54 protein-coding genes, 1 tRNA gene and 1 pseudogene (2 of these 56 cut by a window edge) are annotated in these 54,689 nt (G+C 60.2%); 34 read left to right on the plus strand and 22 right to left on the minus strand.

Annotated elements, in window-relative coordinates; all coding sequences use genetic code 11:
* Nucleotides 1-468 carry the 3' portion of a tripartite tricarboxylate transporter substrate binding protein gene (locus tag B9Z50_RS10915; RefSeq protein ID WP_108364218.1) on the plus strand. The gene continues 375 nt to the left of window position 1, outside the view, so the window shows 468 of its 843 coding nt (coding positions 376-843); the start codon falls outside the window, past its left edge; it ends in the stop codon at nt 466-468.
* Between the two features lie 22 nt (nt 469-490).
* Entirely contained in the window at nt 491-1,753 is a 1,263-nt protein-coding gene (locus B9Z50_RS10920; RefSeq protein ID WP_108364220.1) for a flavin-dependent oxidoreductase, read from the plus strand.
* Nucleotides 1,754-1,801: 48 nt separating this feature from the next.
* On the opposite strand, the gene B9Z50_RS10925 is transcribed toward B9Z50_RS10920, so the two are convergent.
* The 3 genes from B9Z50_RS10925 to B9Z50_RS10935 form a co-directional block, all read right to left on the minus strand.
* On the minus strand, nt 1,802-2,500 hold the full coding sequence (locus tag B9Z50_RS10925; RefSeq protein WP_108364222.1) for a glutathione S-transferase family protein: 699 nt from the start codon (nt 2,498-2,500) through the stop codon (nt 1,802-1,804).
* A gap of 127 nt (nt 2,501-2,627) precedes the next feature.
* Nucleotides 2,628-3,623, minus strand: a complete 996-nt coding sequence (locus B9Z50_RS10930; RefSeq protein ID WP_108364224.1) for an asparaginase — start codon at nt 3,621-3,623, stop codon at nt 2,628-2,630.
* 3 nt (nt 3,624-3,626) lie between these two features.
* Nucleotides 3,627-4,472 (minus strand): 2-keto-4-pentenoate hydratase, encoded by an 846-nt coding sequence (locus B9Z50_RS10935; protein ID WP_108364226.1) that lies wholly within the window; start codon nt 4,470-4,472, stop codon nt 3,627-3,629.
* A gap of 83 nt (nt 4,473-4,555) precedes the next feature.
* On the opposite strand from B9Z50_RS10935, the gene B9Z50_RS10940 reads away from it, so the two are divergent.
* The 4 genes from B9Z50_RS10940 to B9Z50_RS10955 all read left to right on the plus strand — a co-directional run bounded on the left by B9Z50_RS10940 (nt 4,556) and on the right by B9Z50_RS10955 (nt 8,494).
* Nucleotides 4,556-4,632: transfer RNA gene (locus B9Z50_RS10940), tRNA-Met, on the plus strand.
* A gap of 112 nt (nt 4,633-4,744) precedes the next feature.
* Nucleotides 4,745-7,297, plus strand: a complete 2,553-nt coding sequence (locus B9Z50_RS10945; RefSeq protein WP_108364228.1) for an ABC transporter permease — start codon at nt 4,745-4,747, stop codon at nt 7,295-7,297.
* Nucleotides 7,298-7,355: 58 nt separating this feature from the next.
* Nucleotides 7,356-7,760, plus strand: coding sequence for a group II truncated hemoglobin (locus B9Z50_RS10950; protein WP_108364230.1), 405 nt, complete (start codon nt 7,356-7,358; stop codon nt 7,758-7,760).
* 95 nt (nt 7,761-7,855) lie between these two features.
* Nucleotides 7,856-8,494 (plus strand): Smr/MutS family protein, encoded by a 639-nt coding sequence (locus tag B9Z50_RS10955; protein WP_108364412.1) that lies wholly within the window; start codon nt 7,856-7,858, stop codon nt 8,492-8,494.
* Nucleotides 8,495-8,509: 15 nt separating this feature from the next.
* Here B9Z50_RS10955 and B9Z50_RS10960 read toward each other — a convergent pair whose 3' ends face one another.
* A complete protein-coding gene (locus B9Z50_RS10960) occupies nt 8,510-9,337 on the minus strand; it encodes a symmetrical bis(5'-nucleosyl)-tetraphosphatase (protein WP_108364232.1) in 828 nt (275 codons plus the stop codon).
* A 241-nt stretch (nt 9,338-9,578) separates the two neighbouring features.
* Between B9Z50_RS10960 and B9Z50_RS10965 the strand changes: the two genes are divergently transcribed.
* Nucleotides 9,579-9,878, plus strand: a complete 300-nt coding sequence (locus B9Z50_RS10965; RefSeq protein ID WP_108364234.1) for an H-NS histone family protein — start codon at nt 9,579-9,581, stop codon at nt 9,876-9,878.
* Between the two features lie 191 nt (nt 9,879-10,069).
* Nucleotides 10,070-10,606 (plus strand): transcription termination/antitermination protein NusG, encoded by a 537-nt coding sequence (locus B9Z50_RS10970; protein ID WP_108364236.1) that lies wholly within the window; start codon nt 10,070-10,072, stop codon nt 10,604-10,606.
* A gap of 18 nt (nt 10,607-10,624) precedes the next feature.
* Here B9Z50_RS10970 and uppS read toward each other — a convergent pair whose 3' ends face one another.
* Nucleotides 10,625-11,347 carry a polyprenyl diphosphate synthase gene (gene uppS / locus B9Z50_RS10975; RefSeq protein ID WP_233249834.1) on the minus strand — a complete coding sequence of 241 codons (723 nt, stop codon included), beginning with the start codon at nt 11,345-11,347 and terminating at the stop codon, nt 10,625-10,627.
* A gap of 272 nt (nt 11,348-11,619) precedes the next feature.
* Between uppS and B9Z50_RS10980 the strand changes: the two genes are divergently transcribed.
* A complete protein-coding gene (locus B9Z50_RS10980) occupies nt 11,620-12,258 on the plus strand; it encodes a hypothetical protein (protein ID WP_108364414.1) in 639 nt (212 codons plus the stop codon).
* Here the strand turns inward: B9Z50_RS10980 and B9Z50_RS10985 are convergent.
* Nucleotides 12,247-14,238, minus strand: a complete 1,992-nt coding sequence (locus B9Z50_RS10985) for a site-specific recombinase (protein WP_108364240.1) — start codon at nt 14,236-14,238, stop codon at nt 12,247-12,249. The two genes, B9Z50_RS10980 and B9Z50_RS10985, sit on opposite strands and share 12 nt — an antisense overlap.
* Before the next feature lie 95 nt (nt 14,239-14,333).
* Between B9Z50_RS10985 and B9Z50_RS10990 the strand changes: the two genes are divergently transcribed.
* Entirely contained in the window at nt 14,334-14,789 is a 456-nt protein-coding gene (locus tag B9Z50_RS10990) for a MaoC family dehydratase (RefSeq protein ID WP_108364242.1), read from the plus strand.
* On the opposite strand, the gene B9Z50_RS10995 is transcribed toward B9Z50_RS10990, so the two are convergent.
* Nucleotides 14,780-15,277: a tRNA (cytidine(34)-2'-O)-methyltransferase gene (locus B9Z50_RS10995; protein ID WP_108364244.1), complete on the minus strand. Its 498-nt coding sequence runs from the start codon at nt 15,275-15,277 to the stop codon at nt 14,780-14,782. The genes B9Z50_RS10990 and B9Z50_RS10995 overlap by 10 nt on opposite strands.
* Before the next feature lie 22 nt (nt 15,278-15,299).
* Complete coding sequence (locus B9Z50_RS11000) at nt 15,300-16,046, minus strand: ComF family protein (RefSeq protein WP_108364246.1); 747 nt, start codon at nt 16,044-16,046, stop codon at nt 15,300-15,302.
* Nucleotides 16,047-16,136: 90 nt separating this feature from the next.
* On the opposite strand from B9Z50_RS11000, the gene B9Z50_RS11005 reads away from it, so the two are divergent.
* The 8 genes from B9Z50_RS11005 (at nt 16,137) to B9Z50_RS11035 (ending at nt 22,434) form a co-directional block, all read left to right on the plus strand.
* Nucleotides 16,137-17,054 (plus strand): biotin synthase, encoded by a 918-nt coding sequence (locus B9Z50_RS11005; protein WP_108364248.1) that lies wholly within the window; start codon nt 16,137-16,139, stop codon nt 17,052-17,054.
* Nucleotides 17,055-17,148: 94 nt separating this feature from the next.
* Nucleotides 17,149-17,625, plus strand: a complete 477-nt coding sequence (locus B9Z50_RS11010) for a DUF2244 domain-containing protein (RefSeq protein ID WP_108364250.1) — start codon at nt 17,149-17,151, stop codon at nt 17,623-17,625.
* Between the two features lie 77 nt (nt 17,626-17,702).
* Nucleotides 17,703-18,875, plus strand: a complete 1,173-nt coding sequence (gene coxB / locus B9Z50_RS11015; protein ID WP_108364252.1) for a cytochrome c oxidase subunit II — start codon at nt 17,703-17,705, stop codon at nt 18,873-18,875.
* Nucleotides 18,876-18,907: 32 nt separating this feature from the next.
* On the plus strand, nt 18,908-20,524 hold the full coding sequence (ctaD, locus tag B9Z50_RS11020) for a cytochrome c oxidase subunit I (RefSeq protein WP_108364254.1): 1,617 nt from the start codon (nt 18,908-18,910) through the stop codon (nt 20,522-20,524).
* A gap of 7 nt (nt 20,525-20,531) precedes the next feature.
* Nucleotides 20,532-20,648 (plus strand): cytochrome oxidase small assembly protein, encoded by a 117-nt coding sequence (locus B9Z50_RS17980; RefSeq protein WP_370463075.1) that lies wholly within the window; start codon nt 20,532-20,534, stop codon nt 20,646-20,648.
* 9 nt (nt 20,649-20,657) lie between these two features.
* The gene (locus B9Z50_RS11025) at nt 20,658-21,287 is read left to right on the plus strand and encodes a cytochrome c oxidase assembly protein (protein ID WP_108364256.1); all 630 of its coding nucleotides are present in this window, start codon (nt 20,658-20,660) and stop codon (nt 21,285-21,287) included.
* Nucleotides 21,284-21,508 carry a DUF2970 domain-containing protein gene (locus B9Z50_RS11030; protein WP_108364258.1) on the plus strand — a complete coding sequence of 75 codons (225 nt, stop codon included), beginning with the start codon at nt 21,284-21,286 and terminating at the stop codon, nt 21,506-21,508. Before B9Z50_RS11025 ends, B9Z50_RS11030 begins: the two co-directional genes overlap by 4 nt.
* Nucleotides 21,509-21,552: 44 nt before the next feature.
* Nucleotides 21,553-22,434 (plus strand): cytochrome c oxidase subunit 3, encoded by an 882-nt coding sequence (locus B9Z50_RS11035; RefSeq protein WP_108364260.1) that lies wholly within the window; start codon nt 21,553-21,555, stop codon nt 22,432-22,434.
* A gap of 115 nt (nt 22,435-22,549) precedes the next feature.
* Here B9Z50_RS11035 and B9Z50_RS11040 read toward each other — a convergent pair whose 3' ends face one another.
* Entirely contained in the window at nt 22,550-22,783 is a 234-nt protein-coding gene (locus B9Z50_RS11040) for a twin transmembrane helix small protein (protein ID WP_199221727.1), read from the minus strand.
* Between the two features lie 14 nt (nt 22,784-22,797).
* Here B9Z50_RS11040 and B9Z50_RS11045 point away from each other — a divergent pair, with 14 nt between their 5' ends.
* The 5 genes from B9Z50_RS11045 to B9Z50_RS11065 are packed head-to-tail and all read left to right on the plus strand — an operon-like array spanning nt 22,798 to nt 26,851.
* Nucleotides 22,798-23,541 carry an SURF1 family protein gene (locus B9Z50_RS11045; protein ID WP_108364264.1) on the plus strand — a complete coding sequence of 248 codons (744 nt, stop codon included), beginning with the start codon at nt 22,798-22,800 and terminating at the stop codon, nt 23,539-23,541.
* The gene (locus B9Z50_RS11050) at nt 23,492-24,205 is read left to right on the plus strand and encodes a hypothetical protein (protein ID WP_108364266.1); all 714 of its coding nucleotides are present in this window, start codon (nt 23,492-23,494) and stop codon (nt 24,203-24,205) included. Before B9Z50_RS11045 ends, B9Z50_RS11050 begins: the two co-directional genes overlap by 50 nt.
* A gap of 3 nt (nt 24,206-24,208) precedes the next feature.
* The gene (locus B9Z50_RS11055) at nt 24,209-25,339 is read left to right on the plus strand and encodes a heme A synthase (protein ID WP_108364268.1); all 1,131 of its coding nucleotides are present in this window, start codon (nt 24,209-24,211) and stop codon (nt 25,337-25,339) included.
* Nucleotides 25,336-26,232 carry a heme o synthase gene (gene cyoE, locus B9Z50_RS11060; RefSeq protein ID WP_108364270.1) on the plus strand — a complete coding sequence of 299 codons (897 nt, stop codon included), beginning with the start codon at nt 25,336-25,338 and terminating at the stop codon, nt 26,230-26,232. Before B9Z50_RS11055 ends, cyoE begins: the two co-directional genes overlap by 4 nt.
* Nucleotides 26,233-26,242: 10 nt before the next feature.
* Nucleotides 26,243-26,851 carry an SCO family protein gene (locus tag B9Z50_RS11065; protein ID WP_108364272.1) on the plus strand — a complete coding sequence of 203 codons (609 nt, stop codon included), beginning with the start codon at nt 26,243-26,245 and terminating at the stop codon, nt 26,849-26,851.
* Nucleotides 26,852-26,918: 67 nt separating this feature from the next.
* Here B9Z50_RS11065 and B9Z50_RS11070 read toward each other — a convergent pair whose 3' ends face one another.
* The 3 genes from B9Z50_RS11070 to ftsY all read right to left on the minus strand — a co-directional run bounded on the left by B9Z50_RS11070 (nt 26,919) and on the right by ftsY (nt 30,210).
* Nucleotides 26,919-27,923, minus strand: a complete 1,005-nt coding sequence (locus B9Z50_RS11070) for a tripartite tricarboxylate transporter substrate binding protein (protein WP_108364416.1) — start codon at nt 27,921-27,923, stop codon at nt 26,919-26,921.
* Between the two features lie 105 nt (nt 27,924-28,028).
* A complete protein-coding gene (gene rpoH, locus B9Z50_RS11075) occupies nt 28,029-28,961 on the minus strand; it encodes an RNA polymerase sigma factor RpoH (protein WP_108364274.1) in 933 nt (310 codons plus the stop codon).
* A gap of 157 nt (nt 28,962-29,118) precedes the next feature.
* Nucleotides 29,119-30,210 (minus strand): signal recognition particle-docking protein FtsY, encoded by a 1,092-nt coding sequence (gene ftsY, locus B9Z50_RS11080; protein ID WP_108364418.1) that lies wholly within the window; start codon nt 30,208-30,210, stop codon nt 29,119-29,121.
* Between the two features lie 28 nt (nt 30,211-30,238).
* Here ftsY and B9Z50_RS11085 point away from each other — a divergent pair, with 28 nt between their 5' ends.
* Nucleotides 30,239-31,687, plus strand: a complete 1,449-nt coding sequence (locus B9Z50_RS11085; RefSeq protein WP_108364276.1) for a pitrilysin family protein — start codon at nt 30,239-30,241, stop codon at nt 31,685-31,687.
* A gap of 8 nt (nt 31,688-31,695) precedes the next feature.
* Nucleotides 31,696-33,096 carry a pitrilysin family protein gene (locus B9Z50_RS11090; RefSeq protein WP_233249835.1) on the plus strand — a complete coding sequence of 467 codons (1,401 nt, stop codon included), beginning with the start codon at nt 31,696-31,698 and terminating at the stop codon, nt 33,094-33,096.
* Between the two features lie 522 nt (nt 33,097-33,618).
* On the opposite strand, the pseudogene B9Z50_RS11095 reads toward B9Z50_RS11090, so the two are convergent.
* Nucleotides 33,619-34,995 (minus strand): annotated as a pseudogene (locus tag B9Z50_RS11095) (IS5 family transposase); the annotation flags it as partial.
* A gap of 233 nt (nt 34,996-35,228) precedes the next feature.
* Between B9Z50_RS11095 and B9Z50_RS11100 the strand changes: the two are divergent.
* The 3 genes from B9Z50_RS11100 to coaD all read left to right on the plus strand — a co-directional run bounded on the left by B9Z50_RS11100 (nt 35,229) and on the right by coaD (nt 37,576).
* Nucleotides 35,229-36,203, plus strand: coding sequence for an Ig-like domain-containing protein (locus tag B9Z50_RS11100; protein ID WP_108364280.1), 975 nt, complete (start codon nt 35,229-35,231; stop codon nt 36,201-36,203).
* A gap of 159 nt (nt 36,204-36,362) precedes the next feature.
* Nucleotides 36,363-37,061 carry a 16S rRNA (guanine(966)-N(2))-methyltransferase RsmD gene (gene rsmD, locus B9Z50_RS11105; protein WP_108364282.1) on the plus strand — a complete coding sequence of 233 codons (699 nt, stop codon included), beginning with the start codon at nt 36,363-36,365 and terminating at the stop codon, nt 37,059-37,061.
* Nucleotides 37,058-37,576 (plus strand): pantetheine-phosphate adenylyltransferase, encoded by a 519-nt coding sequence (gene coaD / locus B9Z50_RS11110; RefSeq protein WP_108364284.1) that lies wholly within the window; start codon nt 37,058-37,060, stop codon nt 37,574-37,576. The genes rsmD and coaD overlap by 4 nt, the downstream gene beginning before the upstream one ends.
* A gap of 87 nt (nt 37,577-37,663) precedes the next feature.
* Here coaD and recJ read toward each other — a convergent pair whose 3' ends face one another.
* Both recJ and B9Z50_RS11120 read right to left on the minus strand, forming a co-directional pair.
* Nucleotides 37,664-39,373: a single-stranded-DNA-specific exonuclease RecJ gene (gene recJ, locus B9Z50_RS11115; protein WP_108364286.1), complete on the minus strand. Its 1,710-nt coding sequence runs from the start codon at nt 39,371-39,373 to the stop codon at nt 37,664-37,666.
* Nucleotides 39,374-39,380: 7 nt separating this feature from the next.
* Nucleotides 39,381-40,340 carry a hypothetical protein gene (locus tag B9Z50_RS11120; RefSeq protein ID WP_108364420.1) on the minus strand — a complete coding sequence of 320 codons (960 nt, stop codon included), beginning with the start codon at nt 40,338-40,340 and terminating at the stop codon, nt 39,381-39,383.
* Between the two features lie 49 nt (nt 40,341-40,389).
* Here B9Z50_RS11120 and B9Z50_RS11125 point away from each other — a divergent pair, with 49 nt between their 5' ends.
* Genes B9Z50_RS11125 through B9Z50_RS11135 form a run of 3 tightly spaced genes read left to right on the plus strand, consistent with a single transcriptional unit; the run spans nt 40,390 to nt 43,198 of the window.
* Nucleotides 40,390-41,658 (plus strand): lipoprotein-releasing ABC transporter permease subunit, encoded by a 1,269-nt coding sequence (locus tag B9Z50_RS11125; protein WP_108364288.1) that lies wholly within the window; start codon nt 40,390-40,392, stop codon nt 41,656-41,658.
* Nucleotides 41,651-42,346 carry a lipoprotein-releasing ABC transporter ATP-binding protein LolD gene (lolD, locus tag B9Z50_RS11130; RefSeq protein WP_108364290.1) on the plus strand — a complete coding sequence of 232 codons (696 nt, stop codon included), beginning with the start codon at nt 41,651-41,653 and terminating at the stop codon, nt 42,344-42,346. Before B9Z50_RS11125 ends, lolD begins: the two co-directional genes overlap by 8 nt.
* 15 nt (nt 42,347-42,361) lie before the next feature.
* A complete protein-coding gene (locus B9Z50_RS11135) occupies nt 42,362-43,198 on the plus strand; it encodes a TatD family hydrolase (RefSeq protein ID WP_108364292.1) in 837 nt (278 codons plus the stop codon).
* 148 nt (nt 43,199-43,346) lie between these two features.
* Here the strand turns inward: B9Z50_RS11135 and B9Z50_RS11140 are convergent, their stop codons facing one another.
* The 5 genes from B9Z50_RS11140 to B9Z50_RS11160 form a co-directional block, all read right to left on the minus strand.
* A complete protein-coding gene (locus B9Z50_RS11140) occupies nt 43,347-44,501 on the minus strand; it encodes an aminotransferase class V-fold PLP-dependent enzyme (protein ID WP_108364294.1) in 1,155 nt (384 codons plus the stop codon).
* A 210-nt stretch (nt 44,502-44,711) separates the two neighbouring features.
* The gene (locus B9Z50_RS11145) at nt 44,712-45,218 is read right to left on the minus strand and encodes a thioredoxin family protein (protein ID WP_146183193.1); all 507 of its coding nucleotides are present in this window, start codon (nt 45,216-45,218) and stop codon (nt 44,712-44,714) included.
* Between the two features lie 29 nt (nt 45,219-45,247).
* Complete coding sequence (gene lspA, locus B9Z50_RS11150) at nt 45,248-45,763, minus strand: signal peptidase II (protein ID WP_108364298.1); 516 nt, start codon at nt 45,761-45,763, stop codon at nt 45,248-45,250.
* A gap of 31 nt (nt 45,764-45,794) precedes the next feature.
* Complete coding sequence (ileS, locus tag B9Z50_RS11155) at nt 45,795-48,650, minus strand: isoleucine--tRNA ligase (RefSeq protein ID WP_108364300.1); 2,856 nt, start codon at nt 48,648-48,650, stop codon at nt 45,795-45,797.
* A 131-nt stretch (nt 48,651-48,781) separates the two neighbouring features.
* Complete coding sequence (locus B9Z50_RS11160) at nt 48,782-49,819, minus strand: bifunctional riboflavin kinase/FAD synthetase (RefSeq protein WP_108364422.1); 1,038 nt, start codon at nt 49,817-49,819, stop codon at nt 48,782-48,784.
* Nucleotides 49,820-50,000: 181 nt separating this feature from the next.
* Between B9Z50_RS11160 and B9Z50_RS11165 the strand changes: the two genes are divergently transcribed.
* Complete coding sequence (locus B9Z50_RS11165; RefSeq protein ID WP_108364424.1) at nt 50,001-50,558, plus strand: HNH endonuclease; 558 nt, start codon at nt 50,001-50,003, stop codon at nt 50,556-50,558.
* Between the two features lie 132 nt (nt 50,559-50,690).
* Nucleotides 50,691-51,608 carry a DNA ligase gene (locus B9Z50_RS11170; RefSeq protein ID WP_108364302.1) on the plus strand — a complete coding sequence of 306 codons (918 nt, stop codon included), beginning with the start codon at nt 50,691-50,693 and terminating at the stop codon, nt 51,606-51,608.
* 171 nt (nt 51,609-51,779) lie between these two features.
* On the opposite strand, the gene B9Z50_RS11175 is transcribed toward B9Z50_RS11170, so the two are convergent.
* Together B9Z50_RS11175 and B9Z50_RS11180 are read right to left on the minus strand one after the other, a co-directional pair.
* Entirely contained in the window at nt 51,780-52,895 is a 1,116-nt protein-coding gene (locus B9Z50_RS11175) for an acyl-CoA dehydrogenase family protein (RefSeq protein WP_108364304.1), read from the minus strand.
* A gap of 10 nt (nt 52,896-52,905) precedes the next feature.
* Nucleotides 52,906-54,087, minus strand: coding sequence for an acyl-CoA dehydrogenase family protein (locus B9Z50_RS11180; RefSeq protein ID WP_108364306.1), 1,182 nt, complete (start codon nt 54,085-54,087; stop codon nt 52,906-52,908).
* A 153-nt stretch (nt 54,088-54,240) separates the two neighbouring features.
* On the opposite strand from B9Z50_RS11180, the gene purN reads away from it, so the two are divergent.
* On the plus strand, nt 54,241-54,689 hold the 5' portion of the coding sequence (purN, locus tag B9Z50_RS11185; RefSeq protein WP_108364308.1) for a phosphoribosylglycinamide formyltransferase. The gene runs 154 nt beyond the window's last position; the window shows 449 of its 603 coding nt (coding positions 1-449); the start codon lies at nt 54,241-54,243; its stop codon lies beyond the right edge, outside the window.

Here is a 54,689-nt window from a genome sequence, read left to right on the forward strand (position 1 = left end):
GAGCTGTTCAAGCTGGAGTCCAACACTTTCATGCTGCATGTGCCTTACCGTGGCTCGGCCGGCTACACCCAGGACCTGTTGGGTGGTGAACTCAATGTGGGTTTCCTGCCCGTGCACATCGCACAGGGTTTCGTCAAAAACGGCCGGTTGAATGCACTGGCGCTGGGCAGCACCAAGCGCCACTCGGTTGCACCCGATGTGCCGACTTTTGATGAAGTGGGTGTCAAAGGTGTCGATGTTGATCTTTGGTACGCATTTTTTGCACCCAGCAAGACGCCTGCGGCCGTGGTCACACGTCTGAACACAGAAATGGCCGCCATCTTGCGTCAAACCGAAGTGCAGGAAATTTTGGGCAAGGCTGGCATGGTCGCTTCGGCCTCCACGCCCAACGAATTGACCGCCATCGTGGCCAGAGACTATCCACGATGGGGCAATGTGATCCGCTCTAAACAAATTTCAGCCGACTAAGGCGGGTGTGGAGGTTGACAGCATGAGTGATTCAATCAGTCCCATCGCCATCGTGGGTGGGGGCGTCGGAGGCTTGGCTTTGGCCTTGCACCTGCACCAAAGAGGTGTGGCGTGTGAGGTGTTCGAGGCCGTCCCCGAAGTCCGTGAATTGGGGGTGGGCATCACCTTGCTACCGCACGCCATGCGCGAGTTGGCTGCGCTTGGTTTGCAGTCTGCGATTGAAGCGGCCGGCATTGAAAATTACGAAAGTGCATTTTTCAACCGCCATGGCCAATTTATCTACAGCGAGCTGAGGGGGCGTCATGCCGGGTATTCGGTGCCCGAAATTGGCATTCACCGCGGCAAGCTGCACAAGATCTTGTTTGACGCGGCTGTGCAACGTTTGGGCGCCTCGCGCATCCATACCGGTCATCGCTTTGTGAGCGTGACGCAAGGTGAACACCAGGTGGCGATCCAGTTCAATGACCCGTCTGGACAAGCCAGGCCCGTGGTGCACAGCCGGGTGTTGATCGCGGCCGACGGCGTCAATTCGGCTGTGCGCAGGATTTTTTACCCTGATGAGCAAGTCGTTTACACCGGCATCCGTACTTGGCGCGGCGTGACCCATTTTGATCCGATCTTGACGGGCAAAACCTATATGCGCATTGGCTCGATTGAAACCGGCAAGATGGTGATTTACCCCATCGTGGACAAGGTGGACGATCGTGGGCGTCAGTTGGTCAATTGGATGGCTGAAATACGGATGGAGGGCCTGACCCAAAATGACTGGAATCGCCAAGGCCGGGTGGATGATGTCCTGCCCTTGTTCAAGGACTGGACTTTTGATTGGTTGAATGTGACTGAGCTGATCGCCAACGCGGAGTCGATTTTGGAATACCCCATGGTGGACAAGGACCCGATTCCTCAGTGGACCTTTGGCCGCGTCACGCTGTTGGGCGATGCAGCTCACCCGATGTATCCCCGAGGCTCCAATGGGTCTGCTCAGGCGCTGGTGGATGCCCGAACCCTGGCCGACGAATTGGCGGCTTCGGCAGCAGCAGGCACCGACCCGGTGCATGCGCTGGTGCGCTACGAGGCGGTGCGCCGGCCCATCACCTCGCAGGTGGTGTTGACCAACCGCAGCACGCCGCCGGACTTCATCAACATCAAGGTCGATGAATTGACCGGGGGCCAACCATTTCGCCACATCGACGATGTGATCAGCCAGGACGAGCTGCGCAAGATCTCCGACGACTACAAAAAGATCGCGGGCTTTTCGCTTCAGGCAATGAAAACCCCGGATTGACCGGGGCAGCCCTTTGGGCAACGTTGGCCTGCAAGGGCTAGCGTGCGCTCAGGCTTTGTTCAAACGTTCGTTTTGCGGGAACATGAACTTCTTGGCGTCCGCGTCCATCTCGGTCTTGAAGGTGTACTTTGTCTTGAAAGCCTCGGCGCGCTGGGCTGCAGGACGTGCGTTGACCAAGTCGAGCACACGTTTGATGTGGGGGTATTGCGTCCAAGTGGCGTCGCCCGTGCCCAGCACGTAGGGCAACATGCGGGCCCAGCCCCACAGGGCCATGTCCACCACGCTGTACGCATCACCCAGCATGTAGGTGTTGTTCGACAAGTGCTTTTCCAACACGGTCCAGTGGCGGTGGGCTTCAAAGTCGTAGCGGTTCAGGGCGTAGTCTTTGGGCTCGGGCGCGGCATGGCGAAAGTGCACCGATTGGCCAGAAAAAGGGCCCACACCGCTGGCGATGAAGAGCAACCAAGACAGCGCTGCGCCACGCTCTTTGGCTTGTGCCATGCTGGGCATGAATTTTTGCTCACGGTCGGCCAGGTACAACAAGATGGCGTTGCTGTCGAACACGGTCACGTCGCCGTCGGTGATGGCGGGCACTTTGGCGTTGGGGTTGACGGCCAGAAACTCGGGCGCAAATTGTTCACCTTTGCGCGTATCCACCGGCACCGCTTCAAAAGGCAGGCCCAGCTCTTCGAGCAGCAGGGCGATCTTCATGGGGTTGGGGGCAGCGTTAAAGAAAAATTTGAGCATGGGATGGTCCCGTCCAAAGGGTTAAAACAAATAAAAGGCAGATCAAGTGTCGCCCAAGCCAGATCCCTGAACCGGGTCAGGGGTCATGTGCGCGACTCTGAAACCAAGCCTCATTGCAAGCGGGTCTTCAACTGGCCAACAAAATCTGGTCGATCCAAGCCTGAATCGCAGGCCCGTCCATGCCGTGCGCGAGGCCCAACAACATGACAATGCGCACCTTGTGCGGCGGCAAGGGGCCGGCCGTAAGGATGCCATGCTGGGCATCGGCGTACACGCTGGCCCGCGTCACGCTGCCAGTGATGAAGCGGGCGCAGCGGGCCACCAGCACACCTTGAGCGGGCAAAGACTGAATGAAAGTGCGGTAGGCCGTAGGCGTGTTGGCGTTGCCCAAACCCGCGTGCACAATGCCCCGCGCTCCAGCGGCCACAAAGGCACGCATCGCGGTCTCGTCCACCCCGGCATAAGCCACGGCAATGTCCACCCGGGGCCAAGCTTTGGGCGTTTGCCAAGCCACGGTGGGTGCACGCCCTGCGGCGCGGAACCACTGCACGGCTTGGTCGGCCACCTCACCCACGGCACCGGCCAATGGGCTGTCAAAGGCCTCCACACTGCTCACATGGCGTTTGCCCACCCACAGGCCCGAGTGGATGCGGCCGTTCATGACCACCAGCGTGCCGCGCCCTCGCGCTGCAGGGCAGGCGGCCACGCTGCAGGCGTCCAGCAAGTTGGCAGGGCCATCGGCCGAATAGGCCGTGGCCGGGCGCATGGCCCCCACCACCACGATGGGTTTGTCGCTGTCCACGCTCAGGTGCAAAAAGGTGGCGGTTTCTTCCAGCGTGTCGGTGCCGTGTGTGACCACAATGCCCGCCACAGCGGGGTTTTTCACGGCCTGCATCACGGCGGCGTGCAAGTCGAGCCAGTGCTCGGGCCGCACGTCGTAGCTGGCCAGTTGCATGGGCTGAGTGACCTCGATGTCGTAACGCGCACGCAGCTCGGGCACCGTATCGACCACGGCGGCCAGGCTCAGGCTGGCGGGTTTGTAGTCGGTGCTGACCGATGCGGCGCTGGCTGCGCCTGCGATGGTGCCACCGGTGCCGATCAGGGCCAAAAGTGGTTTTGTCATGGTTCAAGTCTCCGAAAAAATCATCTCAACACGGCCCAGCGGTCCGTAATCGGCGCTGGCGCTGTCGCCCGGCTGCAACTCCAGCGGCACCATGCAGGTGCCCGTGGTCACCACATGGCCCTTTTCCAAGGTGATGCCCAGGCTCGACAGTTGGTTGGCGATCCAGGTCAGGGCAATACGAGGGTCGCCCAGCACGTTGCCGCCCGTGCCGTCGCGGGTGTACTTCAGTAGCTGGCCGTGTTGGACCTGGGCCTGCACCGGGTAAGTGCTCAGGTCCAGTTCGCGCCAGACATCGGGTGCGGCTGGGCCCAGCACAAAGTGGCGGGCACAGGCGTTGTCGGCCAAAAGTTGCGCCTCGCCCGCTGCGGTAAAGGGCTCGAGCCGCGAGTCGGGCACTTCCAGGGCCGGGTGCAAGCTGGCCACAGAGGCCATGACTTGTTGCTGGGTATACGGTGCGGCTTGTGGCGGCAGGTCTTGCGCCATCACAAAAGCAAATTCCGGCTCGGCCACGCGCATGCGGTTGCCGGCGGACGGCACGGCGGCGCCGCTTTCCAACACTTGGCCCAACAACAAGCGACCGGCCAGCGGCCCGCTCACGTTGATGTGGGCTTGGCCGTTGGCGCTGGTGGCGGCGATTTTCCAGCCCACCACCTGGCGGCCGGACACCACAGGCAGTTGGGCTTGGGCGGCGTAGCCTTGTGAGGCAGTCGTGGGCCGGCAGGCTTCGGGCAGCGCGCTCAAGACTTGGCCCGATAGCCAATGCGCCCAGATCACTTGGGCGGCTTGCTGGGCGCTGGTCTGGCCGGACGAGGGCTGGGATGAGGCGGGGGATGTGCTTGACGGTGTCATCTGCCGATTGTTACGCCAACTGACCCGGTTGCCACAGAATTTTGTGTATAATTTCGGGCTTGACGGCACAGTCAAAAAGTTCAGGTGATATAGCTCAGTTGGTTAGAGCGCAGCATTCATAATGCTGATGTCGGTGGTTCAAATCCACCTATCACCACCAAATTCAAAAGCCCGCAGTTTCACGACTGCGGGCTTTTTGGTTTTTGTCCCTTGTCTAGTTTCGCCAAGCCCCCAGCCCTGCCAGACCTTCCCCCCTCGGGTATCGTCAGGGCATGAACAATCAGTCTTGGATGCATGGTTTGAAGCTGGGTGCGCGCCAGTTGTGGCGTGACCTGCGCGCGGGTGAGTTGCGCTTGTTGATGGTGTCGGTGGCGTTGGCCGTGGCGGCCTTGACGGCGGTGGGTTTTCTGGCCGACCGCATGCAGTCGGGCCTGTGGCGTGATGCGCGCCAGCTGCTGGGGGGTGACGCGGTGGTGGTGAGCGACCAGCGCACGCCCGATGCCTTTGTGCAAAAGGCCCAAGAGGCCGGTTTGCAGAGCAACACCAACGTGAGTTTCCCAACCATGGCGCGGGCGATGAACGCGCCGGATGCCGTCTCCCCACCTGACACGCCAGCCGCTACCCCGCCCGCTACCCGCCTTGTGGCCCTCAAAGCTGTGGAGCCCGGTTACCCCTTGCGCGGTCGTCTGGAGATAGCGGGCCTCAACGCGCCCAGCATTCCACCTGAGGGCGAGGTCTGGGTCGATGCAGCTTTGCTCGAAGCCCTGAATGTGCAGGTGGGCCAGATGCTGGGCTTGGGCGAGCGCAGTTTGCGCATTGGCGCCACCATCACCCGCGAGCCAGACCGGGGCGCGGGCTTCATGGCTTTTGCGCCACGCGTGATGATGAACATGGCCGATTTGGCTTCGACGGGCCTGGTGCAGCCCGCCAGCCGGGTGAGCTGGCGCATGGCGGTGGCCGGCAGTGATGCGGCCGTGGGCCAGTTTTTGCCTTGGGCGCGTGCTGAGGTGGACAAGCCTGAGGTGCGGGGTGTGAAAGTCGAGTCGCTGGACAGCGGTCGCCCAGAGATGCGCCAAACCCTGGACCGTGCCTCGCAGTTCTTGAACTTGGTGGCCTTGTTGGCCGCCTTGTTGTGCGCCGTGGCCGTGGCCTTGGCGGCGCGCAGTTTTGCCGAGCGGCAGCTCGACGCTTGTGCTTTGCTGTGTGTTTTGGGGCAAAGCCAGCGCACACTCACTTTGAGTTACGGCTTGGAATTTCTGGGAGCCGGCCTGGTGGCCAGTGTGCTGGGGGTGCTGGCCGGTTATGGCGTGCACCTGGGTTTTGTGCAGTTGCTGGTGGGTCTGGTCGATGCCAATTTGCCCGGCGCCACGCTGCAGCCCGCGCTGATGGGTCTGGCCATGGGCTTAACACTGCTCGTGGCCTTTGGCCTGCCGCCCGTGTTGCAGCTGGCCAAAGTGCCACCGCTGCGCGTGATCCGCCGGGACTTGGGCGGTGTGCAGGTGCGCTCGGGTCTGGTGCTGGTGATGGGCCTGCTCGGCTTTGCCGTCACTTTGCTCATGGTCAGCCGCAACCTGACACTGGGCCTGATCACGGTGGGTGGTTTTGCGGTGGCGCTTTTGGTGTTTGCTGGTTTGGCGGCGGCGGCTTTGTGGGTGCTGCGCCGGGCGGTGCCCGACGAGTCGGCCCCGCGCTGGCTGCGCCTGGCCACGCGGCAGGTGGCGGCGCGGCCGGTGTTCGCCGTGGTGCAGGTCAGTGCTTTGTCGGTGGGTTTGTTGGCGTTGGCTTTGCTGGTCTTGCTGCGCACCGACCTGATCGCGAGCTGGCGACAGGCCACGCCGGTGAATGCGCCCGACCGCTTTATCATCAACGTGCAGCCCGACCAAGCCGAGGCCTTTTTGTCCCACCTGAACAAAGCAGGCGTGCAGTCGCCCGATTGGTTCCCCATGATCCGTGGCCGTTTGGTGGCCATCAATGGCCGCGTTTTGGGTGCGGACGACATGGAAGCCGACCGGGGCAAGCGCTTTTTGGACCGCGAAATCAACCTCTCGCACAGCGCCGTTTTGCCGGACCACAACCCCTTGGTGGCCGGGCGTTGGTTGGCCGAAGAGGCCGATGGCGTGAGTGTGGAAGAGGGCATTGCCAAAGACTTGGGCCTCAAGCTGGGTGACCGATTGGGCTTTGACATTGCAGGGCAACCGCACGAGGCGCAGGTCACCTCTTTGCGCAAGGTGGATTGGGCGTCGATGCGGGCCAACTTCTTCATGCTGTTCCCGGTCTCGCAAATGCCCGATTTGCCCATGACCTACATGGCCGCTTTCCGCTCGCCCGAGGGCGTGCCGGGTTTTGAAAACGCCATGGTCAACGCCTTCCCCAACATCACCAGCGTGGACATGCGCAGCACCTTGGCGCAGGTGCAGCGGGTCATGGACCAAGTGATCCGGGCGGTGGAGTTTTTGTTTGCCTTCACCTTGGCTGCGGGCCTGATGGTGTTGCTGGCCGCAGTGGGTGCGAGCCGCCAGGCGCGTGAGCGCGAATACGCCATCATGCGGGCGCTGGGTGCAGGCCGCAGCTTGCTGGCGCAGGTGCAGCGCACTGAGCTGCTGGGCATCGGCTGGCTGGCGGGCTTCATGGCCAGCGCCATGGCGTTGGTGGTGGGCTGGGCGTTGGCCCGTTATGCCTTCGAGTTCGCCTGGCAGCCGCCTTTGTGGGCCCCTTTGGCCGGAGGCCTTGCCGGAGCTTTGTTGGCTTGGGGTGCGGGCAGCCTGAGCCTGGCTGGTGTGTTGCGCCAGCCGGTGGTGCAGACTTTGCGCCAATCGGCGCAGTGATGTTGCAGAGTCAGGCCCTTTGCCACACGTCACTTGCAACACGTCACAATGGATTGCTATGAACATCGAAGACAAGCCCCCGTTTGATACGCCCTTTGCCTGGATCGGTGGCGAAGCGGTGGTGCGCGCCCTGGCCGATCGCTTTTATGACCTGATGGACATGGAGTCCGGCTACAAGGCGCTGCGCGACGCGCACGGCAGCAGCCTGGACGGCGCCCGTGACAAGTTGTTTTGGTTCTTGTGCGGCTGGCTGGGCGGGCCTGAGCATTACACCGAGCGCTTTGGCCACCCCCGGTTGCGCATGCGCCACATGCCGTTTTCGATTGGTGTACTCGAGCGTGACCAGTGGCTGGCCTGCATGGACCAGGCCATGACCGAATTGGGTGTGGACCCGGTGCTGCGTGAGCGGCTCAACGCCAGCTTCTTCAAGACCGCCGACTGGATGCGCAACCGAGGCGTTTGATGCGCGGTTGTTGTGAGCTTGAATTCACCCCTGAGTTTTCCATTTTTTTGTCCAGTGCACCGCGCACGCCCCACCACGCACAGCCAGGTGTCTTTATGAAAATCAATGCGCTGCAAGACCTGAAACAAGTGCGCCAAAAGTTGGCCGAGGCCCACGCGCAAGCCCAAGCTTTGGCGGCGGCCCAAGCGCTGGCGGCGCGCCAGCGCGAAGCTGAAAGCAACCTGTTTGTGCGTGCCGTGGGTGTTGTGCAGCGCTTGCCTGAACATGACCTTGTCAAGCTGGATGGCCCCAGCCCTGCGCCAATTGCGCACCAACGCCAAAAGGACAACGAGGCGGTGCTGCGCGATTGCTTGAGTGACGAGTTCGATGCCAGCACCTTGCTCGACACCGATGAAGCTCTGAGTTTTCGCCGCCCGGGTATAGGGCGCGATGTGATCCACAAACTCCGCAAAGGCGATTGGTCCATTCAGCGTGAGATCGATCTGCACGGCCTGCGCAGCGACGAAGCGCGCGTGGCCTTGTCGGAGTTCATCCGCCTGGCGCACCGCCAGGGACTGCGTTGCCTGCGGGTGGTGCACGGCAAAGGCTTGGGTTCGCCCGGCAAAACGCCGGTGCTCAAGTCCAAAGTGCACAGCTGGCTGGTGCAGAAAAACCAGGTCATGGCCTTCGTGCAGGCCAAGCCTGCCGAGGGCGGTGCGGGGGCCTTGGTGGTCTTGCTCAAGCCCGGTGGTTGAGCGCAGCGCCTGCCCTCAACCCGGCGCTTGGGCCTGAGCGCACGCCACTTGAACCAAAGCGCGCTGTCCGTCTTCGTCCTGGCGCATGGCGCTCAGGCAACCACCCCATACGCAGCCTGTGTCCAAAGACCAGATGTCGCTGCGGCCTTGCCAGCCCAAAGTGGACCAATGGCCAAAGGCCACGGTGGTATCCGCCGTGCGCCGCCCCGGTACATCAAACCAAGGCATGAAGCCGGCTGGTGCTTGCGCGGCGCTGTCCTTGGTGGCGAATTCCATGGTGCCATCGGCCGCGCAAAAGCGCAGCCGCGTCAAGGCATTGACGACCACGCGCCAACGGTCTAGGCCCGTCAAATCGTCGCGCCACGCGGCGGGCTCATTGCCGTACATGTGGGCTAAAAAATAGGGCAAATCCGGCCCGCGCAAAACGGCCTGTACCTCGTCCGCCAAGGACAAGGTCTGCGTCAAGGTCCAGCTGGGCAGTACCCCTGCATGCACCGACAACACCCCGTGTGACCACAGCGCCAGGTGTTGCTGGCGCAGCCAGCCGAACAAAATTTCTCGGTCAGGCGCTTGCAGCAGACCATCCAGTGTGTCCAGTCGCTTGGTGCGACTGAAGCCCCAGGCCACGGCCAGGGCGTGCAAATCATGGTTGCCCAACAGGCACTGCACACTGCCTTGCAGCGCCATCAAGCGGCGCAGCACGCCAGCAGAGTCCGGGCCCCGGTTGACCAAGTCTCCCAAGACGATCAAGTGGTCGCGGCTGGGCGAAAAATCCACTTCGTCCAGTAAACGTGCCAAGGGCGAGTCACAGCCTTGAATGTCACCAACCCAGTAAACCGACATACGCACCCTTTATTCGCCAGATCCCCCACGGGGCCCAAGTTTGGGATATTGTGGGCCAGATTGACCAAGATTTTCTGGGGCATTGCGCTTCATGGACAGTTGATGATTAAAAAATATCCCGTCAGATCCAATGGCAACGATATTTCACGCGTCCTAATTGAAGTCATGATCAACCGGTATTCTCAAATAAAACCGTTTTGATGTACATTAGCGCTCTGTCATTATCTATTGAGGTTAAACCATGTCCTTGTCTTATAAAGAATTATTGGAAAAACGTGAAGCTTTGGAGCGTGAAATTGCCCAAGCACGTCAAAATGAAATCTCCAGTGCCGTGGCCAAGGTGCGCGAACTGGTGGCTGAATACGGCCTGACTGTTCAGGATGTTTTTCCTGGCCGTGCTGCCAAAACTTCGGTGACCAAGTCCGTGAGCAAAGTGGCCGCAAAATACCGCGATCCTGTCACAGGTCAAACTTGGACTGGACGCGGCAAGGCTCCAAAGTGGATTGAAGGCCAAGACCGTTCACCTTTTGTGATTGCTTGAGCCAGTTGGCCTGAATTCAAGGTGAATTCAATTTGATTATTTGGTTTTGACTGAATATCTTGTTGCTTTTGTCTATCAACAACTGACCCCGCCTCTGCGGGGTCAGTTGTTTTAGGCGTGTGCTTTACGTTTGATCCATCAGCCTACAATGTTGGGTGATTTGGTTTGCCTGATAAGGATAGGGTTTCGTCTTGAATTCTGAGATTGTTGATAATGAAAGCCAAGGCTTGAGTCGCTGGTATCTGGCCTACACCAAGCCCAGACAGGAATCTGTGGCCTTGGTGAATTTGGAGCAGCAAGGCTTTGACGTCTATTTGCCCTTGTTCAAAAAATTCAAAAAAACCGAACAAGGCCCGGTGGCGCTGTTTGAGCCCATGTTTCCGCGCTACATCTTGTTTCGCCCCAGACGTCCAGAACAAAGCATTTCAGTGGTGCGCAGCACCAAGGGTGTGACCACGATGGTTCGTTTTGGTTTTGAGCCGGCGGTGTTGAACGACGATGTCGTCCAGCGGATACGCCAGATTGAGCAATTGCGCGAGCAGGCCACGATCGAGGAACTCAACCAACTCAAGGTGGGGCAAAAAGTGCGTCTCAAGCACACCGCTTTGGGGGCCATTGAAGGTTTGGTGCACAACGTGTCCAGCAAAAGGGTGGCGGTGTTGTTGGAGATTTTGGGGCGACCCACCGTGGTGCAGGTGGATCACCATCAGGTTGAACTCAGCGTTTGATGCTGGCCTGCCCGAGCGTCACAAAGGGGCAGAGGAGCCAAAGCGCCGGTCGCGCGTAGCGAACCAAGCCAGCGCTTGTTTCAGGGTGTCGGGCGAGAAGTCTGGCCACAGCTCGTCGCAGAAAAACAGCTCGGCATAAGCCGCTTGCCAGAGCAAAAAGTTGCTCACCCTCGACTCGCCGCCCGTGCGGATCAGCAAATCCACCTCCGGTGCATCGGCTGTGCTCAGGTAGGGGGCGAGCGCTTCTTCGGTGAGGGTATCCAAAGACTTGTCTGGGTGCGCCTTTTGCCAGGCTTTGGTCGCCTGAAGCATGTCCCAGCGACCGCCGTAATTGGCGCAAATGTTCAAGGTGATGACCGCGTTGTTGGCCGTTTGGGCCTGAGCATCAGCGATGAGCGTTTGCAAGGCCGGTGAAAAACGGCTGGTGTCACCCAGTACCTTCAGCCGTACCCCGTTGGTGTTCATGCTCCGAATTTCCTTTTTCAGGTAAGTCGTGAACAAGCCCATGAGGCTGCTGACCTCTTCTTCGGGGCGTTTCCAGTTTTCGGTGCTGAAGGCAAACAGGCTCAGTTGCGGGATGCCGATTTCTCCGCAGGTTTTGACGATGTCGCGCACCCGCTGCGCGCCGGCTGCATGCCCCAAAGCCGCAGGCATGAAACGCTTTTTGGCCCAGCGTCGATTGCCGTCCATGATGATGGCAATGTGCTGTGGCAGAGAGGGAGTGGTGGGTGACAAATGCAAAAGAGTAATTCTTTTAGAAACAAGATCAGATTTTAGTGGCTCTAGAGCCATGGTTGCCAGACAAATGCCAAGACCGTGCTGCAACACCTCAAAAAATTCTAGACGGGATGCCTGGGCTGTGGCGAACGGTTGATTTGTGTGTGTGGTGTTAAGGTGTTCTTGCCACTTGGCCTCAGTTCCTGAAATTGAGCAGCCCATTCAGCTTGGGAGCACGTCGAGTGTTGTTGCCATTTGACATTTGGCATTTGGCATTTGGCACCCAAGGAGACCCCATGACCCCCCAAATTCAGGAATTTCTGGACCGTATCCAGCAGCTGGAGGCGGCCATTGAGCAAGAGGCCAAAAGCCGGCGCCAGCAGTGGCAGGCCGATTTTGAAGAGCGCAAGGTGCGCTTTGCAAAAGAGGTGCTGGCGCAGCAAAAGCGCTTCAAGGCCGGTTTGCTCGGATATGTGCTCACGGCCGATTGGCGACATGTGCTGTGCGTCCCTTTCATTTACCCGGTGCTGCTGCCCATGCTGCTGCTCGACGCCTTCATCACGCTCTACCAATGGGTGTGTTTCCCTTTGTGTGGCATTCCCCGAGTCAAGCGCTCAGGTTATTTTGTGTACGACCGCACGCACCTGGCCTATTTGAATTGGCTGGAAAAAATCAACTGCGCGTATTGCTCTTATGGCAATGGTCTGATGGCTTATGGCCGCGAGGTGGTGGCCCTGACCGAAAAATACTGGTGCCCGATCAAACACGCCCGCCGCAGAATGCAAGCGCATGGGCACTACCACGGCTTTGCCGATTACGGCGACGCCGAGAACTACCGCGCTGAATTGGCACGTTTGCGCACCGAGCTCAAGGCGATGGTCGCCGCAGCAGCTGCCGCGGCGGATGCTGCGGCCTCGCTGCATTCAAAGAACTGAAGACGGCAGAACCTGGGGCGGCCTGAAAAACGACAACGGTTGAGCCCGCAGGCGTTGGCCGATGGCCCGTCGGATGCGGTAGCGGTTGACGCCACTGACGCCTTGTGAGGCCAAGGCCACCCGAAAGGCCAGGTAAAAACTCACGCCCAGGTTGAGCGGGCCAATGACGGCCAGGCCGGCCAATGCCCAAGCAAATGCAGGGGTGTTCAGTGCCGGCAGGCCCAGTGTGAATGCCGCAGCTGCGATTTGACCGGCCGCGAGGGTGACATGGCGCACATCCAAGCCCAGTCCGAAAAACAAGGCAATCACTGGCACCAGCCCCAGCATCAGGCCCAGCGAAATGTTGGCCGCCAGGCCCGAGATGTTGTGCTGCAAATACAAGCCCACACGCTCAGCACCGCGCACCCCTATCCAGCGGCGCAGCCGGGGGTGGTAGCGCAGAGCCGAGTCAAGTCGGTGCAACACAAAGGCGTTTTCTACCCAGCCCGCGATGATGCTGGAGGCAAACAAAAGCACACCTGTGAAAGCCGCAAACAATGCTGTGGGGCCGAGCAAGCTGACGGAAGACAGCACGTAGCGGGCTTCGGCTTCATTGGCCAAGGGGTTCAGGCCCAGTTGGATCAAGCCCCAGCATATGAGCAAGACCACAGGCACCACCGCCAACAGGTTGCCCAAAATGGCGGCGATCTGTGAGCGAAACAGGTGGGCGACTTCGTCCACAAAGCCTTCCACACCGTCGTCGTTGTCAATGTGTTTCAGTTTGGCCGCCATCGCTGGCGCGGTCACGGCAGGTTGCTTGGTGGCCACCGTCCAGTGCAGCAGCATCACCAAAACAAACGACAAGGCGTAGTTGGTGCCCGCTGCCAAGCCCGCCCAAAAGGGCGACAGGGCCAGGGCCGTGATGGCGAATTTGGCCCAGGTCGTCAGACCGATGACCGCACCGCCGCCCAAGGCTTTTCCCAGCATGCGTCGGTACTCGGTCAAGTTACGGGTGATGTAATGTTCACCGCTTTCGGCGCTGCGCTGCGCCACTTTTTCGGCCAGCATGTGGCTGTTGGCTGCCCACAGGCTGCCGATGCTGCGGCTGTCGTGGCTAACTTGGGCCAGGTGTGCAAGCAGGGCCAGCATGGCGGGTACTGGTGCATGCGTGAGTAAAGCCTCCAGCAGGTGTTTGCAGCGGATCACCAAGTGGCGCAACTGGCGCAAGCGGAACACGATGCCCACCGAGATGCCATGTTCCTGCAGGTGCGAATAGACGGTGTAGGCGGCATGGCGACACTCGTCGAGTTGATCTTTCAGTCCTTGGGCGGCGGCTTGACATTCGGGGCTATGTGGGCCACTGCGCTGCAGCGTTTGGCGAAAAGTTTCCAGGGCCATGGGCAGTTCGTGAAAGGGCCGTGTGTTTTCGTCGCGGCTGGCCATCCGGGTGCGGATTTCAGCCGAATGCCCGGTGGCGTTGACTTGGCCCACGCAATAGGTCAAGGCATCCATCAAACTGGCCTGCAAAGCCGGTGGCGCTTGTGTGGGTGCATGGGGCAAAACCAAGCGGGTCAGGCCGCTGAGGGTGTGTTCGTCCAGGTCTTGAAGCCACTGCACGTCAAAGGGCTCTGGTTTTAAAAACAAAAACAAGGCACCGAGGTCTCGTGTATCGGGCGTGGAGGGCAGCAGTTTCATGCGCAGGCGGTGACCCAGGTCGCTGATGAAGGCCGCGCGTGAGGCAAAGCCCAAGTCGGCCAGCAGCGGCGTGGCATCTGCATCGGTCACAAAGCCCTGCCACCAGGCTTGCCAGGCCTGTGTCATTTCCGGGCGGGCCAGCAAAGCATCCACCAACAGGCCCAAACGAGCCGCCGCTTGCTTGGGAGACTGGCGGTCGCCGCGCACCCATTGCAGCACATCGTTCAGCCACAAATGCCGGTCTACCCGGTGCGTGAGCCGAGGCAGTTGTTCGGTCAGGTTTAACAAGTTGGGCGAGGAAGCCATGAAATTCAAGGTAATGGGTAAAAACCCTGACCTTAACGCAAAAACGTGTCGCGCCATCGACAGTCTCTGTTCAATAAGGTCCATACAGTTATGGCATGAAAACTTTTGCAAATTTGGCTGAATTGGCCGCATGCGTCGGCCAAGATGTGGCCGCGACCGAATGGGTCACCATCACCCAGCAACAGGTCAATCAGTTCGCTGAGGCCACGGGTGATCACCAATGGATCCACGTGGATGTGGAGCGAGCCCAGCAAGGCCCCTTTGGTGCACCGATTGCGCACGGCTTTTTGACCTTGTCACTGCTGTCACAGTTCTTTGACAAAACCATTCAGATCAGTGCCAAAAGCATGGGCGTGAATTACGGCCTGAACAAGGTGCGCTTCATGGCCCCGGTGCCGGTGGGCAGTCGTCTGCGGGCGCACCTGCATTTGCATTCGGCCACACCTATAGAAGGCAACGGCCTGCAGCTGCAATGGAATGTGACGGTCGAGCGTGAGGGCAGTGACAAACCGGTGTGTGCAGCCGAGTCACTGGTGCGTATTTACGCCTGAGGAGGCAGTCCTGGCGCTGGGCTGGCTCCGGCAAAGCCGTGTTGTCGCCAGGCCTCGAACACGGTCACAGCCACCGCGTTCGACAAGTTCAGGCTCCGCTGTCCTTCACGCATGGGCAGCTTGATGCGTTGGGCTGGGGCGAACAGTTCGCGCAACTCTGGCGACAGGCCCCGTGTTTCCGAGCCAAACACCAGCCAGTCGCCTGGGGCAAAAGCCACCCCGTGGGCAGCGCGGCTGCCGCGAGTGGTCAGGGCGAACATGCGCTCGGGCTCGGGTTTTTCTTGGGCTAAAAATGAAGCCCAGTCCGCATGGCGACGCAGATCGGCGTACTCGTGGTAATCCAAGCCTGCGCGGCGCATGTGTTTGTCGTCCATCGAAAAACCCAAGGGTTCGATCAGGTGCAGCGTGCAGCCGGTATTGGCCGCCAAGCGGATGACGTTGCCGGTGTTCGGCGGGATTTCGGGCTCAACCAGGACGATATGGAACATGGCCTGTATTGTGCCTTGGCCTTCAGGCGTTGCCCCCTGCTTCGGTGCGTGCCAGCACCAGTGCGCTGACCTTCACCGCTCCTGCCTCGCGCAGTACCCGGGCTGCGGTGTGCAAAGAGGCGCCGCTGGTCATCACGTCGTCGATCAGCAGCATCTTTTTGCCGCGCAACTGCACGGCCCGCAATGGCTCCACTGCAAAAGCCCCCTCCAGATTGGCCAGCCGCTCGGCCCGGGGCAGGGTGCGCTGCGAAGGTGTATCGCGGGTTCGCAGCAGCAAACGGGCATCGGCTTTGTGCGGGCTCAGATGGCGCGCCAGCAGCCAGGATTGGTTGAACCCGCGCTCAGCCAGGCGCTGAGCGGACAGGGGAATCGGCAGCACCCAGTCGGCCTCGTCCAGCGTGTCTTCTGCCCAAGGGGCGCTCAGCATCAGGGTGGCCAAAGGCCCGGCCCAGCCGGGTTGTTGTTGGAATTTGTAGCGGGCGATCAGGTCCACCCAGGGCCAGGCGTAGGCGGTGGCCGTCAGGCACAGGTCCAGCGGGGGTGGTGATTTCAGGCAAGCGCCGCAGCGCCTGGCCGGGTGGGGCAAGGGCAGGGCGCAACTGGGGCAGCGGCGTTGGGGTTGGGCAAAGCGGGCGATGCAGGTCTCGCACAGCGGCGACTGGGGCCAGCTTTGGCAGATGGCACAGCGGCTGGGCAGCCAGCGCCAAAACCCACCGATGCGCGGCGTGCCGGATGGGTTCAACAAGCCCTCAAGCCATGCGGTTCTCATGGAGTCAATATACTCAGCCCGGGCTGTCGGAACAAGCGTAAAACCTGTTGGCGCTTGTGTGCACACTGCCCCTTTCAGACACCCCACCCCATGACCCAAGCCCTTCGCCCCCCTTCTTTGGACCCCGTGGCCGCTGCCCGGTGGCAGGCCTTGCTCGTGCAAGCCGCGCAGTCGCCTTGGTTGCATGAAGAAGTGGCCTCGCGCATGCAAGAGCGCCTGGACTTTATCAAGCTGCAGCCTTTGCACTGGGTCCATTGGGGCCCATTGCGCGGCGGCCTGGCGGCGCAAAGCGCTTTGGAGCAACGCTACCCCAAGGCCCAGGTGTGGCTGGCTGGCGAGTCCCCAGGGCATGCACAGTTCACCCGCCAGGCGCTGCAAGCTCCATGGTGGCAGGCCCGGCACTGGCGTGGGCCCAATCGGCATGAGGGTTTGCCGCCTGATCACACGGCGCACATGTTGTGGGCCAACATGCACTTGCATGCCAGCGCGGAGCCCCAAGCCTTGCTGCAAACCTGGCACCGGGCCTTGGCGGTGGATGGATTTCTGATGTTTTCTTGCCTGGGGCCTGACACGCTGCGTGACTTGCGTCAGGTGTATGCCCGGGCCGGCTGGCCCGAGCCCGCGCACGCATTCACCGACATGCACGACTGGGGCGATATGCTGGTGGAGGCCGGTTTTGCCGAGCCAGTCATGGACATGGAGCGCATCACATTGACGTATGCCAGTCCTGACGCATTGCTGGCGGAGTTGCGCAGCTTGGGGCGTAATTTGCACCTGCAGCGCTTTCAGGGCTTGCGCACGCGTCGGTGGCGTGATCGCTTGTCAGAAGCCTTGCTGGCGCTAGCCCGGCCAGAAGAGGGTGGGCGCCTGTCTTTGGGGTTCGAGATCGTTTACGGCCACGCCCTGAAGCCTCAGCCGCGAATGAAAATGGCAGCAAAAACCGAAATAGGACTGGATCAGATGCGGCATATGCTGCATTCGGGTGGGGGTATAGGCGGCAAAGTTTGAGAAACGTCAAAAGATGTTTTGATCTCAGGTAAAATCCGCGCGTTTTGACCATTAAACATGCTTGACAGGGTGTTAGGTTATTGAAAGTTGACAGATGTCAAATCAAACTTATCAATTCGCGCAAGTGTCGGGACCGGCTGTTCAATGGCGGCTCAAACGCAATTGCTCGGTCACGCCGGCCCAGTTGGGCTGGATGTACCTGTCGCTGTGCACGGTGTCTTTGGGCATTGGTGTTTTCTTTTGGTTGCAAGGGGCTACTTTGGTGTTGGCCTTTGCAGGTCTGGAAGTGGCAGTCTTGGGCTTGGCTTTTTTGGCCTATGCCCGTCACGCTGCTGATGGTGAAATGATTTCGCTGCAAGGCAGCAACCTGGTGGTGGAGCTGGAGACGGCAGGCCGCTTGGAGAGGGCTGAATTCGCGCGCCAATGGGTGCGGGTTGAGCCCAAGTCTGGAGATCAAAGCCTGATCGAGTTGTCGGGTCAAGGTCGAACGATCGAGGTGGGGCGCTTTGTCAGGCCCGAGCTCCGGCAAGTGCTGGCGCGAGAAATCAGGAAGGCATTGCGCTCTGCGTGATGCCGTGTGGTCAGCCGGATTTGTCCGGCCAGGCCCAAGGTGTGAGTTCAACAGAGTCTTGGAAGTTAGTGAGAACCATGAAGAATATTTCCAACCAATTGGCTTCGCTGCTATCCCGCGCGGGCATTTTTGCAGGCGCTTGGGTGGCTACGGCTGCTCACGCTGTCAATGATTTGCCGGGCGGCCCTGCGGTCAATCAGCTCAATTTGCATCCACCGGTGACCAAGATTGCCGAAGAGCAGCAATGGCTGCACTGGATGATGTTGATCATCTGTACCGTCATCTTCATTGCCGTTTTTGCGGTGATGTTCTATTCCATCTGGAAGCACCGCAAGTCGGTGGGTCACAAACCCGCTACCTTCACCGAGTCCATCACGGTTGAAGTGGTGTGGACGGCCGTGCCATTCTTGATCGTGATCCTCATGGCCTTGCCTGCCACCAAAGTGCTGGTGGCCCAGAAAGACACCACCAACGCAGACTTGACCGTCAAGGTCACCGGCTACCAGTGGAAATGGGGTTACGACTACATCAAGGGCGAAGGTGAAGGCCTGAGCTACATCTCCACGCTCGATTCTTCGCACCGCGCCATGTCTGATGCGGGCCAGCCAGCAGGTGACAACTACTTGCTCAAAGTGGATAACCCACTAGTAGTGCCAGTTAATCAAAAGATTCGAGTCATCACCACTGCCAACGACGTGATCCACGCATTCATGGTGCCAGCCTTTGGTATCAAGCAAGATGCGATCCCCGGTTTTGTGCGTGACACTTGGTTCCGCGCCGAGAAAACGGGTGACTTCTACGGTCAGTGCGCCGAATTGTGCGGCAAGGAGCACGCCTACATGCCTATCCATGTCAAGGTGTTGTCCGCTGCCGATTACGCTGCTTGGGTTGATACTGAGAAGAAAAAACAAGCTGCCAAAGCCGATGATCCAGCCAAAGTCTGGGCGTTGGACGATTTGTCCAAGCGAGGCGAAAAAGTCTATGCAGCCAACTGCGCGGCTTGCCACCAAGCCAATGGCAAGGGTGCCGGCTCGATCAAGGCGCTTGATGGCTCATCCATCGTTCTTGATGCGGACCATTCCAAGCAAATTGCCATCATGCTCAATGGCGCTGGCAATGGTGCCATGCCTGCATGGAAGCAGTTGTCGGACACCGAAATCGCTGCTGTGATCACCTACACCAAAAACAACTGGTCCAACAAGACCGGGCAAATCGTGCAACCGGCTGAAGTTCTGGCCGCTCGCAAATAAGCCGTACCGTTTATAAATCAAAGGAAATCAAGATGAGTGCCGTTCTAGACCATCACGATCACGCCCATGACGACCACGGTCACGCGCCTGCGGGCTGGCGTCGTTGGGTGTATGCCACCAACCACAAAGACATTGGTACTTTGTACCTCTTGTTCAGTTTTGCCATGCTCATGATTGGCGGCGTTTTGGCATTGGGTATCCGTGCCGAACTCTTCCAGCCTGGCTTGCAAATTGTGAACCCTGAGCTGTTCAACCAGTTCACGACGATGCACGGCATCATCATGGTGTTCGGTGCGATCATGCCTGCCTTTGTGGGTTTTGCGAACTGGATGCTGCCGCTGCAAATCGGCGCATCTGACATGGCCTTTGCCCGCATGAACAACTTCAGCTTCTGGCTGATGATTCCTGCAGCTGGCATGCTGGTGGGTTCGTTCTTCATGCCTGGTGGCGCACCTGCCGCTGGTTGGACTTTGTATGCACCCCTGACCCTGCAAATGGGTCCTTCCATGGACGCTGGTATTTTTGCCATGCACATCCTGGGTGCCTCGTCCATCATGGGTTCGATCAACATCATCGTGACCATCTTGAACATGCGCGCCCCTGGCATGACCTTGATGAAGATGCCCATGTTCGCCTGGACATGGTTGATCACCGCTTACTTGTTGATTGCCGTGATGCCCGTGTTGGCCGGCGCGATCACCATGACCCTGACAGACCGCCACTTTGGCACCAGCTTCTTCAACCCCGCTGGTGGTGGTGACCCGGTCATGTACCAGCACATCTTCTGGTTCTTTGGTCACCCCGAGGTGTACATCATGATCTTGCCGGCCTTCGGCATCATCAGCCAGATCGTGCCTGCTTTCGCACGCAAGAAGTTGTTCGGTTACGCCTCCATGGTGTACGCCACATCGTCCATCGCGATCTTGTCCTTTATCGTGTGGGCGCACCACATGTTCACCACTGGCATGCCGGTCACTGGTCAGCTGTTCTTCATGTACGCCACGATGTTGATCGCCGTGCCGACCGCCGTGAAGATTTTCAACTGGATTGCCACCATGTGGCGTGGCTCCATGACCTTTGAAACCCCCATGCTGTTCGCTGTGGGCTTCATCTTCGTGTTCACCATGGGTGGCTTTACAGGTTTGATCTTGGCCATGGCCCCGATCGACATCCAGTTGCAAGACACTTATTACGTGGTGGCCCACTTCCACTACGTGCTGGTGGCAGGTTCCCTGTTTGCACTGTTCGCTGGTGTTTACTACTGGATTCCCAAGTGGACCGGTGTGATGTACAACGAAACGCGCGGCAAGATCCACTTCTGGTGGTCGCTGATCTCCTTCAACGTCACTTTCTTCCCGATGCACTTCTTGGGTCTGGCTGGCATGCCCCGTCGTTATGCCGACTACCCCATGCAGTTCGCCGACTTCAACATGATCGCTTCGGTCGGCTCCTTCTTCTTTGGCTTTGCTCAGGTGTATTTCTTCCTGTTCATCGTCTTGCCTGCCATGATGGGCAAGGGCGAGAAAGCGCCTCAGAAGCCATGGGAAGCCGCTGAAGGCTTGGAGTGGGAAGTGCCTTCACCAGCACCCTTCCACACCTTTGAGAACCCACCCAAGCTGGACGCAACCGCGACCCGCGTGATCGGTTGATGCGACCATGGCCATGACCCCTGAACAAAGAAAAAGCAATGTGCGCCTGGGCCTCATACTGGCCTCGGTAGCGCTGGCCGTGTTGGTCGGTTTTGTGGCCAAGTTGTTGATCCTCAACCCTTGAAAGAGCACGATGAACCTGCGCATTGAGAATCTGAGGATGGTGGGCAAGCTGGCGATCATCACCGCTGGCATGTTCGGCTTCGGTTATGCGCTGGTTCCCATCTACAGGGCCATCTGCGACATCACGGGGATCAACGTATTGTCGATATCCGAAACCCAAGTGCCGGGCAACGCGAAGGCTGGCAAAGCCGCCGAAGTCTTGCGCAACAGCCAAGTGGATACCACTCGCACCATCACAGTGGAGTTCGATGCGAATGTGCGCGGCCCTTGGGATTTCAAACCCGAAAAGCGCAGCATGCAGGTGCATCCGGGTGAGCTCAGTACCGTCATGTACGAATTTCAAAACGTGCAAAACCGACCCATGGTAGCTCAAGCCATTCCAAGTTATGCACCAAGGCAAGCTGCCAGTCATTTCAACAAGCTGGAATGCTTTTGCTTCAACGAGTACACCTTGGCGCCTGGCGAGAAAAAATCTTGGCCGGTCGCATTTGTGATCGATCCCAAGCTGTCCAAAGACGTGACGACCATCACGCTGTCCTACACCTTCTTTGAGGTGGGCGGCAAGACACCCGCGGCCCCAACAGCGCCATTGGCAGCTGCTGTTCAGCCATTGCCACTCAAGACAGGTCTGGGTTCATGAGCACACCCGGACTGCCCGTTTCCAAAACGTCCTGGTTGCGCACCATCCAGGCCGTTCTTTGGTCATTTGTCGGTCTTCGCAAGAATGCCGAGTACCAACAAGACATTGAAAAGCTCAACCCGTTCCACATCATTGGTGTGGCCATCGGCGCGGCATTGTTGTTTGTGCTGGGGCTGATTGCCCTGGTCAATTGGGTCGTGGTTCAGCCCACCGGCCTATAACCCGCAAAAATAAGATTTCGATAGAAGAGAGAGCAGGAGTCCCCATGAGTTCAGCAGCACACGGCACCACGCCTTATTACTTCGTACCGCACGAATCTCGCCATCCGGTCATGTCGGCCATCGGCTTGTTTTTTGTCATCCTGGGCGCAGGCCAGTGGATCAACGGCTCCGAATGGGGCATGTATTGCCTGTTCTTCGGTATGGCTTGGTGGTTGATCGTTTTGTACCAGTGGTTTGCTGAAGCCGTGCACGAAAGCGAAACCGGTATGTACGGTCGCAAGATCGACCTGTCTTACCGCTGGAGCATGACTTGGTTCATTTTCTCGGAAGTGATGTTCTTCGGTGCTTTTTTCACTGCATTGTGGTGGGCGCGTTCACACTCCATTCCAGCCTTGGGCAGTCTCGAAAACGCCTTGCTCTGGCCTGAATTCAAAGCCGCATGGCCCAGTGTGGTGGCCGGGGCCACGACCTCGCCAGCTGGCATCGTCGAGCCTTTCCAAACCATGGGCCCATTCTGGTTGCCCACCATCAACACGGCATTGCTGTTGACTTCGGGTGTGACATTGACCATTGCCCACCACGCCATTCAAGTGGGTGATCGCAGCAAAACCATCAAGTTCATGTGGATGACGGTCCTTTTGGGCGTGGTTTTCTTGTTTGTTCAAGGTTACGAGTACGCCCATGCTTGGGGTGACCTGAATCTCAAGTTGTCATCAGGTATTTATGGCTCGACCTTCTACATGTTGACCGGTTTTCACGGCTTCCATGTGTTCGTGGGCATGTTGATGCTCTTGTTCATCACCCTGCGCTTGCAAAAAGGCCACTTCACCAAAGACCGTCACTTCGGTTTTGAGGGTGCGGCTTGGTATTGGCACTTTGTTGACGTGGTCTGGTTGGGCCTGTACATCCTGGTTTACTGGATGTAATTCACACACTGGCACAGCAAAAAAGCGCCCTAGGGCGCTTTTTTGTTGGGGATAGATAGAGAGACAACGATGGAGACCGCATTCGGTCTCTAACGTTCAAAGAACTGTTCTGTCATCAAGCACCCGGCGGGATGCCGGTCGGCTGAATCCAGCCGAATTTCCAGGCCAGCAACACGCAGATGAAAAGAACAATGGACAAGCCAACACGGAAAGCCAGCGCGGTGGCCATGTTGCCCTTTCTGGGCGCTTGGCCCTCAACGGGTGGGGTATTACCCCGCATCATGTACATCAGGGCCGAGCCCAGACTGACCAAAATGGCAAGAAACGCGATGGCAACAATTATTTTCATGGGCACATTATCCAATGACTGACAAACCCTTTCACTGGCGAAGATGGCTGCTGCTGGCGGTGGCTGCGCTGGGCGTGGGCCTCACCTTTTCGCTGGGGTTGTGGCAACTCGGACGCGCCAGCGAAAAAACCGCTCTCCAGGATGCCCGAATGCAGCAATCGGCCAAAGAAGTGCTGGACGGCCGTAGTTTGAGGGGCAATCCGGAAGCAGTGGCGCAACGCAGCGAATTGATGCACCGGCGCCTGGTGGTGAAGGGACGTTGGTTGCCTGCGCACACGGTTTACTTGGATAACCGGCAAATGAATGCCAAGCCAGGCTTTTTTGTGTTGACCCCGTTGCAGATCGAGGGTACGGGTGAGGTCTTGGTGGTGCAGCGCGGCTGGGCGCAGCGCTCATTCACCGACCGTGCCGCCTTGCCCCCCGTGCAGACGTCAGAAGAAAAGGTGGAGGTTCAAGGCCATTTGGCCCCATGGCCTTCAAGGCTCTATGACTTCGGTGGGGCCGAGACGGGGCCGATACGGCAAAATCTCGACCTGTCTGCCTACCAGCAAGAAACGGGTTTGAAGGTGCTCGAAGTGACCTTGCTTCAATCGGGTGCGCCTTCTGAAGGCTTGCTGCGCGAATGGCCTGTGGTGGCCAGTGGTGTCGAAAAGCACCACGGTTATGCTTTTCAATGGTTTGGCCTGAGTGGTCTGATCGCTTTACTTTATGTCTGGTTCCAAATTGTCCAACCCCGCCGCCAAAAACGACCTGCCTGACAGCCCCCTGGCCATGACGGTGCACGACATGCCCAGCCCGGGCGCTGTGGTGCAGGCCGATGCACAGCGCACCCGCATGGGCCGCTGGAAAATGATCGTCATGATGCTCGTCTGCGCATCGCCGGTGATTGCCTCGTATTTCACCTACTACGTGATCCGGCCCGAAGGCCGTCGTGTCTATGGTGAGCTGGTCCAACCGCAAAAAGACATGCCCCTGGTCAGTGCCCAAAACCTGCAAGGTGAACCAGTCACGTTGGCCAGCCTCAAAGGGCAATGGTTGCTCGTGACGGTGGCTTCTGGCGCTTGCGATGAACGTTGCCAACAAAACCTGTATTTTCAGCGGCAGTTGCGTGAAGTTTTGGGCAGAGATAAGGACAGATTGGATCGCGTCTGGTTGGTCACCGATGACGCGCTTGTGGCCCCCAGCCTTTTGCCCGCTTTGAACATGGCACATGTGCTGCGCCTCGACATGGCCACGGTGCAAAGCTGGATCAGCCCCACCCAAGGCCAGCAATTACAGGACCATCTGTATGTCGTGGACCCCATGGGTAACTTCATGATGCGATTCCCGGCCAACATGGACGTGCCCGGGGCCTCCAAAGCCAAGCGCGACCTAGAGCGCCTGCTCAAGGCCTCCTCGTCTTGGGACCAGGCAGGACGCTGAGCCATGACCGAAGTTGAGCTGTACAACCTAGAGCCCATTTTGGAGCTCATGGCCGTGGGTCTGGCGGTGGCGGCATTGCCATTGGCTTGGTGGCTGTGGAAGCAGCGCAGCGCCTCGCCATCGGGGCGACTCAAGGCCCTGACACTGATTACCTTGTTTTTGACCTTTGACTTGGTGTTGTTCGGTGCCTTTACACGTTTGACCGACTCCGGCTTGGGTTGTCCCGATTGGCCAGGCTGCTATGGCAGCGCCACTCCTATCGGCGCCAAAGCTGAAATCAAGGCCGCCGAGACCGTCATGCCCACCGGGCCCGTGACCAAGAGCAAGGCCTGGATCGAAATGGTTCACCGCTATCTGGCCACTGGCGTGGGTGTGTTGATCTTGACTTTGACCGCTATGACCTGGTGGCTGCGCCGGCAAAGCCGGGAGGTCAGCCCGTGGTTGCCCACATTGACCTTGGTGTGGGTGTGCATGCAAGGGGCGTTTGGCGCACTGACGGTGACGATGAAGCTTTTTCCGGTCATCGTCACCTTGCACTTGATGGGCGGCATCGGTTTGTTGGTCTTGTTGATGGCGCAAGCTGTGCGTTACGACGGCGCGGGCTCGCGGCCCTTGCCATCGATACTGCGCAGGGGTTTATGGGCAGGTTTTGTTTTGCTGAGCCTGCAAATTGCCTTAGGTGGCTGGGTCAGCACCAATTACGCGGTGTTGGCCTGTCCGGACTTTCCCACTTGCCACGGCCAATGGGTGCCCGAGATGAACTGGCAAGGCTTCAGCGTCTGGCGGGAACTGGGCTACACCCCAACAGGCGAACTGTTGCCATTCGCCTCGTTGGTGTCCATCCATTTTGTGCACCGCTCTGCCGCTTGGTTGGTGTTGGCGGTGTTGCTGTGGGTGGGTTGGCGTTTGCGACAGCAGTCTGGCCTGGCGGTGGCTGGGCGCTGGTTGCTGGGTCTTTGCGCCTTGCAGTTTGTCACCGGCTTGAGCAACGTGGTGCTGGGCTGGCCATTGTTGGCTGCTGTGATGCACACCGGTGGGGCTGCGGCCATGGCCTTGACCCTGACCTGGGCATTGTCTGTCAGCCGGGCTGATAATTCAGCGTCTCCTCTCCTTTCCAAAAAGCTTGCCGAATGACTGTCGCCACCGCCCGTTTGCCCCTGACTGCCTGGCAGCAGTACTACGCGTTGACCAAACCACGCGTGGTTCAATTGATCGTTTTCTGCGCCCTGATTGGCATGGTGCTGGCCGTGCCCGGCGTGCCGAGTTGGGCCGAGTTGAAGCTGGGGCTGTGGGCTTGTATAGGCATTTGGTTGGTGGCGGGCGCGGCTGCGGCTTTCAACTGTCTGGTGGAAAAAACCATCGACGCCAAAATGAAGCGCACCGCTTGGCGACCCACCGCCAAGGGTGAGCTCAGTGACCAGCAGGCCTTGCTGTTTTCGGCCGTGCTGTGTGCCTTGGGCTCGGCGGTGCTTTATGTGCTGGTCAACCCGCTGACCATGTGGCTGACCTTTGCCACCTTTGTCGGCTACGCCATCATTTACACTGTGATCTTGAAGCCACTGACCCCACAGAACATCGTGATCGGCGGCGCCAGCGGGGCCATGCCCCCCGTGCTGGGCTGGGCGGCCATGACCGGTCAGGTCGGGCCGGAAGCCTTGATCTTGTTTTTGATCATTTTCCTGTGGACGCCGCCGCACTTCTGGGCGCTGGCACTCTACCGGGTCGAGGATTACCGCAAATCGGGTTTGCCCATGTTGCCGGTCACCCACGGCAACGAATTCACGCGCTTGCAAATCCTGCTGTACACCATCGTGTTGATGGCGTCCTGCCTCATGCCTTTTGTCTACGGTATGAGCTCTTGGCTCTACTTGGCTGCGGCGGTGGTGCTTAGCATCGGTTTCATCGGCTACGCAGTGGCCTTGTACCGCGAATATTCGGACGAACTGGCCCGCAAGACCTTTCGCTTTTCTTTGGTCCACCTGAGCGCCTTGTTTGCCGCCTTGCTGCTCGACCACTATATTTTTTGAGGCCCCAGGCATGTTGCAACGCAGAGTTTTAACGAGAACGGCCTTGGCCTTGGGTTTGGCAGGCGCGGTGTGGGGCTTGAGTGGATGCGGTGAAGACAAACCAGCCTTTCGCGGCGTGGACATCACCGGGGCTGATTACGCCCAAGGCTGGGAGCTGAGCGACCAAGACGGCCAGGTGCGCACCCTCAAAGACTTTGCGGGCAAAGCCGTGGTGGTGTTTTTTGGTTTCACCCAATGTCCCGACGTCTGCCCCACCGCTTTGCAGGAAATGGCGCAGACTAAACAGCTCTTGGGCGCCGACGGGCCCAAGTTGCAAGGTGTGTTCATCACGGTGGACCCTGAGCGTGACACGCCGGAGTTGCTCAAGGCCTACATGGCCAATTTCGGCGCCGACTTTGTGGCTTTGCGCCCCACACCGGAGCAGCTGCCCAAGGTGACCAAGGACTTCAAGATCTATTACAAAAAGGTCGAGGGCAAAACCCCTACGAGCTACACCATGGACCACTCGGCGGGCAGCTTCACCTTTGACCCGCAAGGTCGCATTCGCCTGTACAACCGACACGCCAGCGGTGCCGAGGCGCTGGCCGCCGATGTGAAGATCTTGCTCAGCGGCAAGTGATCCCGGACCGCAGGGCCCGGGGTTGATACGCCGAAGCAGTGCGCGCCTCAGGGCCCGCTTCAGGGCTTCAATTCAATTCGATTTTCTGGCTGCGAATGATGTCGCCCAGCGCTTTCGTGTCGGACGCAATCCGGTTGCGCAAACCTTCGGGCGAGGAGCCCACCACTTGCCAGCCTTGCTGGAACAAACGCGCACGCATCTCGGGCGCACGCACGATGTCGCTGACCATGGCCGACAACTTAGTGGCCACAGCCACTGGCATCGAAGCGGGTGCGGCCACTGCGTTCCAAATTTCCAGTTGGTAATCCTTCACGCCGATCTCAGACAAGCTGGGCACATCAGCGGTCACCGTGCTGCGCCCCGAGCTGGTCGAGCCAATCACCCGCAACTTGCCCCCGCGAACCTGAGCTGCTGCCATCGCGGGCGGCAACAAAGCCAGTTGCACTTGGCCGCCGAGCATGGCCGTGATCACCTGTGGGTTGCCGGGGTAGGGCACATGCACTGGCGCAATGCCGGCCTTGGTCTTGAGCAACTCCATGCCCAAGTGCGCCACAGTGCCCACACCAGGCGTGGCATAACTGAGCTTGTCACCTGCTTTTTGGGCTTGGCTCAGCCATTCGGCGGCGCTTTGACCAGGAGCATTGGCTGGGACAGTCAGCACCAGGGGCGCTTTACCGATCAGGCTGATGGGTGCCAGATCTTTGAGCGGGTCATAAGCCACCTTGGGGTTCAGGATGCGGGCAATGGTCATGTTGCCGTTGATCATCAGGCCCAGGGTGTGGCCGTCGGTGGACTTGGCCACGAAGTCAGCCGCGATGTTGCCGCCGGCGCCCACTTTGTTCTCGACGATCACGTTCTGACCCAAGGCTTTGGCCAGCGGCTCGGCCAAAGCCCGGGCCGTCAGGTCAGGGCTTGAGCCAGCGGGAAAGCCGACCACCAGGCGAACGCTTTGGGTAGGCCAAGCCGAGTTGGCTGGGGTGGCCCAAGATGGTGACAGTCCCAGAACCAAGGCAGCGCCAAGGGCTTGGGCCACATGGCGGCGAGAAAAACCAGTGGAGGTGAGAGCAGTCATGGCGAAGCCTTTCAAAACAAAACTGCCATGACTTTAGCGCACAGCAGCCGAAAAAATACCCGGTCTAAGCCGGGTATCGGAATGAACGCAGAACACAGGTCCCACTCAAGCAAACTCCACCAGCGCCTTCTTCATTTTCTTCATGGCCGCCACCTCGATCTGGCGGATGCGCTCGGCGCTCACACCGAATTCGTCGGCCAGGTCGTGTAGGGTCATGCCGCCCGAGCCGTTGTCGTTGACCTTGAGCCAGCGTTCTTCCACGATGCGGCGGCTGCGGTCGTCCAGCACGCTCAAAGCGGTCGCCAAGCCATCGCTGGCCATCACATCGCGCTGGTGGGCCTCGATCATGGCGGTGGGCTCGTGGTTCACATCGGCCAGGTAGGCGATGGGGCCAAAAGCCTGCTCGCCATCGTCCGAGGGGGCAGGGTCGAGCAGCACATCGCCGCCGGACATGCGCATTTCCATCTCGCGCACTTCTTCGCGCTTGACGTTCAGGCTGTTGGCCATCGCGTCGACCTGGTCGGGTGTCAGGGTGTCGCGGTGCGTGCCTTCGTCGGCATCGGACTTGTAGCCCTGCTTCATCGAGCGCAGGTTGAAAAACAGTTTGCGCTGGGCCTTGGTGGTGGCCACCTTGACCATGCGCCAGTTTTTCAGGATGTACTCATGAATTTCGGCCTTGATCCAGTGCAGCGCGTAGCTCACCAAACGCACGCCTTGCTCGGGGTCGAAGCGCTTGACCGCCTTCATCAGGCCCACATTGCCTTCCTGGATCAGGTCGCCGTGGGGCAGGCCGTAGCCCAGGTATTGGCGCGATACCGACACGACCAAGCGCAGGTGCGAGAGCACCAGCTTGCGGGCGGCTTCGAGGTCGTCGTTGGCTTTGAGCTGGCGGGCGGCTTCTTGCTCTTCCTCGAGGGTGAGCATGGGCATGCGGTTGACCGCAGAGATGTAGGCGTCCAAGTGGCCGAGCGAGGGCACGACCGCCCAAGGGTTGCTCAGCGCGATGGCTGTGGCGGGGGAACCAGTTTGAATGTTCATACCAGAACTCCTTTCAGAATACCTCAATATTAGCACTCTCTGGCGAGGAGTGCTAATGGACGGCGTTGGGGGTACCCGCAGTCATGGGGTTTTCCCTGATTTTGCAGGCGACTCATGGCCGCGTCTGTGCGCTGGAGAACGAGTTGAGCCGGGGTGATCAGCTCAGCAGGGCCTGGGCAAACTCGCGGGCGTTGAAGGTTTCCAAGTCTTCCAGCTTCTCACCCACGCCAATGAAGTACACCGGAATCGGCTTTTCGCGGGCAATGGCGCACAGCACGCCGCCCTTGGCGGTGCCGTCCAGCTTGGTCACGATCAGGCCCGTCAAGCCCAGCGTGTCGTCAAAGGCTTTGACTTGGGCCAGAGCGTTTTGCCCGGTGTTGCCATCGATCACCAGCAGCACCTCGTGTGGGGCGGTGCCATCGGCTTTTTGCACCACGCGCTTGATTTTTTTCAGCTCTTCCATCAGGTGCAGCTGCGTCGGCAGGCGCCCGGCGGTGTCCACCAGCACCACATCGCGGCCTCGGGCGCGGCCTGCGCTCACCGCGTCAAAACTCACGGCAGCCGGGTCTCCGCCTTGCTGGCTGACGATCTCGACCGTGTTGCGGGTGGCCCACACCGCCAGCTGCTCCTTGGCCGCAGCGCGGAAGGTGTCGGCCGCCGCCAGCAGCACGCTCAGGCCTTCGTCGGCCAGGTGCTTGGTCAGTTTGCCAATCGAGGTGGTTTTGCCCGCGCCGTTGACGCCTGCGACCATGATCACGGTGGGGTGGTGGTCGCCAATGCTCAGGGGCTTTTGCAGGGGCGTCAGCAAGTCGGTGATGGCGTCGGCCAGCAGGGTTTTGACCTGCGAGGGATCGGTCGCCTTGGCCTCTTTCACGCGGCGCTTGAGGTCTTGCAGCAAATGCTCGGTGGCTTTGACCCCGGTGTCAGCCACCAACAGCGCGGTTTCCAGCTCTTCATAGAGTTCGTCGTCAATGCGTGTGCCGGTGAAGACGTTGGTGATGCTGGAGCCGGTCTTGCGCAATCCGGCTTTGAGGCGGTCAAGCCAACCTTGTCGGGCGGCGGGGGCGGCAGGTGTTGCCTCAGCCGCGCTCGGTGCAGCTGCAGTGGGGGCACTGGCAGGCGCGGTTGCTTGCGCGGCAACGGGGGTTGAAACAGTGGTGGCTGCAGGGGGAGAAGCGGTGGGTGCAGCAGCCGATGGGGCCGATGAGACCTCAGCAGGAGGGGATTTTTTTTTGAAGAAACTGAACATGGCGTGGATTTCAAGGATCATGCATTCTATGAAACCGAACTTTCTCTTGGGACTTTTGCTGTCAACAGCCCTGCTGACCAGCAGCTTCAACGCCACGGCGCAGGCACCGCAGGGCCAAGCCAGCACCCCAACCACAGGGCAGGCCCCGACGGCCAGCGTGACCCAGGTGCACACCTTCACTTTGGCCAATGGCATGGCGTTGTGGGTCAAACCCGATCGCCGCGCCCCCACGGCGGTGCACATGGTGTGGCTGCGTGTGGGCTCCATGGACGAGGTGGATGGCACCAGCGGTGTGGCCCATGTGCTCGAGCACATGCTCTTCAAGGGCACGCCCAGCTTGGCAGTGGGAGAGTTTTCCAGGCGTGTAGCTGCATTGGGTGGGCGCGAAAACGCCTTCACCGCTAAGGACTACACCGGTTATTACCAGCAGATTCCGTCGAACCAACTCGAAGCGGTGATGCGCTTGGAGTCGGACCGTTTTGCCAACAACCAGTGGCCCGATGCCGAATTCGCCAAAGAGCTGGAGGTGGTGAAAGAAGAGCGCCGACTGCGCACCGACGACAACCCCCGCGCCCAGTTGCACGAACTGCTCTCGGCCACGGCACTGGCGGCCTCGCCGTACCGCCGCCCCATCGTCGGCTGGATGAGCGACCTCGAGGCCATGACTGCGCAGGACGCCCGCGACTTTTACCGCAAGTGGTACACCCCGGCCAACGCGGTGGTGGTGGTGGCGGGCGATGTGGACCCGCTGCAAGTCAAGGCACTCGCTGAAAAGTATTACGGCGTCATCCCGACCCGTGCTGTGCCTGATCGCAAACCCCGGGCCGAGCCCCTGCAGCAAGGCCTGCGCCGCTTCGAGTTCAAAGCCCCTGCCGAGCAGTCGTATGTGGCCTTGGCCTTCAAGGTGCCGCGCTTGGCGAGCCTTGAGGCCTCGCCCGAGCACGACGATGCCCTGGCCTTGACGGTGCTGGCTGCTGTGCTCGATGGCTACAGCGGTGCGCGTTTGGACCGTGCCCTGACCCAAGGTGAAAACCGCCTGGCCGACAGCGTGGGGGCCTACAACGGCCTCATGGGACGTGGGCCACAGTTCTTTTATTTGGAAGGCGTGCCCGCCAAAGGCCAAACACCGCAAGCGCTGGAAGCTGCTTTGCGGGCCCAGGTGCAGCGCGTGGCCACTGAAGGCGTCAATGAAGCCGAGTTGCAGCGCGTCAAAACCCAATGGGTGGCCAGCGAAATCTACAAGCTCGACTCTGTCTTCAACCAGGCCCGCGAGCTCGGTGTGGCCTGGACGCTGGGTTTGCCGCCGGACTACGGGGCGCAACTGATCGCCCGTTTGCGGCAGGTCACGCCCGCTCAGGTGCAGGCCGTGGCGCAAAAGTATTTTGGTGACGACAGCCTCACCGTGGCCACCTTGCTGCCCCAGCCTTTGTCGGGCCAGCCCCGGGCGCGCCGCGCCCTGCCCGGTGCCCGTCATTGAAGCGCTTTATGAAAGTTTCACACCCCATGTTCCTGACCCCTTCCTTGAACGCCCTGGCTTGGCGGCGCACGGCATTGGCACTGGCCTGTTGGGCCGCAGCCAGCTGGGCGCACGCGTCCCTGCCCATTCAACATTGGACGCAGCCCAGCGGTGCGCGTGTGTATTTGGTCGAGAGCCACGCCATCCCCATGGTGGATGTGCAGATCGACATCGATGCGGGCAGCCGCCGTGACCCGGCGGCGCAGGCTGGCCTGGCCTCGGTCATGGCTGGGCAAATGGCCAATGGCACCCGTGCCGAGCCACAAGTGCAAGGGCAGGGCCCAGGCCCATACCCCCAGGCCATGGACGAAAACCAGATCGGTGAAGCCTGGGCCGACTTGGGGGCCAGCTTTGGCGCCAGTGCAGGTGGTGACCGCATGAGCTTTGCCTTGCGCAGCCTGAGCTACCCTGACCTGCTGGAAAAGGCGGTGGCCTTGGCGGCGCGGCAAATGGCGCACCCGGCTTTCCCTGAGGCCATGTGGTTTCGTGACCGCGAACGCATCAGCGCCTCCATCCGTGAATCCCTGACCAAGCCCGGCACGCAGGTGCAGCACCGCTTTGCACAGGCCGTGTATGGCACGCACCCTTATGGCCAACGCGTCACGCCTGAGACCCTTTCGCGCATCGGTGTACTAGACCTGAAAAACCTCCACGCCCAGGCCTTGCGCGCTTGCCGCGCTACGGTGAGTGTGGTGGGCGCTTTGACCCGCGCGCAGGCGGACGACTTGGTGCAGCGCCTGCTGGCGCAGTGGCCCCGCGAATCAGGCTGCCCCAGCTTGCCGACCGTGCCCGAAGTGGCCCCTTTGGCCGCCGCGCAAAACCTGAACTTGCCCTTTGACTCAGCCCAAGCCCATGTGCTGATTGGTCAGCCCGGCTACAAACGCACCGACCCCGACTTCTTTGCCTTGCTGGTGGGCAACCACATTTTGGGCGGCGGCGGCTTCGTCTCTCGCCTGACCGAACAGGTGCGCGAAAAACGCGGCCTGAGCTACAGCGTGTACAGCTATTTTTCGCCCGGCCTGCACGCCGGTGCCTTCACCGTGGGACTGCAAACCCGACCCGACCAGGCCAAGCAAGCTGTGGCTGTGGCTCAAGAGGTGGTGCAAGAATTTGTCCGCCAGGGCCCGACCGAGGCCGAGCTGACAGCGGCCAAGTCCAACCTGATGGGCGGCTTTGCGTTGCGCATCGACAGCAACCGCAAGCTGCTGGACAACGTGGCCAACATCGCATGGAACCGTCTGCCGCTGGATTACCTGAATACCTGGACGCGGCAGATCGAGCGCGTTAGCTCAGCCGATGTGCAACGCGCCATGGCCCGGGTGCTGCAGCCCGATCGCATGGTGACGGTCGTGGTGGGTGCATCGCCCTGATCGGAACCTGTTGCCGAGTCAAATAAGCGGTCCCCTCGGAATAGGTTCTGCACCGACTTCTGCTCTTTGGGCTATCGCCGGAAATGAGTTTTTTCTTCCTCGATGTGGTGGCTCTGCAAGGCCTTGACAAAAAATGTTGAAGATTCGCTCGCAATTGTTTGCGTGGGTCGCAGGTACCACCATTGCTGGCTAATCTTCTAACAAGAAAAATGCGCAAATATGCCCAAGTGGCTGTTGTCGAAATGCTTCATCGGGGTGTTGATTTTCTAGTTGATCCTGTGCATGGTGTCTGTCATGTTTGAAATAAATGGGGAAAACTTGAGAGTGCTGCATTCGCGCTGACCGGATAGCTATGCCTTTGATCCGATGGGCGAGATGCCAGCATTTTTTTCGCAGATCAAATTAGTCGCCCCTGCAAAATTCATTTCAAGCCATCGCCCAGCGCTGATCTGAGTTTTTCAGTCGGTTGAGGCCAAAGATTTCGGCCAATTTCCCAAACAAGCCGGCCAAACCACTCGCCTGCAACAGGCACAACAAAAGGCCCAGGCCTTTTTTGACGATCATCCGCAGCAACCAGCGGATGTTGTAGCCCGCCGCGCACAGCACCGCGTGCAGTGCATCGCCTTCTGACCCTTTGAGGTGACAGCGGTCCATACGGTGATCCGCTTTGAGGTGCCCGATGATCGGCTCGATCGCTTGGCGGCGTTTGAGCAGCCTGCGCTCTTCATCGGTCAGCCGCTTGTCCTTGCCTCGGTGTTTGATCTCGATGTCCGGGTTGTCCTTGTCCACGCCCCGGTAACCCAGGTCTGCGTACACCACCTCAGGCTTGACGCCCAAGCCTTGCATCAGGATGGCGCTTTGCTCGATCTGCTCGTGCATGGTGTGGCCGTCATACGGGTTGCCTGGGAAGCTCCTGGCTCCCACGATCAAATTGCCCTTGAGCGTCATGGCTAAACCGACCTTCACACCAAACTCGTAGGGGTTGCGACTTTTGCCCTTGCTGATGCACTCCACCTCGGGTGCATGCCAGCTGTAGAGCTTGGCGCGGTTGTCCACCGCTTTGCGGCTGCCGGTCTGCGTGACCAAACGTTTGGCCTTGTCCAAGGTCTGGCCCAAGGTGTCTTGTATGGCTTGGCTGAGCGTGCTCATCTTGCGAGACACCTCGCGCTGCAACCGCCCGACGATGGTGCGTTGGCGTTTGATGACTTTGCGCATGCGCTTGAACTGGCGGGCATGTGCGTAGCGCCCAGCCTTGTAGCCCAGCAGTTTGCCTTCTTTGGCGTAGGTTTGCTTGAGCTCGATTCCATTGGCCTTGGCCGCCTCCACTACCTTGGACCTGGCCGTCTCCAGCAGCTTGCTGTCGGTGGGGTGCGCCACCGCCTTCTCTTGCACCGTGGAGTCCACGATCACGCGGGTCAACTCTTTCTTGGCAATCAGCTTGAGCGTGACGGCCACTTCCATGGTGCGGGCCAGCAGTTCTTCTACGCCTTCTTCCCCCAGAGCTTTACGGAAGCGCCCCAGTTGGGTGGGGTCGCACGGCCACTGGTGCTCAAAATATTCGTTGCCAGAAAAGTACTGCCAAGTGGGTGTCTCCCCCCAGCGCTGGATCACGTCCTCATCGCTCTCGTTGAACGCATGCTTGAGGTACAGCAGCGCCACCATCAAACGGGTGGGCAGACGAGGCCGACCAGCATTGGAGACGCCGCCACCGGCAACGGCCGAGACCGAGCCAAATAAATCCAAGTCTTCAATCTTCTTGCCAGCCTTGACCTGGCGTGCCTAGCGCTGCGCAAGGGAAGCTTCGATCTCTTGCCAGGGCATGCGGTTGGCCAGCACTGCCAGCGGGTGGCGCAAATCGATCATCTGGTCCAGGCGGTTGCGGAAAAAGTCATCGGTCATGGCGCTGCTTTCAAAAACTCCCAGAAAACAGGCGCCATTGAATATCTATTTGAGAGTTTTGACCATCCGGATTCACCCCACATCACAAGCATTCATGCGGGTTGCAGGGGTTTTGCAGGGCCGACAAATTAGGTTCAACCAAGGGTCAAGGACTCGCATCTCTGTTTTTACTTAAAGTTTATAATTAAATTTTTAAAAATAAATATAAAATATCAATTTTTTGGGAGAGGTGTGTGAAATATATATCCACTTTTGCAGTCTTGCTTTTTACCTTTGTTCTGTCGGCCTGTGGAGGAGGAGGCTCATCAGGTTTGCCTACTTTGGAGTCTATTGAAATCAACGCACCAAGAACTCAATTGAAGGCGGGCGAGACCATAGAGTTGTCTGCTACAGGCATCCAAAGCGATGGCAGAAAAATCTTTGTTTCTGTCAACTGGTCGGTATCAGATGAATCGATAGGAACCATGTCCAGCAATCGTTTTACCGCAAAAAAACCTGGGCAAGTGGATGTGATTGCTACAGAAGTGTTTAAGAGAATCTCCCCTGGCAAGCTCAAACTCACTATCTCACCCTCAAGTCCCACGGGCGTTAACGTACTTGGTTTTCAGGATGACAAAACCCAGTATGCGACAGGAGATACCCGAAAACTGAGTGCGGTTGCTGTCCATCCTGAAAACAGCAAAACACCTATAGCCACTGCTATTACTTGGACTTCCAGCAACACAAACGTGGCTACTGTTGACGCCTCTGGAACCTTTAGGGCTTTGTCATCAGGCGCAGTCGCAATCACAGCTATGTGGGGCGGGTTCAGCGAAATTGTCAATATTGAAATCAAGCAAGCTGATAGTGCTCCCATCTTGGTTAAGTGCAATGCGCAGGTGCCAATCAGCAGGACAGCTTGGTCGGCAAAGCGCCTTTCTGATCCACAAAATGGCGCTGAATGGATTAAATTTGACACTGACTCATGTACCAATGATTTTGTTGGTTTGTATGTGCGTGATGAAAGTAAAAAGCCCATAACAGGCGGCGAGAGCAATGATTTCTTTGCCTTGATTACAGCGAGCAAGGTTGATGGTAGGTATCAGACTTCTGTCACAAATAGAGACTTGAATGCAGGCGATAAGTTCCTGACAGTCGGAGCACTTAGTTTTGGGACGTCCTTCTTTTTCACGCCCTTTAGTTCCTCGGGAACAGACCTGGTTGATTAGAGTTGGGTTTTTTCAATTACTTCTTTTCAGTTAAACCAGATTAGATCCGGCTGAAACCGGACGTGGTTTCTTAGATTAGTCCAATGCCTCAGCTTTGTCTGGGTTGGCAGCGTGGCGTGGCCGGTCAATGTAGGCTGCGTCCCTTTACACTTGCAGCCTATGGCCTCATCACCTTCCAAACGTGCACCGAAAGACGGTGCAGCCCGTCATGCCGCCGTGAAAAAACCCAAGAACCCGGTGCCCAAAGGCCCGTCATCCAACGAGATCCGCATCATCGGCGGGCAGTGGCGGCGCACGCGCCTGAAGGTGCTGGACAAACCCGGTTTGCGGCCCACGCCCGACCGTGTGCGCGAGACCCTGTTCAACTGGCTGGGCCAGGATCTGAGCGGCTGGCGCTGCGTGGATGCTTTTGCGGGCACGGGCGTGCTGGGGCTGGAGGCCGCATCGCGAGGTGCGGCGCATGTGCTGATGGTCGAGCAAGACGCTGTGTTGGTGCGCGATTTACAAGACAACGCCACCCGCCTCAAAGCCAGCATGGTCAGTGTGCAGCGTGGTGACGCGGTGAGCGCTTTGGGCCGTTTGCCAGCGGGCAGTGTCGACCTGGTGTTCCTTGACCCGCCCTTTGACGGCCCCTGGTTTGATCCGGCCCTGAAAGCGGCCACCCGTGCCGTGCCGGTGGGCGGGTGGATTTATCTGGAAGCGCCTGTGGCCTGGCCTGCAGATGCGCTGGCGACTTTGGGGTTGAGCTGCGAGCGTCACCTCAAAGCGGGTGCGGTGCATGCGCATTTGTTGCAACGGGTCAGCCCTGAATCTGCGCCCATCTCTATTGCCATCCCTGCTGAAGGAGACACGCCATGAGCAAATCTACGAACACCGCTGTGAACGCTGTTGTCACAGCCGTTTATTCCGGCACCTTTGACCCGCTGACCTTGGGGCATGAAGACGCGATCCGCCGTGCTGCGCAAATGTTTGACCAGGTCATCATCGCCGTGGCCGTGGCGCACCACAAAAAAACGCTGTTCAGCCTGGACGAGCGTGTGGCCTTGGCGCAAGCCGCGCTGGCCGATTGCCCGAACGTCAAGGTCCTGCCTTTTGATGGATTGATCGTGGAATTTGTGCGTGCGCAAAACGCTCAGGTCATTGTGCGAGGCCTGCGCTCGGTCACCGACTATGACTACGAAACCCAGATGTCGGGCATGAACCGCCACCTGGCCCCGGAAGTGGACACCGTGTTTTTGCACACCAGCGCCCATGTGCAGCACATCAGCAGCACCCTGGTGCGCGAAATCGCCAAGCTCGGCGGCGATGTGTCGGGCCTGGTGTCCGCGCCCGTGCTCAACGCCTTGCAGGGCAAAGTCGCCACCAAGCATTGAGAAACCTCTTGTGGGAGCCCACCCCGTGGGCGATGGGCATGGGTCACGCCCAGAAGATTTCGCCCACAGGGGTGGGCTCCTACAAATTCAAACCTCGGCGCCTTCGACCAAAAAGCGCACCCGCTTTTGCCCTTGCCACTCGTCGGCGTCCAGCCGGTAGGCCAGCTTGACGCGTGCAGGCAAAGGCTCGGTGCGGCCAAACCAGATGCCGTCGACCGGCTGGCCTTGGTGCTTCATCTTGAGCGACAGATGTTTCTCGCCCACCAGCCGCTGCGACACGATCTCGATTTCTTCGCAAAATACGGGCGGCGCAAAGCCCTGTCCCCAGACCTCGTGGTGCAGCATGTCCACCAAGTCCACCCGGCGGTATTCGGCGGGCAGCGGCCCGTCGGTTTCCAGGCGGCGTTGCAGCGTGGCCGCGTCCAGCCATTCCATGGCCACCTGGTTCAGCGTTTCTTCAAACACATCCAGGTGTTCTTCGGCAATCGTGCAGCCCGCCGCCATGGCGTGACCACCAAAGCGCAGCAGCACGCCCGGGGCGCGTTTGGCCACCAAATCGAGCGCGTCGCGCAAATGAAAACCCGCAATCGAGCGGCCTGAGCCTTTGAGTTCGTGCTCTTTGCCAGGCGCGCTGCTGGCCGCAAACACAAAAGTGGGGCGGTGCAGCTTGTCCTTGATGCGCGAGGCCACGATGCCCACCACACCTTCATGAAAATCCGGGTCGAACACACAAATGGCGGGCGGCGGCTCGTCGCCTTCGTCAAACAACGATTCGGCCATTTCCATCGCCATCGCGCGCATGTCGCCCTCGATCACGCGGCGTTCGCGGTTGATCGCGTCCAGCTGCTTGGCCAGCTCGTCGGCGCGGCCCGCGTCGTCGGTCAGCAGGCACTCGATGCCCAGCGTCATGTCGGCCAGGCGGCCTGCGGCGTTGATGCGTGGGCCCAGGGCAAAGCCAAAATCAAAAGTCGTGGCTTTGGCTGTTTCGCGGCTGGCCGCCCGCATCAGCGCGGACATGCCAGGCGGCAGTGCGCCTGCTCGTACGCGGCGCAGGCCTTGGGCCACCAGACGGCGGTTGTTGGCGTCGAGCTTGACCACGTCGGCCACGGTGCCCAGTGCCACCAGCGGGAGCAGGGCGTCCAAGCGTGGCTGGTTGCTCGCATCAAACACACCGCGCTGGCGCAGCTCGGCGCGTAGGGCCAGCAGCACGTAAAACATCACCCCCACACCCGCGATGGATTTGCTGGTGAAGCTGCAGCCGGGTTGGTTGGGGTTGACGATGACTTCGGCCGTGGGCAATTCGCTGCCCGGCAAATGGTGGTCGGTCACCAGCACCTGTAGGCCAAGGGCTTGCGCCGCTTGCACGCCCGCCACGCTGGCGATGCCGTTGTCTACGGTGATTAACACATCGGCCCCTTGCGCGTGCACGCGCTGGGCAATCGGCGGCGTCAGGCCATAACCGTCGACCACGCGGTCGGGCACCAGATAACTCACGTTCTGTGCCCCCAGCATCCGCAGGCCACGCACGCCCACGGCGCAGGCGGTCGCGCCGTCGCAGTCGTAATCGGCCACGATGCAAAGGCGCTTGTTTTGCGCGATGGCGTCGGCCAGCAGCTGGGCCGCTGCTTGCGTGCCCAACATGCCCGTCGGGGGGAGCAACAGGCTCAGCGCATCGTCCAGTTCGTCTTTGGACAACACGCCACGCGCCGCATACAGGCGGGCCAATAAGGGGTGGATGCCCGCTTGTTCCAGCGCCCAGGCGCTGCGGGGGGGCACATCTCGGGTGAGCAAATTCATGGGGCGATCAGGTGGTGATGAGTGCTCGAAGAGCCGCTGCAGGAGCAGGTTTGTTGAAAAGCCGGGTAATGCGTTCATGCCAAGCGGCAGGTGCGGCGGTGTAGGTGTGGGCGGTGTGTTCGCTGCAAAGGCTCAGAGCGCCTTGGCCTGTGGCTTTGACGTGTTGTAACAGGTCGGCCACGGCCGTGGCATCGAGCTGCTGCCAGGCTTGCTGCCAAGCCTGCACATCGCCAAGCAACACGCTGGAGCGCAGGACGTCTGACACGGTCACTGTCTCGGGCAAGGGCGGCGCCGCCGTAGGTGTGACCGCAGGCAGCGTGCCCGCGCCGTGCAGCCAAAAGGCGTTCACCGTGTGCTGCCTGCGGGCTTCGCGGGCGTCGTTGACCGGGTGGTTGTAGAGCAGCATTTGCATTTCGCTTTGCAGGCGTTGCAGTGGCCGGGCGGCGGGGTGCTGGGGCATCCAGTCTTTCACGTTCTGGCCAATCACCCGGTCGAGCGAGGCGGTGGGCAGCTCAGCCAGCAGCGCCCCTTGAGCGTGCCAGCGCAAGGCGCTGTGCCAAGTCACTTCCAGGCCGTCTTCTTGCAAAAACGGCTGCATGGCCTGCAAAAGCTGCTGCGATTCTTCGTCGCTCAAGCGCAAATGCGTGGGGTCGGCCATCACCACTTGGTCCATGCCGATTTGCCAGTGGCAGGGGGTCATCCAAGCTTGGGGCGCAGCGCTGGGCTGGCCTTGTTGCGCCTGGTGCCAAGCGGCCCAGGGCAGGGTGGGGGCGTCAGGTGCCCAGCCTAGGCCCTGGGCTTGAAGGCGTTCGTGGGGCAGGTGCGGCGCTGCAGGGCCAAGATCTTGCAGCACTTGCTGGCGCTGCAATAGGCTCAGCAGGGCTTGCAGATGGGGCAGCTGCCCACCGGTCCAGACCTCGGGGCCGGTGAAAGTGTGGCTGGCCGCATAGGGAATGATCAGGTGCATGGGCGGTGATTGTGGCAGCAGCCGGGGTCGCACTGCACAATACAGGCTTATGTCTTTTTTCAAAAACATCCCCTACGAGTTGGCGCTGGGCTGGCGCTACACGCGTGCAGGCCGCGCCACCCGGCGAAACGGCTTCATTTCCTTCATTTCGGGGGTGTCCATGATGGGCATTGGCCTGGGCGTGGCGGCGCTCATCATCGTGCTGAGCGTGATGAACGGCTTCCAAAAAGAGGTGCGTGACCGCATGCTGGGCGTTGTCTCGCACATCGAGGTCTATGCCGCCGATGGTGCAGCCGTGGCCGATTTGCCCGCTTTGCTGGCCCGCCTGAAGGCCAACCCGCAGGTGCTGGGCGCGGCACCTTTCATCACCGCGCAGGCCTTGCTGGCGCGGGGTGAGGACATGAAGGGCGTGCTGGTGCGCGGCATCGACCCGGCGCTGGAGCCCGAGGTCAGCGATTTGTCGAACGACACCCAAGCCGGGGTGCTGCAGCGCCTGCAGCCGGGTGCGTTCAGCCTGGTGCTGGGCCGCGATCTGGCCAACAACCTGTATGTGCAAAGCGGCGATCCGGTGACTTTGGTGTCGCCGTCTGGCCAGGTCACGCCAGCAGGCGTGGTGCCACGCATGAAGCAAATGGAGGTGGTGGGTACCTTCTCATCAGGGCACTACGAATACGACTCGGCGCTCGCACTCATGCACGTCGAGGACGCGGCCCGCATGTTCCGGCTGGAAGGCCCCAGCGGCGTGCGCCTGAAGTTGCGTGACCTGCACCTGGCGCGCGAGGTGGCGCGGGATCTGCAGCTCGATTTGGGGCCGACATTTTTTGTGCGCGACTGGACGCAGCAAAACAAAACCTGGTTTGCTGCTGTGCAGGTCGAAAAAACCATGATGTTCATCATCCTCACGCTCATCGTGGCGGTGGCGGCTTTCAATTTGGTCAGCACGCTGGTGATGACGGTGACCGACAAACGTGCCGACATCGCGATCTTGCGCACGCTGGGCGCCAGCCCGCGCAGCATCATGGGCATTTTTGTGGTTCAGGGTGCGACGGTGGGTGTGATTGGTACCCTGAGTGGTTTGTTGTTAGGCCTGCTGGTGGCCTTCAACATCGATGTGATCGTGCCTGCGCTGGAGACGCTGTTCAACGCCAGCTTTTTGCCACGAGACATTTACCTGATCAGCCGCATGCCCAGCGAGCCCTTGGCCAGCGACATCTTGCCTGTGGCCATCATTTCTTTGGTTTTGGCTTTTGTGGCCACGCTCTACCCCAGCTGGCGTGCCAGCCAGGTCAACCCGGCGGAGGCGCTGCGCTATGAATGACACAAAAAACGCCGTGGTGCTGCAGGCCCAGGGCTTGACCAAGCGCTTTTCCGAAGGGCGCTTGGATGTGACCGTGCTGCAGGGCGTGGACCTGGCCGTGCACGCGGGTGAGACGCTGGCAATTGTGGGCGCTTCGGGCTCTGGAAAGAGTACCTTGCTGCATTTGCTGGGCGGTCTGGACGCCCCAACCCAGGGCTCGGTGCAATTGAAGGGCCAGTTGTTGTCGGCCCTGAGCGCGGCCGAGCAAGGCCAATGGCGCAACCGTTATTTGGGTTTTGTCTACCAGTTCCACCATTTGCTGCCCGAATTCAGTGCCCTGGACAACGTGGCCATGCCGCTGTGGATTCGCCGCCAAGACCGCGCCGAAGCCGCTGCCGTGGCCACGGGTTGGTTGCAGCGCGTAGGCCTGGGCGAGCGCCTGCACCACCGGCCTTCGGAGTTGTCGGGTGGCGAGCGCCAGCGTGTGGCGCTGGCCCGCGCTCTGGTCAACGACCCGGCCTGCGTACTGGCCGACGAGCCCACCGGCAATTTGGACCGCGAAACGGCCGACGGTGTGTTTGCCCTGATGCTGCAACTGGCCCGCGAGCGCGGCACCGCTTTTGTGGTGGTCACACACGACCAGGCCTTGGCCGCCCGCTGCGACCGGCAGCTGCACTTGGTCAAGGGCGTATTGCAAGCGCCTGTTTGATCGGTTTGACGCGCCATGTGGATCGATACGCACTGCCACCTGGACGCGGCCGAGTTTGATGCTGACCGCGATGCGGTGCGCGAATCGGCTCGCCAAGCGGGTGTGACGCGCTGCGTGATCCCGGCGGTGCACGCGGGCCATTGGCCGCAAGTGGCGCAGCTGGCGGAACGGTTTGACGACGCCTACGCCTTGGGCATCCACCCTTTGTATGTGCCGCAAGCGCAAGAAGCTGATGTGCTGGCGTTGGACCAGGCATTGACCGAGCGCCGTGATGACCCGCGCCTCGTGGCCTTGGGCGAGATCGGGCTGGACCTTTTTGTGCCCGAGCTGTGCACGCCGGCCATGCGCGGGAGGCAGTGGTTTTTTTACACCGCACAACTCAAGCTCGCGCAAAAGCATGGGCTGCCCGTGATCTTGCATGTGCGCCGCTCGGCCGACCTCTTGCTCAAAGGCTTGCGCCAGTGCCGCATCTCTTCTGGCATTGCGCACGCTTTCAACGGCAGTCTCCAACAGGCGCACGCCTTTGTGGACATGGGCTTTGCGCTGGGCTTTGGTGGCACCTTGACTTATGAGCGTTCCTTGCAACTGCGCCGACTGGCTTGCGAGCTGCCCCTGAGCGCCTTGGTCTTGGAGACCGACGCGCCCGACATCCCGCCGCAGTGGCTCTACCAAACCGCCGAGCAGCGGGCGCTGGGCGCCGCACAGGGGCGCAACAGCCCCGCCGAGTTGCCGCGCATCGCGCAGGTACTGGCCGGGTTGCGGAATGTGTCGCTGGCCGATCTCGCGGCAGCCTCCAGTGCCAATGCTTGTCGCGCTCTGCCCAAGTTGAGGGCTTTGATTGGCGCTCGTTAGTTGAAGGCAAGTGGACAGGTGCTTTGGGTGAAACCGACCCTGGTACAGGGCAGTTGCAGCACTGTGAGGTAGGAGGTCAGCCCGTGCACCCCGGTTATGCAATGCCCTACCCATGCTGGGCATGGGCAGGGCAGGCTTTGTGGTGGCCTCAGGCGGCCAGTTTGACAGCTTCGGCCGGAGCGACCTGGTCTAAGGCGCTGCGCAACTGCTGCAGCGTGCGCTGCACGTTGTGCCACTTTTCCAGGCCGAACAGCCCCATGCGGAAGGTACGGAAATCGGCAGGTTCGTCGCACTGCAGCGGCACGCCTGCTGCCGTTTGCAGACCTTCGGCCAGAAACTTTTTGCTGCTTTGGATGTCGGGATCGGTGGTGTAGCTGACGACCACGCCAGGGGCTTCAAAACCCGGTGCTGCCACGCTCGGGAAGCCGCGCTCGGTCAGCAGTTGGCGCACGGCCCGGCCCAACGCCATTTGCTCTTCACGCACTTTGGCAAAGCCATAGTCATCGGTTTCAACCATGGCGTCACGCAAGCGCAGCAGTGCGTCGGTGGGCAAGGTGGTGTGGTACATGTGGCCACCACTTTCGTAGGTTTCCATCACCTGCAGCCACTTTTTCAGATCCATGGCGAAGGTGGTGCTGGTCGTGCCGTCAATCGCCTGACGGGCGCGTTCGCTCAGCATGACCATGGCGCAGCAAGGTGAGCTGCTCCAACCTTTCTGTGGTGCGCTGATCAGCACATCCACGCCCGTGGCCTTCATGTCCACCCACATCGCGCCCGAGGCGATGCAATCCAGCACCAGCAAGCCGCCCACGGCGTGCACCGCGTCGGCCACGGCTTTCAGGTAGTCATCGGGCAGCATCATGCCGGCGGCGGTTTCGACGTGCGGGGCGAACACCAAAGCGGGTTTTTCGGCGGCAATGGCGGCAGTCACCTCGGCAATCGGAGCGGGGGCCCAGGCGGCTTGGGAGCCGTCCGCAATGCGGCGGGCCTTGAGCACACTGTGGCTCTTGGGGATCTGGCCCATGTCAAAAATCTGTGTCCAGCGGAAGCTGAACCAGCCGTTGCGGATCACCATCACGTGTTGGTTGGTGGCGAACTGGCGGGCGACCGATTCCATGCCGAAGGTGCCACTGCCGGGCACCAGTGCGACCGAATGCGCACCGTACACGGTTTTGAGCATGCGCGAGATGTCGGTCATCACGCCGCCAAAACGCTTGGACATGTGGTTCAAGGCGCGGTCGGTGTAGACCACCGAAAATTCGAGCAGACCGTCAGGGTCGATGTGGGGCAGCAATCCGGGCATGTGTGTCTCCGTGTTTCAACGCTTCAAAAGGCAAAGCTTACAGTACCTTGGCGCAAGGGGTGTGGCGGCGTCTGACCCATGCATGGGCAGTGCATGGCTGGTTTTCCGAGGTCAAGCTGGATGAGGTGCCCAGCTTTCTGTCACATCGGTCTTAAAAGATGCGTGTCATCAGCCGACTTGGTTGGGGTGCCAATTCGCTGGAATGCGAATTCATTGGGTCGGGATTTTCAAAATGTCGAGGTGAAGGTTGACGTTCAGGTAATCCTTCACACCTGATGGCAGTTGTTTGAGTTGTTTCATTTCCGGTGAAAGCATCCAGAATGAGGGGAAAACCAAAGTCTTGGAGGTATCACCCATCAAGGTTTTGAACTGGTTAAAAGTCAGGCGTTTGTCTTCTGCCTTCAAATACATGGTTGGGCCACGCAGCCAAGTTCGTATGTCAATTACCACGAACTCGGAGAAGGCCTCTTTCAGTTCGGATCTATGGCTCGACAGAAACCGCTTGTATTCCACACAAGGTGGGCAGTCTGTCGCACCGAGGTAGAGAAACAGAGGTTTTTCTGCTTTTCTGGCCATTTCAATAGCTGGCGTGAGATCAAACACGCGCTCGCGCAGCGAGAAGGGGGCCTCGACCACAACAGGCGAGTAGTCAGAGGGAATGGCCGCTTGGGTCGAAAAGACAAAAAAACACATCCACACAGCCAAAATTTGTCGCATGGTCGTCCCCATCGTCGATACCGGGTGGCTCAACGCCCGCGCCGCACGCGCAAAATTTCGTCCAAGATCAGCAAGGCAGCGCCCACGCTGATGCCGGCATCGGCCACGTTGAAGGCCGGAAAGTGCCAGGCGCCCCAGTAAAAGTCCAGAAAATCGACCACGTAGCCGTGCAGCAGGCGGTCCACCACATTGCCAATTGCACCGCCCAAAATCAGCGAAATGGCCAGGCTGAAGAGTTTTTGGCCGGGGTGGGCACGCAGCATCCAGACCATGAAGATGGCTGCGGCCACGCCGATGCCGGTGAAAAACCAGCGCTGCCAACCGCCAGCACCTGCCAGAAACGAGAAGGCAGCGCCGTGGTTGTGCACCCGCACCAGGTTGAAAAACGAGGTGATGGGCGTGCTGTCGCCCAACTGGAAAGCACCCAGCACCAGCACTTTGGTGAACTGGTCGAGCACCAGCACCAAAAGGGCAATGCCCAGCCAGAGCGCCATGCCAGTGCTTTTGCCGGAGCCGCCTTTGCCGAATTTTTTGGAGCTGGCCATGTGCTTGCCTTGTCTTTCGGGTGGGTGAGGTTCAGGCAACGAGGCGGGTTTCGCCAGCGCCGTGCAGGTTGCTCACGCAACGACCACAAATCGTGGGGTGCGCGGCGTCATGGCCCACGTCGTCCACATAGTGCCAGCAGCGCTCGCATTTCGTGGCTTGGCTGGCTGCAACTTGCACGACCAATGCATCGCCTGCCTGCAAAGTCACTTTGGAGGTGATGAACACGAACTTGATGTCCGCGCCCAAGCTGGCCAGCAGGGCGTGGTCTGCAGCAGGCGCGGTCAAGGTGATTTCGGCTTGCAGCGACGCGCCCACCTGACCTGCGGTTCGCAGGTTTTCGATGTCCTTGTTCACCAGGTCACGGATGTCGCGGATGCGGGCCCACTTGGCGAGCAGATCTGCATCGGCCAAGCCGAAGTCGCTGAAGGTTTCGAGGAAGATGGATTCGGAGGTGCCGAAAGTCTTCCAGGCTTCTTCGGCCGTGAACGACAGGAAAGGGGCCATCCAACGCAGCATGCCGTGGGTGATGCGGTAGAGCGCGGTTTGGGCGCTGCGACGGGCCAGGCTCTTGGGCGCTGAGGTGTAGAGGCGGTCTTTGAGCACATCGAGGTAAAACGCACCCAGGTCTTCCGAGCAGTAGATCTGCAGCTTCGAGACCACGGGGTGGAACTCGTACTTGTCGAAGTGGGCGCGGATGTCGGCTTGCAACTCGGCGGCGCGGGCCAGGGCAAAGCGGTCGATTTCCAGCAGTTGGTCGTCGGGCACCGTGTCTGTGGCGGGGTCGAAGTCGCTCACGTTGGCCAGCAAGAAGCGCAAGGTGTTGCGGATGCGGCGGTAGGCATCCACCACGCGGGCCAGGATCTTGTCGTCGATGTTCAGGTCGCCCGAGTAGTCGGTGCTGGCCACCCACAGGCGTACGATCTCTGCGCCCATTTTGGTGTTGATGGTTTGTGGCTCGACGGTGTTGCCCAGGCTTTTGCTCATCTTGCGGCCTTGTCCGTCGGTGGCAAAGCCGTGCGTCAACAGGCCGCGGTAAGGGGCGCGGTCGTACAAGGCGCATCCCAAAAGCAGCGAGCTGTGGAACCAACCGCGGTGCTGGTCGTGGCCTTCCAGATAGAGGTCTGCCTCAGGACCCTCGGCATGGAAGGGCGCTACGCCATAGGCGTCTTTGTGGCTGGTGCGCAGCACATGCTGGAAGGTGGAGCCGGAGTCAAACCAGACTTCCAGAATGTCGGTGCTCTTGGTGTAGTGCGGCGCATCGGCTGCGCCCAAAATCTCTTCCACCGTCACGCGGCTCCAGGCTTCGATGCCGCCTTTCTCCACAATGTCGGCGGCCTGGTCCAGGATGGCCATGGTGTTGGGGTGTAACTCGCCACTGTCCTTGTGCAAGAAAAACGGCACGGGCACGCCCCATGAGCGCTGGCGCGAGATGCACCAGTCGGGGCGGTTGGCGATCATGTCGCGCAGACGCGATTTGCCGTTCTCGGGGTAGAAGCGGGTTTGCTCAATCGCATCCAAAGCCAGCTGGCGCAAGGTTTTGGGGGCCTTGTCTTGGGTAAATACGCCCTCGCCCTCGTCCATTCGCACAAACCACTGGGCGGCGGCGCGGTAGATGACGGGGGTTTTGTGACGCCAGCAGTGGGGGTAGCTGTGGGTGATGGTCACGGTGGACAAAAGTCGACCCGCATTTCGCAAGGCATCGAGCACCACCGGAATGGCTTTCCAGATGTGCAGGCCTCCAAACAGCGGGAAGTCGGCCGCGTAGGTGCCGTTGCCTTGCACAGGGTTCAGGATGTCGTCGTACTTCAGGCCGTTGGCGATGCAGGAGTTGAAGTCGTCCACGCCGTAAGCGGGCGAGGAGTGGACCAAGCCCGTGCCGTCGCTGTCGCTGACGTATTCGGCCAAGTACACGGGCGACAGGCGCTTGTAGCCCGTGTCCACGTCGTACAAGGGGTGGCGGAAGTTCAGACCGCCCAGAGCCGTGCCTTTGGCCGTGGCCAGCACCGTGCCGCCTTGCAGGCCAAAGCGCTCTAGGCATTTGTCCACCAGCGATTCGGCCAGCACCAGGCAGCCTTTGTCGGTTTGCACCAATGCATAAGTCAGCTCGGGGTGGGCGTTCAGAGCCTGGTTGGCGGGGATGGTCCAGGCGGTGGTGGTCCAGATCACGGCAAAGCCGCTTTGACCAGCGGGCAAGGCGGCGAGGCCAAAAGCGGCGGCCAGCTTGGCCGCGTCATCGGTTTCAAAGGCCACGTCCAGCGTGTCGCTTTGCTTGTCCTGGTATTCGATCTCGAACTCAGCGAGTGACGAGCCGCAGTCAAAGCACCAGTACACAGGCTTGAGGCCCCGGTAAACAAAGCCGCGCTCGATCACGCGTTTGAAGGCGCGGATTTCACCGGCCTCGTTGGCAGGATCCATGGTGCGGTAGGGGCGCTCCCAGTCGCCCAGCACGCCCAGGCGTTTGAAGTCTTCTCGCTGTTGGCCGATTTGCTCGGTGGCAAAGGCGCGGCTCTTGGCCTGCATGTCGTCGCGGCTCAGGTTGCGGCCGTGCAGTTTTTCGATCGCATTTTCGATCGGCAAGCCATGGCAGTCCCAGCCGGGGATGTATTGCGCATCAAAGCCCGCCAATTGTTTGGACTTGACGATCATGTCTTTCAGCACTTTGTTCAGCGCGTGGCCGATGTGCAGCTTGCCGTTGGCGTAGGGCGGGCCGTCGTGCAGAACGAACAGCGGGGCACCCTGGCGTGCGGCGCGCAGTTTTTTGTACAAACCACCGTCGTTCCACTCGCTCACCCAGCCCGGCTCGCGCTTGGGCAGGTCGCCGCGCATGGGAAACGGCGTGTCCATCATGTTGATGCGGGTGTCGGGGTTTTGGGTTTTGTCGTTCATGGTGCGTCAAGTCGAGAGGGCTTCGACAAGCTCAGCCCGAGCGGCGGGCCGTTCGGAGAGATCAAGAGAGGGTGGGCCGTGGAGGTCGTTTGCCCTGAGCCTGTCGAAGGCGGCAAACGAGGGCCGGAGCGTCAAATTCGGTCGCGGGTGGTTTGGCGGCTGGTTTCACCATGGCGCGAAGCAAACCAGGCTTGTGCGTCATCACAGTCTTTGGCAATCCCTTTTGTCAGGGCGTCCAGACCGTCGTACTTGAGTTCGTCGTGTAATTTATGCAGCAAGTCCACACGGATGATTTTACCGTAGCCCCCCTCGGCTCCCAGTTGGGCTGGCCAGTCGAAGGCATGCGTCTCCAGCAGCACACGCCCGCCGTTGACGTCATTCGGGTCGAGCGAGGGACGGATGCCCAAATTGGCCACGCCCTTCAGGGGTTGGTCGGCCAGGCCATGCACTTGAACCACAAAGATGCCGCTGGCGGCTGGCTTCCAATGCGCAAAACGCAAATTCAAGGTCCGAAAGCCATCGCCTGCTCCTTCTGCCGTGGCGGCCAGTTCGCGCCCGAGCTTGCGCCCGTGCACCACATGGCCGCTGATGCTGTAGGGCCGCCCGAGCAGGGCCTGCACCGCAGCCATGTCGCCCCGGTGAAGGGCCTCGCGAACGGCCGAGCTGGACACGCGCAGGCCGCGCACCTCGTAGCTGTTCATGCGGGCCACATCAAAGCCCAAGTTTTGCCCTGCCGCGTCGAGCATGGCGTAGTCGCCTGCACGTTGTGCACCAAAGCGGAAATCGTCGCCCACCAGCACATAGCGCACGCCCAGGCCCTGCACCAGCACTTGTTGGATGAAGTCTTCAGGCAATTGACCGGCCAGCCGGGCATCAAAGGGCAAAACCACCACCTGGTCGACCCCGCAGCGCTCGAGTTCTTGCAGTTTGTCGCGCAGCGTGGCGATGCGGGCCGGAGCCAGATCGGGCTTGTTCAGTGCCTTGGCAAAGTAATCACGCGGGTGGGGCTCGAAGGTCATCACGCAACTGGGCACACCCCGGTGCGCTGCTTCGCTGCGCAAGAGCGCCAGCATCGCTTGGTGACCGCGGTGCACGCCATCGAAGTTGCCAATGGTCAGGGCGCAGGCGGGGGCCAAGTCGGGGTGGTGGAAGCCTCGGAAAACCTTCATGTCGCTGCTCATGTCCTGCCTGTGCGCTGGGCCTGGCGCCAGCTTTCACGGTTTTGTCAATGTAAGAGGGTATATTGTGACTGAGCCCGATCGCTTCATCCTAGTCCCCCAAGGCTTGTGGGCCGATCGAGACGGTACATTTCGTGTCAGTGGTTTTTTAAACTGTTGGATGGAGGCGTCTGTGAAGGTTTTGAAACTCTCGGCCCAAGGCTTGCCGCAATCGTGGATCACGTTGGAGCAAGCTGTCACCCATTACGCGGCCGACGAGGTGCGCTGGGAGGCGGGCCAGCAAGTGGCCGTGTTCCATGGGGGGCACAACGCGCTCACCGGCCAGCAATCCATCATCACCGTCAACAGCATCATCGGCACCCATGGCGTGCCCCGCATCAACCCGTTTGACCTGGTATCGGGCTTGACCAATCCCAAGTTGTTTGTGCGCGATCGCAATGTCTGCGCCTATTGCGGCGGACATTTTCACGAATCGGTGCTGACCCGTGAGCACATTGTTCCCGTCAGCCAAAAAGGCCCTGACCACTGGATGAACGTGGTCACCGCTTGCCGCTCTTGCAACCACCGCAAAAGCAGCCGCACACCGGAGCAGGCCAACATGCCGCTGCTCTACGCGCCCTATGTGCCCAGCCTGTGGGAAGACTTCATCTTGCGCAATCGACGGATCCTGAGTGACCAAATGGCTTTCTTGATGGCGCATGTGCCCAAAAATTCTCGCTTGATGGCCTGATCCGGCGGCGCGGCTGCACGCCTTGCGTCAGACAGCAAAGCGCCGCATCATTCCACCCTGAATACAAAAGAATCCACAACGGCTGGCCTTTACGGCAATGGCCGGGTGATGGATTCATCAGGGAGACCCGCCATGCCTTACCCACCCTTGGCCTTGCGCCAGCAGTTTGCCAGCACGCCAGGCCTGAGCCGACGCGCCAGTTTGTCGGCGCTACTTTTGTCGCCGTGGCTGCTCAAACGTGCTCATGCCCAGGTCTTGCAGCCCGTGGACTCTGGCGGGCACCGCGGCGTTCAGCTCGCCATGTCCTGGCCCGCTGGCCGATCTCCACAAGGTTTTTGGGTGAGTGAGAAATTCGATGGCGTGCGGTCCGTTTGGGATGGGCGCGTTTTGCGCTTTCGCAGTGGCCGCATCATCGCGGCCCCAGTTTGGTTTCTGTCGGCGCTGCCCCAGGTCGCGCTTGACGGCGAGTTGTGGATGGCGCGGGGGGCCTTTGACCGGCTCTCTGGCGTGGTGCGCCAAGCCGAGCCCGACGACGAGGCTTGGCGGGCGGTCAAGTACCTGGTGTTTGACGCACCCGGTCATGCCGCCCCGTTTGCGCAGCGCGTGGCATTGGTGCAATCCACATTGGCGCAAGCGCAGCAGCCTTGGCTGATGCCGGTCGCGCAGCGCGAGGTGAACGACGCTCGCGCTTTGCAGGTCTTGTTGGAGGAGACGGTGCGCCAAAGTGGCGAGGGGCTGATGCTGCACCGCGCCGATGCCTTGTGGCAGCCGGGCCGCACCGACGCGTTGTTCAAGCTCAAACCCGAGTTGGACGAAGAGGGCCTGGTGGTGGGCCACCAGCCAGGCAAGGGGCGTTTGTTGGGCATGACCGGGGCTTTGCTGGTGCAAATGCCGTCGGGCCAGCGCTTTGCCCTAGGATCTGGCCTGAGCGATGCCCAGCGCCGCAACCCGCCACCCGTGGGGGCTTGGGTCACGTACCGGTACCGCGAGCGCACACCCTCTGGTTTGCCGCGTTTTGCTTCTTTTGTGCGGGTACGGGAGCCGGAGTGAGCATGTAAAAAGGCCCCTCTCGGGGCCTTCTTGTGGGTCTGCTCATTCAGAACATGCTGGTCTTGAGCCGCAAGGCGGGAGGGCAGCGCGTTTCGGGCTCAGAGGCGCTTCGCTTTGCCACATCGCCCGACCCGCGCCGCCCTCCCGCCTTGCTTGGGTTCCTGGTTCGCCTCAGGCGAACACGCCTGCCGTCTCTTGCATGCGGGCCGACACTTCACCCAACTGGTGCAGGGTGTCGCCAAAGGTCATGTCCAGCTGCGTCAACTTCTTGAAGTAGTGGCTGGCGATGTACTCGTCGGTGACGGCAATGCCGCCGTGCAGCTGCACCGCCTGCTGGCCGATGAAGCGCATGGACACGCCCAACTGGTACTTGGCGCGGGCCAAGGCGCGGCGGCGCTCGTCGGCGGGGGCATGCAATTTCAGGCTGGCGTAGTAACTCATCGAGCGGCCCAGCTCCAGCTGCATCTTCATGTCGGCCACGCGGTGGCGCAGAGCCTGGAAGCTGGCGATGTTCACGCCGAACTGCTTGCGGGTGTTCATGTAGTCCACGGTGATGGCCAGGGTCTTGTCCATCACGCCCACAGCCTCGGCGCAGGCGCAGGCGATGCCCACGTCCACGGCTTCTTCCAAAGCGGTCAGGCCGTTCAAGGTGATCAGCTGCGCGGGCGCTTGGCTGAGCACCACCTCGGCGGCGCGTGAGCCGTCTTGCGTGATGTAGGCCTGAGTGCTCACGCCGCTGGCGCTGCGCTCAACCAAGAACAAAGCGATTTGGCCGTTGACGGTGGCGGGCACCACAAAAGCGTCGGCCTGGTCGCCTACGGCCACCACGCTCTTGGTGCCGCTCACCGTCCATGTGTCGCCAGATTCGCTGGCCTGTGCGGCGCAACGGTTCAGCTGATAGCGGGCACCGCGTTCTTGCTGCGCCAACACGACGATGGCTTCGCCTGCCGCCATGCGGGGCAACCAAGCGGCTTGCAGGGCTGCAGGGGCGTGGGTTTGCAGCGTGGCGCTGCAGATCAGGGTCTGGGTCAGGGGTTCGAGCACGATGCCGCGCCCGAGCTCTTCCATCGTGACCATGGCTTCGGTCGGGCCCATGCCCATACCGCCGTGCTCTTCGCTCACGTACAGGCCCGTCAGGCCCAACTCGGCCATTTCGCCGTAAGCGGCGCGGTCAAAACCGCCCGCAGCGACGATGGCGCGGCGGCGGTCAAAGTCATAGCCCTTGTCCACCCATTTGCGCACCGCGTCACGCAGTTGTTCCTGGTCGTCAGAAAAATCGAAATCCATGTGTGTCTCCTTAACCCAGAACTGTCTGAGCGACGATGTTGCGTTGCACTTCGTTGCTGCCGCCGTAAATGGTGGTCTTGCGCATGTTGAAGTAGTTGGCGGCCAGGGGCGCGTTGGCCACCACGCCACCGGGGAAGTCGCCTTGCCAGCCCGCGTCCATGGCTTCGAAGATGAAGGGCAGGGCAAAGGGGCCCGCAGCCTGCATCATCAGCTCGGTGTAGCGCTGCTGGATTTCGCTGCCTTTGATCTTCAAGAGGCCCGCGATGTCGAGCGAGTTCTTGCCTGACTTTTCAGCCGACAAGACGCGCAGCACCAGCATTTCCAGGGCGACGATGTCGACTTCGAGCTTGGCTATTTCGTCACGGAAACGCAGGTCGTCATAGACGCCTTCGGTTTTGGCAATGCGCTTCAAACGCTCCAACTCGCGTTTGGCGCGGTTGACGTCAGCGATGTTGGTGCGCTCGTGGGCCAGCAGGTGCTTGGCGTAGTTCCAGCCCTTGTTTTCTTCACCAATCAGGTTTTCAGCAGGCACTTCGACGTTGTCAAACCAGACCTCGTTGACTTCGCACTCGCCGTCCAGTAGCTTGATGGGGCGCACGGTGATGCCGGGCGACTTCATGTCGATCAGCAAGAAGGAAATGCCGGTTTGGGGCTTGCCCTCGGTGCTGGTGCGCACCAGGCAGAAAATCCACTCACCGTATTGGCCCAAGGTGGTCCAGGTTTTTTGGCCGTTGACGATGTATTTGTCGCCTACGCGCTCGGCGCGGGTTTTGAGGGAAGCCAAGTCAGAGCCGGAGCCTGGCTCGCTGTAACCCTGGCTCCACCAGACTTCGCCGCTGGCGATGCCGGGCAAAAAGCGCTGTTGCTGCTCGGCGTTGCCAAAAGCCATGATCACCGGGGCCACCATCACCGGGCCAAACGGCACCACGCGGGGGGCACCGGCCAGGGCGCATTCTTCTTCAAACAAATGCTTTTGCACGGCGGTCCAGCCGGGGCCGCCAAACTGCGTGGGCCAACCCCAGCCCAGCCAGCCTTTCTTGCCCAAAATTTTGGCCCAGCGCTGCATGTCCTCACGCGTCAGGCGCATGGCACTGTGCACTTTTTGTGAAATGTCGGCGGGCAAGTTGTCCTTGACCCAAGTGCGGATCTCGTCGCGAAACGCGACTTCGTCGGGGGTGAATGCCAAATCCATGGGGGAGTCTCTCCGTTGGGTGTGGGAATTTTTGAGTGCAGTTCAAGCAAAATCAAACGACCGTGCTTTTTATCACGCGCAGACCGATTCGGCTTGTCCTTGGTGCGACAAACGCCAAGAGACTTTCAGTGAGCAGGGATAATCCGTCCCTTCATGAGAAACATCGTCATTCTGATTTCGGGCTCGGGCTCCAACATGGCTGCCATCGTGCGTGCGGCAGAGCAGGACCGCTGGGCCGAGCGCTTGAACGCCCGGGTGGCCGCCGTGCTGAGCAACCGGGCCGATGCCCAAGGCTTGGCCTTCGCCCAAGACCGCGGCCTATTCACCCAGGTCTTGGACCACAAGGCTTTTGCCAACCGCGAAGAGTTTGATGCTGCCTTGATGGCCGAAATCGACCGGCATGCGCCTGCTTTGGTGGTGCTGGCGGGTTTCATGCGCATCTTGACCCCCGGTTTTGTGGCGCACTACGCCGGACGCTTGCTCAACATCCACCCCTCCTTGTTGCCCGCTTTCCCGGGGCTCAACACGCACCAACGGGCGATCGATGCCGGCTGCCGCTTTGCCGGTGCCACGGTCCACCAAGTCACGGCCGAGTTGGACCA

The organism is Limnohabitans sp. Bal53 (assembly GCF_003063355.1).
GTDB lineage: Bacteria > Pseudomonadota > Gammaproteobacteria > Burkholderiales > Burkholderiaceae_C > Limnohabitans_A.

Coding starts and splice junctions, on each gene's coding strand:
- B9Z50_RS10920 (WP_108364220.1), top strand. CDS start 491: ATGAGTGATTCAATCAGTCCCATCGCCATCGTGGGTGGGGGCGTCGGA.
- B9Z50_RS10925 (WP_108364222.1), bottom strand. CDS start 2,500: ATGCTCAAATTTTTCTTTAACGCTGCCCCCAACCCCATGAAGATCGCC.
- B9Z50_RS10930 (WP_108364224.1), bottom strand. CDS start 3,623: ATGACAAAACCACTTTTGGCCCTGATCGGCACCGGTGGCACCATCGCA.
- B9Z50_RS10935 (WP_108364226.1), bottom strand. CDS start 4,472: ATGACACCGTCAAGCACATCCCCCGCCTCATCCCAGCCCTCGTCCGGC.
- B9Z50_RS10945 (WP_108364228.1), top strand. CDS start 4,745: ATGAACAATCAGTCTTGGATGCATGGTTTGAAGCTGGGTGCGCGCCAG.
- B9Z50_RS10950 (WP_108364230.1), top strand. CDS start 7,356: ATGAACATCGAAGACAAGCCCCCGTTTGATACGCCCTTTGCCTGGATC.
- B9Z50_RS10955 (WP_108364412.1), top strand. CDS start 7,856: ATGAAAATCAATGCGCTGCAAGACCTGAAACAAGTGCGCCAAAAGTTG.
- B9Z50_RS10960 (WP_108364232.1), bottom strand. CDS start 9,337: ATGTCGGTTTACTGGGTTGGTGACATTCAAGGCTGTGACTCGCCCTTG.
- B9Z50_RS10965 (WP_108364234.1), top strand. CDS start 9,579: ATGTCCTTGTCTTATAAAGAATTATTGGAAAAACGTGAAGCTTTGGAG.
- B9Z50_RS10980 (WP_108364414.1), top strand. CDS start 11,620: ATGACCCCCCAAATTCAGGAATTTCTGGACCGTATCCAGCAGCTGGAG.
- B9Z50_RS10985 (WP_108364240.1), bottom strand. CDS start 14,238: ATGGCTTCCTCGCCCAACTTGTTAAACCTGACCGAACAACTGCCTCGG.
- B9Z50_RS10990 (WP_108364242.1), top strand. CDS start 14,334: ATGAAAACTTTTGCAAATTTGGCTGAATTGGCCGCATGCGTCGGCCAA.
- B9Z50_RS10995 (WP_108364244.1), bottom strand. CDS start 15,277: ATGTTCCATATCGTCCTGGTTGAGCCCGAAATCCCGCCGAACACCGGC.
- B9Z50_RS11000 (WP_108364246.1), bottom strand. CDS start 16,046: ATGAGAACCGCATGGCTTGAGGGCTTGTTGAACCCATCCGGCACGCCG.
- B9Z50_RS11005 (WP_108364248.1), top strand. CDS start 16,137: ATGACCCAAGCCCTTCGCCCCCCTTCTTTGGACCCCGTGGCCGCTGCC.
- B9Z50_RS11010 (WP_108364250.1), top strand. CDS start 17,149: ATGTCAAATCAAACTTATCAATTCGCGCAAGTGTCGGGACCGGCTGTT.
- coxB (WP_108364252.1), top strand. CDS start 17,703: ATGAAGAATATTTCCAACCAATTGGCTTCGCTGCTATCCCGCGCGGGC.
- ctaD (WP_108364254.1), top strand. CDS start 18,908: ATGAGTGCCGTTCTAGACCATCACGATCACGCCCATGACGACCACGGT.
- B9Z50_RS17980 (WP_370463075.1), top strand. CDS start 20,532: ATGGCCATGACCCCTGAACAAAGAAAAAGCAATGTGCGCCTGGGCCTC.
- B9Z50_RS11025 (WP_108364256.1), top strand. CDS start 20,658: ATGAACCTGCGCATTGAGAATCTGAGGATGGTGGGCAAGCTGGCGATC.
- B9Z50_RS11030 (WP_108364258.1), top strand. CDS start 21,284: ATGAGCACACCCGGACTGCCCGTTTCCAAAACGTCCTGGTTGCGCACC.
- B9Z50_RS11035 (WP_108364260.1), top strand. CDS start 21,553: ATGAGTTCAGCAGCACACGGCACCACGCCTTATTACTTCGTACCGCAC.
- B9Z50_RS11040 (WP_199221727.1), bottom strand. CDS start 22,783: ATGAAAATAATTGTTGCCATCGCGTTTCTTGCCATTTTGGTCAGTCTG.
- B9Z50_RS11045 (WP_108364264.1), top strand. CDS start 22,798: ATGACTGACAAACCCTTTCACTGGCGAAGATGGCTGCTGCTGGCGGTG.
- B9Z50_RS11050 (WP_108364266.1), top strand. CDS start 23,492: ATGTCTGGTTCCAAATTGTCCAACCCCGCCGCCAAAAACGACCTGCCT.
- B9Z50_RS11055 (WP_108364268.1), top strand. CDS start 24,209: ATGACCGAAGTTGAGCTGTACAACCTAGAGCCCATTTTGGAGCTCATG.
- cyoE (WP_108364270.1), top strand. CDS start 25,336: ATGACTGTCGCCACCGCCCGTTTGCCCCTGACTGCCTGGCAGCAGTAC.
- B9Z50_RS11065 (WP_108364272.1), top strand. CDS start 26,243: ATGTTGCAACGCAGAGTTTTAACGAGAACGGCCTTGGCCTTGGGTTTG.
- B9Z50_RS11070 (WP_108364416.1), bottom strand. CDS start 27,923: ATGACTGCTCTCACCTCCACTGGTTTTTCTCGCCGCCATGTGGCCCAA.
- rpoH (WP_108364274.1), bottom strand. CDS start 28,961: ATGAACATTCAAACTGGTTCCCCCGCCACAGCCATCGCGCTGAGCAAC.
- ftsY (WP_108364418.1), bottom strand. CDS start 30,210: ATGTTCAGTTTCTTCAAAAAAAAATCCCCTCCTGCTGAGGTCTCATCG.
- B9Z50_RS11085 (WP_108364276.1), top strand. CDS start 30,239: ATGAAACCGAACTTTCTCTTGGGACTTTTGCTGTCAACAGCCCTGCTG.
- B9Z50_RS11090 (WP_233249835.1), top strand. CDS start 31,696: ATGAAAGTTTCACACCCCATGTTCCTGACCCCTTCCTTGAACGCCCTG.
- rsmD (WP_108364282.1), top strand. CDS start 36,363: ATGGCCTCATCACCTTCCAAACGTGCACCGAAAGACGGTGCAGCCCGT.
- coaD (WP_108364284.1), top strand. CDS start 37,058: ATGAGCAAATCTACGAACACCGCTGTGAACGCTGTTGTCACAGCCGTT.
- recJ (WP_108364286.1), bottom strand. CDS start 39,373: ATGAATTTGCTCACCCGAGATGTGCCCCCCCGCAGCGCCTGGGCGCTG.
- B9Z50_RS11120 (WP_108364420.1), bottom strand. CDS start 40,340: ATGCACCTGATCATTCCCTATGCGGCCAGCCACACTTTCACCGGCCCC.
- B9Z50_RS11125 (WP_108364288.1), top strand. CDS start 40,390: ATGTCTTTTTTCAAAAACATCCCCTACGAGTTGGCGCTGGGCTGGCGC.
- lolD (WP_108364290.1), top strand. CDS start 41,651: ATGAATGACACAAAAAACGCCGTGGTGCTGCAGGCCCAGGGCTTGACC.
- B9Z50_RS11135 (WP_108364292.1), top strand. CDS start 42,362: ATGTGGATCGATACGCACTGCCACCTGGACGCGGCCGAGTTTGATGCT.
- B9Z50_RS11140 (WP_108364294.1), bottom strand. CDS start 44,501: ATGCCCGGATTGCTGCCCCACATCGACCCTGACGGTCTGCTCGAATTT.
- B9Z50_RS11145 (WP_146183193.1), bottom strand. CDS start 45,218: ATGCGACAAATTTTGGCTGTGTGGATGTGTTTTTTTGTCTTTTCGACC.
- lspA (WP_108364298.1), bottom strand. CDS start 45,763: ATGGCCAGCTCCAAAAAATTCGGCAAAGGCGGCTCCGGCAAAAGCACT.
- ileS (WP_108364300.1), bottom strand. CDS start 48,650: ATGAACGACAAAACCCAAAACCCCGACACCCGCATCAACATGATGGAC.
- B9Z50_RS11160 (WP_108364422.1), bottom strand. CDS start 49,819: ATGAAGGTTTTCCGAGGCTTCCACCACCCCGACTTGGCCCCCGCCTGC.
- B9Z50_RS11170 (WP_108364302.1), top strand. CDS start 50,691: ATGCCTTACCCACCCTTGGCCTTGCGCCAGCAGTTTGCCAGCACGCCA.
- B9Z50_RS11175 (WP_108364304.1), bottom strand. CDS start 52,895: ATGGATTTCGATTTTTCTGACGACCAGGAACAACTGCGTGACGCGGTG.
- B9Z50_RS11180 (WP_108364306.1), bottom strand. CDS start 54,087: ATGGATTTGGCATTCACCCCCGACGAAGTCGCGTTTCGCGACGAGATC.